Genomic DNA, 56,257 nt, shown 5'->3' on the forward strand with positions numbered 1-56,257 from the left:
CCGCCGTAAGGGCGGAACCCATATCAGCCGTTACCTAAATAACGGATATGTACCCAGTCCCACCCATATCCCAGACATAAAAAAAGCGCCGCGTACCTCACGATACGCGGCGCCTCTTCACATCAACACTTTAGGCCTGAATCACCGGAATGTTGGCGCTAGCTGCGATCTTGCGGAACTCAGCAATCTGGTCGAAGTTCAGGTAGCGGTAAACGTCACTGGCCATGGTGTCCAGTTTCGCCGCGTAGCCCATGTACTCTTCGACGGTCGGCAGGCGACCCAGGGTAGAAGCCACTGCCGCCAGCTCGGCCGAAGCCAGGTAGACGTTAGCGCCGTCACCCAGACGGTTCGGGAAGTTACGGGTCGACGTCGACACAACGGTCGAGTTCGGCTCTACACGTGCCTGGTTACCCATGCACAGCGAGCAGCCCGGCATTTCCATGCGCGCGCCAGCCTTGCCGTAGATGCCGTAGTAGCCTTCTTCGGTCAGTTGGTGAGCGTCCATCTTGGTCGGCGGCGACAGCCACAGACGAGTTGGCAGCTGGCCCTTGACCTGCTCCAGCAGCTTACCGGCCGCGCGGAAGTGACCAATGTTGGTCATGCACGAACCGATGAACACTTCGTCGATCTTCTCGCCGGCAACGCTCGACAGCAGACGGGCATCGTCCGGGTCGTTTGGTGCGCAGAGGATCGGCTCGTTGATCTCGGCCAGGTCGATCTCGATGATTTCAGCGTATTCCGCGTCGGCATCGGCTTCCATCAGCTCTGGGTTCTTGACCCAGGCTTCCATCGCTTGAGCACGACGTTCCAGGGTGCGTGGGTCGCCGTAACCTTCACCGATCATCCAGCGCAGCAGGGTGATGTTGGAGTTCAGGTACTCGGTGATCGACTCTTTCGACAGCTTGATGGTGCAACCGGCAGCCGAACGTTCAGCCGAGGCGTCGGACAGCTCGAAAGCTTGTTCCAGCGTCAGGTCGTTCAGGCCTTCGATCTCCAGGATGCGGCCGGAGAAGGCGTTCTTCTTGCCTTTCTTCTCTACTGTCAGCAGACCCGATTGGATCGCGTAGTAAGGAATGGCATGAACCAGGTCACGCAGGGTGATGCCAGGTTTCATCTTGCCTTTGAAGCGCACCAGGATCGATTCCGGCATGTCCAGTGGCATAACGCCAGTGGCTGCGGCAAACGCGACCAGACCGGAACCGGCCGGGAACGAGATGCCCATCGGGAAGCGGGTGTGGGAGTCACCACCGGTACCGACGGTGTCCGGCAGCAGCATGCGGTTCAGCCAGCTGTGGATGATGCCGTCGCCTGGACGCAGCGATACACCGCCACGGGTCATGATGAAGTCAGGCAGGGTGTGGTGGGTGGTCACGTCGATCGGCTTTGGATAGGCCGCGGTGTGGCAGAACGACTGCATGACCAGGTCGGTGGAGAAGCCCAGGCACGCCAAGTCTTTCAGTTCATCACGGGTCATCGGACCGGTGGTGTCCTGGGAACCGACGGTGGTCATCTTCGGTTCGCAGTAGGTGCCAGGACGAACGCCTTTGCCTTCTGGCAGACCGCAAGCCTTGCCGACCATTTTCTGTGCCAGGGTGAAGCCTTTGCCGGTGTCGACAGGTGCTTCAGGCAGTTTGAACAGATCGGTAGGACCCAGGCCCAGCTCGGCGCGAGCCTTGTCGGTCAGGCCACGGCCGATGATCAGCGGGATACGGCCGCCGGCGCGGACTTCGTCCAACAGCACCGGGGTCTTCATTTCGAAGGTGGTGATGACTTCGTCGGTGCCGTGTTTGCAGACCTTGCCAGCATGTGGGTACAGGTCGATCACGTCGCCCATGTTCATGTTGGTAACGTCAAACTCGATTGGCAGTGCGCCCGCATCTTCCATGGTGTTGTAGAAGATTGGAGCGATCTTGCTGCCGAAGCAGAAACCACCGGCGCGCTTGTTCGGCACGTACGGAACGTCGTCGCCGAAGAACCACAGTACGGAGTTGGTCGCGGATTTACGCGAGGAACCGGTACCGACCACGTCACCGACGTAGGCGATCGGGAAGCCTTGGCCGCGCATTTCTTCGATCTGCTTCATCGGGCCGGTCTTGCCTTGCTCGTCCGGCACGATGCCTTCACGGGCCATTTTCAGCATGGCCAGGGCGTGCAGCGGGATGTCAGGACGGGACCAGGCATCGGGAGCAGGGGACAGGTCGTCAGTGTTGGTTTCGCCGGTGACCTTGAACACGCGCAGGCTGATCTTGTCGGCCAGGGTAGGGCGGTTGCTGAACCACTCGCCGTCGGCCCAGGACTGGATCACGGCTTTAGCGTGTTCGTTGCCGTTCTTGGCTTTTTCAGCCACGTCGTGGAACGCATCGAACATCAGCAGGGTGTGCTTGAGTTGGGCGGCGGCGACCGGTGCCAGTGTGGCGTCGTCCAGCAGCTCGACCAGGGTCACGATGTTGTAGCCGCCTTGCATGGTGCCAAGCAGTTCAACGGCGCGTTGCTTGCTGATCAGGGGGGAAGTGGCTTCGCCCTTGGCCAGGGCAGACAGGAAACCGGCCTTGACGTAGGCAGCTTCGTCAACGCCTGGTGGAATGCGGTTGGTGATCAGGTCAACGAGGAATTCTTCTTCGCCAGCCGGAGGATTTTTCAGCAGCTCGACCAGGCCTGCGGTTTGTTCGGCGTTAAGCGGCTGGGGAACAATACCCAGGGCTGCACGCTCTTCGATATGTTTGCGGTAGGCTTCAAGCACAGTTATTACCCTCATCAGTGGTCCCACGGGACGCTCATCCAGAAATGAACGGCACGCATGCGCTCGGGGGCTTTTTGGGCCGCAAAGCCAGCGCTGCCGGCATTCCTCACAGAAGCTGCTTTCAAAGTTTTACGCCTGCAGAACGGAGCTGATGAGGGTTGGCGAGGGCTCTGACCTACCGAGTCATTAACCATCGCCAACACCGTTCTGAAGGAACGACTGTGCTCGTGACGCTTTGAAAACAGCTTCCAGCGGATTATTGGCGCCTTACAAGGCCGGATGATTCTACGGCAAAAAAATTCTAAAGGTAAGTTGCCTAACCAAGTTTGCTGGGTGATCAAGCTTAGACAAAGGGCTAACATGGCGCATTGTTTCGCTGATTTGCGTGTCGCTGCCCATGTCCAACCAAACCATCAAGACCCCCTGCGTCGGCCTGTGCTCCACGGTCTACGGCGATCTCGTGTGCCGTGGCTGCAAGCGCTTCCACCATGAAGTGATCCAGTGGAACGGCTACGGCGAAGAGGAAAAACGTGCGGTCTGGCTGCGGTTGGAGCAGCTGCTGGTGCAGGTGATGGCCGGCAAACTGGAGGTTTTTGACCCCAAGACCCTGCGCGGCCAACTGGAAAAGCGCAAGATCCGCTTCGTGCCGCACCAATCCGAGTATTGTTGGGCCTACCAGTTGATCGCCCGCGGGGCTCGGGTGATCAATAACCTGGAGGCCTATGGCATGGTGCTGTTGCCCGAGTTTCGCGACTGGCCCTTGCCGGACCTGCGCGATGCCATCGATCGGGAGTTCTTTATTCTCTCCGAAGCCCACTACCAGCGCTATATCGCGCCGGGGTTTCTCAAGGATGCGTTTGGCGCCTAGCGGTCAGGCGTTGGTGGCCTGTTCCACCAGGCGATCCATCACTTCTTCAGGCTTGAGCACCAACACATCGCTTTCCAGCGTATCCAGCACGACCTCTGCGGTGTTGCCGATCAGTGCCCCGGAAATACCCGTGCGACCCACGGTGCCGATGATCGTGACCGCCGCCTGCAGTTTGTGGGCGAGATGCGGTATCAACACGTCCGCCGGTCCTTCCTCGATATGCAGGTGTTTGTCATCCACATCAAACTCCGCCTGAAACGCCCTGCATTGCTCGCGATAACGTGCCTCGATGGTCTCCCTGAGCTGAAACGTCGGGTCCGCCGCCGACAGCATCGGCGAGGGGTGGGCGCTGATTACATGCAACTGCGCCTTGGCCAGGTGGGCGATATCAAAGCCATGGTCGATGATCGAATTATGCAGTGACCGATGTTCACCATCGGTATTGCCGACATCGATCGCCGCGAGGATCACGCCGCCAGCCCACGGTGTAGCGGTCTTGACCAGCAACACCGCCGTCGGGCAATAACGCAGCAACTTCCAATCCGCAGGCGTCAGCAGTGCCTTTTTCAATGGGCTGTCCGGGAAGTGCTGTTTGATCACCAGCCCACAGCCTTCGGCCTGCTGCACGTCGATAATGGTTTCATGCAAGCTGGCATTCCACGCCTGCTCGGTGCTGACGCTGTAGCCGTCTTCCTGCAAGCCCGACTTGAGCAGGCTCAGCAGCGCCGAGTGCTCATGCTTTTTGTCGCAGACCAGCAAATGCAGGTGCGCGCCGGTGACCCCGGCAATCAGCTTGGCACGCTTGAGGGCCAGGCTTTCCGAATGCTCGGGCTCGATGACCACCAGGATGCTGCGGATGGCTTGCATGGTCGGGATCTCCATAAAAAAGGGCGGGGGCCTGGAACAACTATAGTTGCTGGCTGGCGCACGTCATGTTGATGCACATCAAGGCCGGTGGCTGGTGGTCTGCGGCGGGGTCGGTATAATCGCCGGCCTTTTGTGATCCTTTTGCCCGTGAGCCCGATGAACCTGCCCGAAATCCACGAATTCCTCGGTTGCCGCACCCCTGGCGCCTGGGTCCAGGCCGCGCTGGCCGATCAGGACACCCTGCTGATCGACCACAAGAACTGCGAATTCAAAGCCGCCAGCACTGCCCTGAGCCTTATCGCCAAGTACTACAGCCATGTGGACTTGATCAACATGATGTCGCGCCTGGCCCGCGAAGAGCTGGTGCACCACGAACAAGTCATGCGCCTGATGAAAAAGCGCAAAGTCGAGTTGCGCCAATTGAACGCCGGGCGTTACGCCTCGGGTTTGCGCAAAGTGGTGCGCACCCATGAGCCGGTCAAGCTGGTGGATACTCTGGTGGTAGGCGCGTTTATCGAAGCGCGCAGTTGCGAGCGTTTCGAAGCGCTGGTACCACATTTGGACGAAGAACTCGGCAAGTTTTACTTCGGTTTGCTGAAAAGCGAAGCGCGGCACTTCCAGGGTTACCTGAAGCTGGCCTACCAGTACGGCGACGCCAAGGACGTCGCCCAGGTGATTGAGCGGGTGAGGGCGGCCGAGCAGGAACTGATCGAGTCACCCGACATCGAGTTCCGCTTTCACAGTGGCGTGCCAGCCTGAGGCCACGGCCACGCCGATCAGCGCGGTGATTCCGGCGAGCAGCAGGATCACCGCCTGCGTGCCCAGCGGCGCCGCCAACACTGCAATCGCCAGGCCCGCCAAGGGTTGCGGCAGGTTGTTGAGCAGGGTGATCACGCCCACGGTCTTGCCGAAGTCCTGCACGGGAATCACCCGCTGACGGGTGCTGCGCAGGTAGACGTTGAACATCTTGTCGAAACCCGTGACCAGCAGGAACCCCACGGCGTAGAGCCACACGTCGGGGCTGACTGCCATGATCACCGCACCGACCGCAATCATTGAATACGACAAGCCGCCCAGCACCTTCAGCGGCAGCCCGGCCCGCGCCAAATAAAACAGAATCCCGATGGTCACCAGGGCGCCGGCTGCCTGCAGCAGGGCATAGGTGTCCTTATCCTGCGCAAATTGGCCGGTCACCATCGCCGCAGACGTGGCCAGCGTGACGCCGATGATCAGGTTGACGCCCACGGCCAGCGTGATGATCCGCTTCAGTTCCGGCAGGCTGCGGATATGCCCGAAGGCAATCTTCAGTGGCCGCAGCCAGATATCCCGGTGCTGCTCGAAGGTTTCCAGGCGTGTGGTGCTGGAGCGTTGCCACGCCCACATCGCCAGGTCAGCCAACAAGAACAGCCCGGCCACCCCGAGTACGACCCAGTGCCAGGCCCACACTTCCAGCATGAGCGCCGCTACCAATGGCCCGAGCACCAGCCCGCTCTGGTCGGCAATCTGCGAATAGGACAGTGTCTTGGCATAACTGTAGTGGGGGAAGACATGGGGCATCAGCACTTCTCGCGCCATGATGCCCTGGGTGGTCAGCACGCCGCAGAGCGCCGAGAGCAGGACGATCCAGAGGATGCCGTCTAATACCCCGTACAAAACCACGGCAGTCACGCAAGCCAGCGCCCGGTAAACCTGGCTGATATGCAGGATGCGCACCGGCGCAAACTTGTCGCACAATGCGCCACACACCGGGAACGCGAGATAACGCGGCAGCGACTCGATAAAGAACGCCAGCCCGGCCCAGGCCACGCTCTGGGTGGTCTGGAACACGATCAAGGGCACGATAAACAGCAGAATCTGGTCCGCCAGCCGCGACAAGAACAACGAAACAAAGAACGCCAGGTAATCCTTGCGCATACAACTCCCTGTGGATGGCGTTAAAGATTGCAGGTTATTTGTTAAAAACTCTTAAAAGCATGAAGCTTCGTCGGCCAATGCTGGCCAGCCGCTTTAGTTGCCCAGCTTGCCACCTATAATGCCCGCTCTTCAATCCGTGTCTGCATACTGAGAACTTATGGAAAACCTGGGGCTGGGCAAGGTCTTGCTCGTTGAGGACGACGAAAAACTGGCAGGGCTGATCGCGCACTTTCTCGCGCAGCATGGCTTTGAGGTGCGCGTGGAGCACCGGGGCGACGAGGCCCTGGCCGCGTTCCTGGAATTCAAGCCGAAGATCGTCGTACTCGACCTGATGCTGCCCGGCCAGAGCGGCCTGCATGTCTGCCGGGGGATTCGCGCGGTTTCTGACACGCCGATCGTGATCCTCACGGCCAAAGAGGACGACTTGGACCATATCCTTGGCCTGGAGTCCGGTGCCGACGACTACGTGATCAAGCCGATCAAGCCCCCGGTGCTGCTGGCGCGCCTGCGCGCCCTGCAACGACGCCAGACGCCAGAACCGACCGTGCGTGGTTCGCTGGCCTTCGGACGGCTGGCCATCGATCGCAGTTGCCGGGTGGTCAGCCTGGGCGATGACAAAATCGACCTCACCACCATGGAATTTGAGCTGCTGTGGCTGCTGGCCAGCAACTCGGGGACGATCCTGTCCCGCGATGACATCCTCAACCGCATGCGCGGTATTGCGTTCGACGGCCTTAACCGCAGTGTCGATGTGTACATCAGCAAGCTGCGCGGCAAACTCAACGACAACCCCCGCGAACCGGTGTGCATCAAGACCATCTGGGGCAAGGGCTACCTGTTCAATCCGTTCGCGTGGGAGGCTTAGATGCTGCGTTTGTTTCTACGCCTGTATGTAATCCTGGCGCTCGGGCTGGCTGGCGCGATCTGGCTCGTCAACTACACCTTCGACGAGTTGCTCCCCGAGGCCAACGAAGTCTACAACCGCGAAGCCTTGCGCGGGCCGGCTTACGGTCTGGTGGAGCAATTGCGGACATTGCAGGGGGAGGCGCGCCAGGCGCGCCTGGACGAGTTGCAGACGCACTACGGCTTGCGTCTGAGGTTGGTGCAGCGGGATGCGCTCGCCCTGGATGAGCGTGAACAGAAATTGCTGGCAAACAACCAGTTGGTGGTGCGTGGGGACTTCATGGAGTTCCTCACCGGCATCGACGGGGGCCCGCAATTGCTGGAGATAAGGCTGCCGGAAGAGCCCAAATGGTTGTACCTGTGGGCGTATGGCTTTCTGGGCGTAAGCCTGGCGATCGTGCTGTATTTCTGGGTGCGCCCGCACTGGCGCGACCTGGAGCATATCCGCCTGGCGGCCCAACGTTTCGGGGATAACGATCTCAGTTCACGCATTCTGCTGCCACGCCGTTCCACCGTGCGTTCGCTGGCCGGGCACTTCAACCAGATGGCCGAGCGTATCGAAAGCCTGATCGCCAACCAGCGCGAACTCACCAACGCCGTGTCCCATGAACTGCGTACGCCGATTGCGCGGCTGTCGTTCGAACTCGACCAGCTCAAGCAACAGGCCGATCCACGCCAGCGCGGCGAATTGATCGCGGACATGTACGCGGACCTGGGCGAGCTGGAAGAAATGGTGTCTGAGTTGCTCACTTACGCCAGCCTGGAGCGCGGTGCCACCCAAGTCACCCGGGAAAGCATCGAGGCCCACAGCTGGCTCGACAGCGTGATCGGCAGCGTGGCGCTGGAGGCTGAAGCGGCGGGTATCCAACTGTCGTTGCGCACGTGCGAGGTGGACTTTATCCAGATCGAGCCGCGCTTCATGGCGCGCGCGGTAATCAACCTGTTGCGCAACGCCATCCGTTACGCCGAACGCCGTGTGGAAGTGTCGCTGGTCAAGTTCGGCAGCGGCTACGAAGTGCGGGTGTGTGACGACGGCCCAGGGGTACCGGAGGAAGGCCGCTCGAAGATCTTCCAGCCCTTCATGCGCCTGGACGCCAGCCGCGACCGCCGCACCGGCGGCTTTGGTCTAGGCCTGGCGTTGGTGCAGCGGGTGTCGCAATGGCACGGTGGCCAGGTGCAAGTGCTGGATTCGGAATGGGGCGGCGCCTCATTCCGAATGACCTGGGCGTATGCCGAGTAAGGCCGGTTAGAAGGTGTATTCCAATACACCCATCACCGACGTCTGCAGCCGCCGCTCCACAATCGGGCTCTTGCCCGCTTCATCCGCCAGGTACTGCACATCCAGTAACGTCGAGAACTGGGTGTGCTCGCTGATCGGCAGGCTCCACACCAGGTTCATGCCATTGCTGATATTGCCCCCACTGGCCTTGTAGGCTTTGAAGCGACTGCGCGCGGCTTGGCCGGTGGTCACGCCGTACCAGGTCTGCAGGTACTCGCGGTCGCCAAAGTGGCTGCTGAGACTGGCGTCGACGGAGCCGAAACGGCCTTCATACAGGTTGGTGCCCAGGCTCAATTCCAGATGGGTGAACGCTTTGCCGCTGTCCTTGTGGTCATCTTCCTTGAGGGCATGCTCCAGCGTGGCGCCCATGATCACGCCACCCAGGTTATAGCTGGCACTCACACCCAGCTGGGGGCGTGACTTGATTTCGCCCATGCCTTTCAGGCGTTTAGAGCCCAGGTGCATGGATTCGTTTTTGTCCTTTCGTGATCCACTGGCGCCGACATACGCACTGAAGCTCAAGGCATTGCCTTCGTAGCCCCAGCCCAGACCCTTGTCGGTGTCGAGGAAAATCCCCCAGGGGCTGACGATGGCGCCGCCGAATACCGGGGCGGTCATGCGTTCGTCGCTGCCGCTGTAGCGGGGCAGGTTGGCCACGCCGGCCTTGAGGCTGTAGGTCCAGTCCTCGGCCAGTGCGCTGTTGGCGCCCGCGAGTAAACACAATGAGGTAATGGACAGGCAGAAGTTTTTGGGGCTCATCAGGGTTTTCATGTCGGTTAGAAACTCAAGGGTGGAGGGGTACGTTTGAAGGAGTAGCCCGAAGCGCTCAGGCCATTGATTTGCCGGCTGACGGTGTCACCCAGGCCATAGCCGTTACCGGCCAGTACGGCATGGGCGTTGTCCACGGGCAGCAGGATGTAGTCGGTCAGCGGTTCGTCGTGCAGTTGGCCGCGAATCACCAGGAAGCCTTCTTCGAGGCGCACGCTGATGCCGCTCAATGGCGCATCGGGTTCATGGGTGTTGAGTACTTGGTAGGTGCCGACGGTGTCGGCCCAGGCCAAGGGCAGCGGCGGCGGGTCGATGCGTTCGCCAATGGCGATGCGCTGGCCGTGGCTGCGCGCGGTGAGCATCTGCCGGCCTTGCACGGTAATGACGTCGAGTTGTACCTGGCCCAGCTCACCGAGGTCCTTGAGCCAGAATCCGAAGAGTTTCTTCTGGGCGCGCAGCCAGCCTTGATCGTCACGCAGCAGTTCGAAGTTGAAGCCAGCCAGTTCGCCACGCAGCCGATGGTCATTATCCTTGATCCGGAACACCCCCCAGGCGGTGGCATAGAACCCGGCCAGACGCTGGCGGTCGATGGCGGCCGGCACCTGGCGCAGTTTGAGTCCGTGGCGGGGTGCCTGGCAGTCTTCGCTGCAGACCTGCTCGCCGGTTTGCGCCTGAAGCATCAGGCGCAGGGTGTCGGTGGCCAGTGTGGCAACCAGGTCTTCAGCATTGCTGTCGTTGGCCATGATGATCACGGCCAATTGATGGTCCGGCAGCAGGCTCAGCTGTGCGGCGAAATCATCGCCACCGCCGCTGTGCTGGTAGGTGCGCACACCAGGGCCGACCGGCTCGTCACCGCAGGGCGCCAGAAACCACGCCAGGCCGATCTGGCAATCGAAGTCCAGGGCATTGCCAGTGTTTTGCTGGGTGAACATTTCATCGATGGAGCGGCTGGTCATTACCCGGTTGCCCTTGTAGAGGCCTTCGGCAAACAGCATCTGCACGTAATGGCTGAGGTCCCTGGGGCTGGCCCACAAACCGCCGGCAGCGATGTCACGCAGTTGCGCATCGGTGCTGGCGACGCCTTCCTGATAGCCCTGGGCGCGATAGCCGATTTGCGCAGCCGTCCCGACAAAGCTCGCGCGGTCCATCTCCAGCGGTTTGAGCAGACTGTGTTGCAACTGGGCTTCAAATTCCCTGCCGCTGCTACGCTCGATGGCCGCGCCCACCAGCGCATAACCCAGGTTGGAATAGGCCACTTGCGTACCGGGAGGTGTGCTCAACCAGACGCCGGACAGGCGCATCGGCATCTGCCCCATGGCGTAGGTGTTGCGCAGGTCACGCAGGTGCTCACTGGGCAAGCCGGACTGATGGCTGAGCAGGCGACGCAAGGTGATGTCGCGGTCGGCGGCCTGCTGGTCGGCATGGAAGCGCGAGCGCACATAGAACTCGCGCAGGGTCTGCTGGATCGGTGCGTCCAGCGCCAGTCGCTGTTGTTCAACCAGCTGCAGGGCCGCGCTGGCGGTGAGCAGCTTGGAGATCGCACCCGCCCGGAAGGCGGTGTTCGGCGTCACCGGCAGGCCCTTGGCTTTGTCGGCCATGCCGAACCCGCGGGCCCAGATCAACTCCTGGCCGTTGACCAGTGCAATCGACAGGCCCGGGATGTTGTCCTGGGCCATGTCTCGCGGGATCCGGGTTTGCAGGTAACGGATGATCGCGCTGTAGTCGCCCTTCGGAATCGGCGGCGGGGCAGGTGACTGCCCTTGGCAGCCGATACTGCCCAACAGGCAACCGAGTAATGGAAGACCGCGCAATGTGCGAAGCATGACGAGCACCCGACAGGTGGTTTGGATGCTCGAATGCTAGGGCTGCGACGCCTGAGGGTCTTTGACAGCTTTGTCGATAAACTGTCAAAGACTGTTAACGGGCCACTCCGTGGCGCTCATGCCACTGGGCGATCGACTCTTCGGGGTACTCATCGAACTGCAGGTCGCCCTTACGCAGCGTGACCTCTACCCAAGGTGCCTTGGACCCCAGCATCAAGTGCGTGTGCTCCGGTGGTACCGGCAGTGGCGTGTCGATGGCCGAGGCGAACGGATGGATCAACTCCGGCCATTCCGGGCTGAACACCCACAGCGCGCTGCCGCATTGCGAGCAGAAATGCCGCTCGGCCGTACTCGCATGGGCGCGGCTGGCGCCTTCAGGCTTGAGCTTAGCGTGGTAGATCGAAATGAGTTTTCGCCCGCGCACCTTCAGGCTGGCGGTGTCACCGGCCAGGTTGATCGCGTAACCGCCACCGCCCTGGGTCTTGCGGCAGATCGAGCAGTAGCAACGCTGGTAAGGGTAGGGGTGGGCACTGGCGAGGCTGAACGTGACGGCGCCGCAATGGCAGGATCCTTCAAGCTGCATGGGCTGACTCCTGATGAGAGTGTGTAACAACACTTTTCTAATACCTTAGCCTCAGGCAAGATCCTCCGCTTTGGTTTCAGGGAAGACGCCCATGATTGCTCAGTTGCAAAGCGCTGCCGCGCAAATCCGCCACGCCGTGCGTGCCGCCACTGAAGGGTTGGTCGGGCGTGAGCAACTGGCCGAATTGATTGTGCTGGCCGCCGTGGCCCAGGAGCACATCCTGGTGATCGGGCCGCCCGGCACCGCCAAGAGTGCGGTGGTGCGCCGCGTCGCGCAGTCTATGGGCGGGCGTTACTTCGAGTACCTGCTTGGGCGCTTCACCGAGCCGTCCGAATTGTTTGGCGCGGTCGACCTGAAAAAACTTCGCGAAGGCACGGTGGAAACCGATGTCAGCGGCATGTTGCCGGAAGCCGATATCGTGTTTCTTGACGAGGTCTTCCTGGGCTCCACTGCGATCCTCAACACGTTATTGGGTGTACTCAACGAGCGCCGTTTCCGCCGGGGTCATACCCAGGTGCAATGCCCGCTGCGCGTGTGCGTCGGGGCCGCCAACGGCCTCCCGGATGATGAAGCGCTGGCGGCCTTTGGTGACCGCTTCTTGCTGCACCTGTTTGTCGAGTCGGTGCCGGACAACCAATTGGAAGCCATGTTGGCCGGTGGCTGGCAGTCTGAGCAGCGCCCGGTGCAACAGTTGCTGGGCCTCTCGCAACTGGACACGCTTGGTCATGCGTTGAAAAACGTCGACCTGACCGCTGTGCGTCCCGCCCTGGCCCAGGCCATTCGCCGTTTGCGCGAGGCCGGTATCCAACTGTCCGACCGACGCATCGTCAAATCCCAACGCCTGATCGCCGCTGCCGCATTGCTCGGCGGTCGCCTGGAAGCCAGCGACGCCGACTTGTGGCCGTTGCTCTATGCACTGCCGACCCAGGCCACCCAGCAACAGGGGCGTGAGGTGTTGCGTGACCTGTTTTCCGCGTCCAGCAACAGCCATCTGTTCAGCGCGGTGGAAGAGGCCACGTTGCAGCCGATGTCACGTTTGCATCGCCTGCTGGAAACCGCCGAAGACTACCTCGCCCGTAGCGAGCCGCCGACCAGTACTGTGCTTGAAGGCCTGTTGCGCGAGATCGATGCCAACTTCAACAGCCAGACCATGCCCGAGCCGTTGCAGCAGGCGCGGGGGCAACTCACGCGTTTGCTGACACCCGCCGAATGAGTGCGTTGAGCCACCCTTGGCACTGGCGCTCACGCCAGGCACCCGCCGAGGCTCAAGCCGCCGTGGCCTGGGGCGATGCGGCACGCCAGATGCTTAGGCGCCTGGCGTTGCTTGAGGCTGAACACGCCACGCGTCTGCACGCCACGGCCAACGCTGAGGTGCTGGTGGTGACCGGCGCGACGCATGATTTGCCGTGGGTCGACGGCGTGGCTTACGCCGCCCCCAGCGCCAGCGCGCCACACCTCTGGTTGCCGACCAGTTGGGAGCCGGATGTGCCCCAGGACCTGCTGGGCCAGGCCTTTTCAGCACGCTTCAAGCGTTCGCCTTTGCTGGTGTGGCGTGAACCTGCGGCGGTGATCCCGCTGGACCGCTTGCTGGTCGTGTCGCCCGACCATCTGCAACGTATCGCTGATTATTGGGGAGTCACCCATGCAACTGCCTGAGGCGCTGCAACCCTGGCGGGAATGGCTGGAATGGTTTGCCCCGGAACATTTGCCAGTGTTCGCCGACCTGCTGGGCCGTCTCAACCCGCTGCTCGGTCCGCTACGTGGCCTGCACCAGGGCGGCGTGCCGGAGCCCGACGGCCTGGGCGACCTGCACCGGCGCGGCCCCTATGAGCGGTTGCTGTCCAGCGAATGGCTGCTGGCCGATGAGGTGCCGGATGAGTTCCTGCGCCGGGCAGTGGGCGGCGAGCATATGTTCCTCGCGCCGCAGTATCGCGCCCGTGAGGCGAGCCGCCTGATCGTAGTGTTGTTCGACGCCGGCCCCCTGCAACTGGGCGCCGCACGCCTGGTACACCTGGCGCTGCTGATGTTGCTGGCGCGCCGTGCGCAGGAGGCGGGGGCGCAATTGCGCTGGGGCATTCTGCAGGGCACGCCGGTGTTGCAGGAACTGGACTCGGCGGCGCAACTTACGCGCTTGCTCGAAGCCCGTACCTACGAGGTCGTCAGCGACAACCATTGGCTGGCTTGGCGTGATGCCCTGGCCGAACAGACGGTTGGAGAGTGTTGGGTGGTCGGCCAGCGCTTGCCGCCGACCGATTCCACCACTTGCACCCACCGCGTGCAGATTACGCGTAACCTGGACGGCCGCAGCCTGTCTTTCGCCTTGCAGTCGCGGCGCGTGTCGCTGCCGATGCCCGACGAGCAACAGGCGGTGCGCCTGCTCAAGGGGCAGTTCGATAATGCCGTGCATACTCCGGCGTCAAGCGCTGCCGGGCGGGTGGCGCGAGTTGCATTGACATTGCCGCCCGTCATCTCCGGCTCCGGCAACTATGTCGCCCTGCGCCTGCTCGACGAACACGGCATGGCGGTGATCAAGCTGCCCAACAAGAACCAGAAAAAAACCCTCGAAGTGCGACGTCGCCTGTGGGGCAAACACCAGCATGTGTTTGCAGCCGCCTTCAACTATCGCAGCCTTGGGGCGGTGCTCGGTGATGGCAACCTCCTGACCTTCTGGAATATCCCCGGCCTGATTTCTGCCAACAAGCCCACGCGCGAAGAGCTGCACCTGCCACCGGGCACCGCGACCTTTCTGCCCGCAGTGTGGCTGCGTGGTCAACAGTCGGAACGCCTGTATTTACTCGATACAAACGGTCAGCTCGCCCACTGGCAGCGCCCCGGTCATGAACCGAGAGCCGCGAATTTTTCGGTGACGAACAATGTCATGGGGCTGGCGCAGCTGAATGCGTTGTTGTTGGTCTACGCCCGCAGCGAGGCCGGGCAACTGGTGGCGTACCCCGCAACGGCCTCCGGCGTCCGCAGTTCCGGCTACGCAGTCGGTGCGGCTGCCGGAGTCAGCCAGATACTGTTCGCCAGTACCGCCCATTGGAAGTACGCCTTTGGCGGTTGCGCATTACTCACTCACCATGACGGTCGCCAGAGTTGGCGCCTGGTGACCCACGACAGCTTCCCCGCAAAAAGGGCGCAGATCGACTTGGCGCCTGGCTGGAGTGCTATCGGCCTGCATCACCAGGTGGCTGCGCAGGAGTGCTATTCACTGGTCCTGCTGGGCCCCAACCAGCACACCATTGGCCTGTACTCAGAAGGCCAACAACAGACACTGTTCACCACCTCGGCACCGATTGCCCGTGCGAGTTTCTGTCCCATGAGCGGGCTGGTGGCGGTGCTGACCACGGCGCGGGAGTTACTGGTGTTCAACGTCACCGAGCGCGCCATGCGCTTGCAAGTCATGTGCGACCTGAAACAAGAGCCTGCCCATGCATGAGCAAGAACCCCTGCTGATCCGCCGCCCACTGCTGACTGGGCACCAGTCCATCGACGCTGTGTGGCTGCCTGCCGAGCGCTTCACTTTGCAGGACCGGGCCCGCCTGATCCTGCAACACTGGCGCACGGGCGCCGTCGCCTACCGGTTTGCCGACGGTGATGTAGTGCAGTTCAGTACACCCGTCGCATTGGATTGCCAAACCCTTGCCGGCTGGCCGCTGATCCGCCAGGGGCGTGGGTTGTGTTCGGCACAGCTGACCGCTGAAGAGCTGCGTGCGTTACCCGCCGCCGACCTGTGGCTGGTGCGCGGCAGCCAGGTGCATGCGTTGCAGTTGCGTGACGCCGAGGTTCTCGAGCCGGGGTTGTGGCTGGAGATCAGCGCGTACACTTTGCTGGATACCTTCGACTGCCATGCGCCGATCGTGCAGGTGCTGCCCGCGCCGGACATCACCGATGTGCGTGAGATCCTCGGCGGCTTGGCGCCGGTCAGCCCCGAGCAGGAAGGCGTGATCCGCGCGTTGCTGGAGCGTCAACAGCCCGCGCCGAAAGCCGCGTCTCCCAAGGCCACTCGGCAATGGGCCAGCGAGGAGCCCGCGCAGTACCCGGCGATGAAACTGGGCGCCACCCTGGCGTTGGTGGCCGGGTTGATCTGGATGGCCACCCAAGGCCAATCCAAACCCTTGACGCCGGTTCCGGCCGCGACCACGGAAGACATCAGCGGCGTGATCCTGGGCATGTTGCTGAGCGCTATTGTGTTCACCGCCGTGTTGGTGGGCATCAACAAATTCCTGCGCCGAGGTGTACAGGCCGTCAGCGCCGTGCCTTCAGCGCCGGCTGATCCTGGCATCGCAGAACGGGCCAAACCGGCCCGGCATAAACCGTCCGCCTGGCGCCGTTGGCTGACCCGCCTGACCGAGCATTCAAAACTGTCCAGGCTGTACGGCAAACGCCAAGCCGCCTACATGCAGCGCATGCTGGAGATGTTCGAGGACGGTGATTTTGCCGAAGCCTTGCGCCATGCCATCCCTTTGGGCGGCCAGGAATCGAATGCTGAACAGAATTTCGGCACGCCGCAGCGGCGCCAGGACCTGACCCTCAGCCAGCAGAGCGGGTCCGGCCGTGCGTACCATTTCGAACAAAGCCTGACCGAGCATCTGCGCGAGGTCTATCGCCGCTCCTACGAACGCCTGGCGCGCGAGAACCGTATTGAAGAAGCGGTCTTCGTCCTCGCGGAACTGCTCAAGGAGCGCCAGGAAGCCCTCGACTACCTGGAAAAGCACGCGCGCTACCAACAGGCTGCCGACTTGGCCCTGGCCTGGGATATGCCGTCGGCGGTGATCGTGCGTCTGCTGTGCCTGGCCGAGAACTGGCAGCGTGCCTTGCTGGTGGCGCGGCGTGACGATGCATTTGCCGATGCCGTGGTGTTGCTCCAGGCCAAGCAGCCGCAAATTGCCGAGCGCTTGCGCCTGGAATGGGCTGAATCGCTGATCGCCAAAGGCCTGTGGCTGCAAGCCGTCGAGGTGGTGTGGAGCCTGCCGGATGAGCGCCCGCGCGCGGCTCAATGGCTGCTCGATGCGGAAGCGGCTGGTGGACGGTTGGCGATGGGAGCCTTGGTCAAACGCGCGATTCTGCTGCCGCAGACCCTGGAGGCTTACGGGTCCTGGATCGAACAGTTGCGCGACGATCCCGACCGTTACGCTGAGCGCGATGCCCTGGCGCAGGCGCTGCTGGCGCACAAGTCCGACGCCGCTGCACTGCGTTGGCTGGCCGGCGCGACGGTGCACGCGGTGCTCGCTGACCAGCTCAGTGGTCGCGGCGGGCTGAACTTCAATCAGCTGCAATCGCTGGTCAAGATGAGCCGCGATAAATGCTTGCAGGCGGACTTGCCTGGCCAGGCCCTCAAGCGTCCTGCCCGGCGCTCGTTGGTCCGTGTGGACGATGCGCTGGAGTGGACCGCCCCGACCCAGGGCAGCCGACCGGTCTACGACGCAGTGTCGTTGGATGACGAGCGTTATCTGGTGGCACTGGGTGAGGCCGGCGCGGTGGTGACGGATGCGAGCGGCCAGACCCTTTATCACTTCGCCGTGCCGGCCCAGCGGATTGTCCTGGCCCACAGTCGGCAGATGGCGCTGGTGCTGACCCGGCGTGACAGGGTCTGGCGCATCAGCAAGCTCGACCTGGTCAACCGTACCGCCACCGACCTGGGCGTGCAGGTGCTGGACGTGTTCGCCGAGCAGTTTGACGGCAGCACCTGGACCCTCGGCCAGGGCCGGCAACTGCGCGTGGTGGACGTGGATCACAACTTTGAAACCCTGTGGCACGTCAGCGACTTGCCGGGCACGCTGCGCGCGCTCAAAGGTGATGAGCGCAATGAGTTCCTCTGGCTCTACAACCCGCGTGATGGCGTCGAACGCTGGCACTACCGCTTGCCTGAGCGTCGGCTGGCCGGACGTGAGCCGGCGTCAACGCAGTCGGAGGAGAACCACGCGCTGTACTGTGCGCTTGATCAAACCATCGAGTACGCGATCAGGTGCCGCGATGACGAAGAGCCGACGCTGATCCTGGATGTCGCGGGCAACCGCAAGGGTTATCGCCTGCCGGGCTGTGACGAAGGCTTCTTCGACGGCGACCCGGTGCGCATCGTCCTCGACGCTGACTGGCTGGTGTTCGGCTATATCGCCGGCGAACGCGACACGCGCTGGCACTTTATCCATCGCGCCAGTGACCACCTGTGTGCGGTGCTGCATTGGCCCCGCTACGAAGTGAACATCCGTCGCAGCGGGGAGGGCTGGCTGTTATTCGATGACCAGGGGCGTTTGAGCCATATCACCGTGGACGGTGCACGTCTGCGTAACCTCAGCCTGCACTGACCGAGTCCGGCATCAACGTGGCAATCAACGCACGGATGGTGCCGGGCAACGCCTCCAGCTCCCGCACCAGGATACTGCGCTCGCGAATCGCCCAGGGCTCATCCAGCTTCACCGCGACCAATTGCATGGTGCGGCTGTGTCGCACGGCGGCCGACTCCGGAATGATGCCGATCCCCACACCGGCCTCGACCATCCGGCAGATCGCCTCGAAGCTCGACACCTGGATACGCAGTGACAAATGTTTGCCCAGCCGCTCGACGTGCTCGCGCAGGAAACTCAGCAAGGTGCTGCCTTCGTGCAGGCCGATGTGCTGGTAGGCGAGGGTCTGTTCCAGTGTGACTGAGGGTTGGTCCGCCAGTGGATGGCCGACCGGCACCATCAGCACCAACTCATCGGTGCTGAAATGCAGCACCTGTAAACCTGCCGCTTCCACGGGGCCGGCGATGATGCCCATGTCGCTGGTGCCATCCAGCACGCCGCGCACGATATCGCGGGACAGGCGTTCCTGCAGGTCAACGGTCACGCCGGGGCGCTGTGACAGAAAACCTGCCAGCACTTCGGGCAGGAATTCGGTGACGGCCGTGGTGTTGGCAAAGATGCGGATATGCCCGGCCGAATCCACGCCGTATTGGGTGAATTCGCTCTTGAGGTAATCCACCTGGCGCATGATCAGCCGCGCGTGATGCAGCAAGCGCTCACCGGCGGGAGTGATCTCCACGCCACGGCTGTCGCGGTACAGCAGGCGGGTGTCGAGCTGGCCTTCGAGGGCTTTGATCCGCGCGCTGGCGGCAGCCGGCGAGAGGAACGCACGCTTGGCGCCCTGGGTCAGGCTGGGGGATTCGGCGATATGGATAAACAGGCGCAGGTCGGCCAGATCGAAGTGCATGCAAGGCTCCCGGTACAGGATGGCGGCGTTCAGCATAACCGAACGCCGGTTTATTGAAATGCAAATTCTCAGAACGGCCACAGGCTTGCATGATCCGGGGCAGACACTCACTGCCCGAGGACCTGCACCCGATGAGCGCCACCGATTGGATCGGCCGAAGCGAAACCGCCCACGACCACCTCAGCCATAACCTGCTCAAGCGCATTGCCGCCACCTTCGGTGAAGAAGTGCCTGAGGACGGCGCGGACATCCCGCCGTTGTGGCAGTGGTGTTTCTTTCAGGACCCGCTGCCGGAAACCGCCCTGGGTAGCGACGGCCACCCGGCCCGTGGCGGTTTCCTGCCGCCGGCCGACAACCGCAATCGCATGTGGGCCGGTGGCCGAATCGAGTTTGTGCATGCGCTGCGTGCCGGCGAGGCGGCGACGCGCGTGTCGACTATCACTCAGGTCGAAGAAAAGACTGGGCGCACCGGTTCGCTGCTGTTTGTCACCGTGCGCCATGACTATTCCCAAGACGGCCGCTTGGCGATCCGCGAGGAACAGGACATCGTCTACCGCGAACCCACGCCGCCCAAATCCGGCAGTGGTGATTCGCTGGAGCAGGGCGAATGGTCTGAAGCCGTCGACCCCACGCCAACCCTGTTGTTTCGCTACAGCGCCGTGACCTTCAACGGGCATCGCATTCACTACGACTACCCCTATGTCACCGGCACCGAAGGCTATTCAGGCCTGGTGGTGCACGGGCCGCTGATCGCCACCCTGAGTCTGCGTGCGTTCTGCCGCGCCAACCCTGGCGCCACCTTGCGCCGGTTTGCCTATCGCGGCGTGCGCCCGTTGATTGCGCCGCAGCCGTTTGAAGTGGGCGGCCGCGTGACCGAAACCGGTGTGGCGCAGCTGTGGGCCGGAAACGCCCAGGGCCTGGCGCAGCAAGCCAGCGTGCATTTCGAATAATCCAAGAACAACAGGCGGAGAGCCGTTAATGAACCCGAATGACAATGAAGAACTCAATGCCATCCGCGAAGGCGTGCGCGCCTTGTGCGCTGAATTTGATGCTGCGTACTGGCGCAGGATCGACGAGGAAAAAGGCTTCCCCGAAGCCTTCGTCAAGGCGCTGACTGACGCCGGCTGGCTGTCGGCGATGATCCCCGAAGAGTACGGTGGCTCCGGCCTGGGCCTGGCGGAAGCCTCGGTGATCCTTGAAGAGGTGAACCGCTGCGGCGGCAACTCCGGCACCGTGCACGGCCAGATGTACAACATGTTCACCTTGCTGCGGCACGGCAGCGAAGCTCAGAAACGCTTCTACCTGCCCAAGCTCGCCAGCGGCGAATTGCGCCTGCAATCCATGGGCGTGACCGAGCCCACCACCGGCACCGACACCACTAAGATCAAGACCACCGCGATCAAGCGTGGCGACAAGTACGTGATCAACGGCCAGAAAGTGTGGATCTCGCGGGTCCAGCATTCCGACCTGATGATCCTGTTGGCGCGCACCACGCCATTGGCCGAGGTGAAGAAAAAATCCGAAGGCATGTCGATCTTCCTGGTCGACCTGCGCGAAGCCATCGGCAACGGCCTGACCGTGCAGCCCATCGCCAATATGGTCAACCACGAAACCAACGAGCTGTTCTTCGACAACCTGGAATTGCCGCTGGACAGCCTGATCGGTGAGGAGGGCAAGGGCTTCAAATACATCCTCGACGGCCTCAACGCCGAGCGCACGCTGATCGCCGCCGAATGCATCGGTGATGGCCGCTGGTTTATCGAAAAGGCCAGCGCCTATGCCCGTGATCGCGTGGTGTTTGGCCGGCCCATCGGGCAGAACCAGGGTGTGCAGTTCCCGATTGCCGAAGCGCATATCGAGATCGAAGCGGCGGACCTGATGCGTTGGCGCGCCTGTGAGGAATACGACAGCGGCGCCAATGCCGGGGCCAGCGCCAACATGGCCAAGTACCTGGCGGCCAAGGCGTCCTGGGAAGCGGCCAACGCCTGCCTGCAAACCCACGGTGGTTTCGGGTTTGCCTGCGAATACGACGTGGAGCGCAAATTCCGCGAGACGCGCCTGTACCAGGTGGCGCCGATCTCCACCAACCTGATCCTGTCCTACGTGGCCGAGCATTTGCTCGAACTGCCACGCAGTTTCTGAGGGCCTGACCATGAGCCATACCCAAGCCTTGTGTCGGTTCCTGGCCGAACTGGGTTACGCGCAACTGCCGGAAGACGTGCTGGCGCGCACCGAAGATTTGTACCTGGACTGGTTGGCCTCGGCGCTGGCAAGCCAGGGCGCGCACCCGATTCCGTTGTTCGAGCGTTATGCGCAGAAAATGGGCCCCAGCAGCGGCCCGGCGCAGGTGATCGTCAATGGCAGCAGTACTAGCGCGTATTTCGCCGCGCTGGTCAACGCGGCTTCATCCCATCTGGTAGAGCAGGACGACCTGCACAACAGCTCCGTCCTGCACCCGGCGACCGTGGTGTTTCCAGCCGCGCTGGCGGCCGCCCAGGACCTCGGCAAATCCGGCCGCGATTTGCTGCTGGCCTCGGTGGCCGGTTATGAAGCGGGCATCCGCATCGGCGAATTCATGGGCCGTTCCCACTACCGCATCTTCCACACCACGGCCACCGTCGGCACGTTGGCGGCGGCGGTAGCCGTAGGCAAGTTGCTGGATTTCAACGAAGAACAATTCATCAACCTGCTCGGCAGCGCGGGAACCCAGGCGGCCGGCTTGTGGGAGTTCCTGCGTGATGCCGCCGATTCCAAGCAACTGCACACGGCGAAAGCTGCAGCGGACGGTTTGCTCGCCGCTTACCTGACGGCGGACGGGCTGACCGGCGCGCGCAATATTCTGGAGGGCGATCAAGGTCTGGCGTCCGGTATGTCCCGTGATGCCGAGCCTGCCAAGTTGTCCGCCGATCTCGGCAGTCGCTGGGCGTTGCTGGAGACCTCATTCAAGTTCCACGCCTCATGCCGCCATACCCATCCGGCCGCCGATGCGCTGTTGGATTTGATGCAGCGCGAAGGCCTGCACGCCGAACAGATTGCCCACGTGGAAACCCGGGTGCACCAGGGCGCCATCGATGTACTGGGCCGCGTGAAAGTACCGAGCAGCGTGCATCAGGCCAAGTTCTCCATGGGCACCGTGCTGGGCCTGATCGCCGTGCATGGCAAGGCCGGTCTTACGGAGTTCCATGAGCTGGCGTTGACCGATCCAGCGGTCTCGGCGTTTCGCGACAAGGTCAGCATGACCCTTGACCCCGACGTCGACGGCGCTTACCCGCAGCGCTGGCTCGGTCGCGTCACCGTTACCACGCTGGATGGTCGCACGCTGCACGGCGCCATCGACGAGCCCAAGGGCGATCCGGGCAACACCCTGAGCCGTGCGGAGCTGGCGGACAAATTCCAGCGCCTCAGTCAATTCAGCAACGCCCGCACACCGGCCCAGGCCAATGCCCTGATCGACAAGGTCTGGGACCTGCGCAACGCCGCATCCATGGCCGACTGGCTTTGAGGAACTGTCATGACTAACCCAAGACCGCTGGACGGCATCACCGTTGTCAGCCTGGAACACGCGATTGCCGCGCCGTTCTGCACCCGTCAACTGGCCGACCTGGGCGCCCGCGTGATCAAGGTCGAACGCCCCGGTGCCGGTGATTTTGCCCGTGGCTACGACGAGCGCGTGCGCGGCCTGGCTTCACACTTCGTGTGGACCAACCGCTCCAAGGAAAGCCTGACCCTGGACCTCAAGCAGGATGAGGCGGGGGATATTCTCGATACCTTGTTGGCTGACGCCGACGTACTGGTACAGAACCTCGCACCCGGCGCCGCCGCGCGCATGGGCCTGTCGTTCGAGGCGCTGCATGAGCGCTTCCCGCGCCTGATCGTCTGCGACATTTCCGGTTACGGCGAAGGTGGACCTTATGAAAAGAAAAAGGCCTACGACCTGCTGATCCAGAGCGAAGGTGGCTTTCTGTCGGTGACCGGTGGCCCCGGTGAAGACCAGATGGCCAAGGCCGGTTGCTCCATCGCCGATATCTCGGCGGGCATGTACGCCTACAGCGGCATCCTCTCGGCGCTGCTGCTGCGCGGCAAGACGGGAAAGGGCAGTCGCATCGACGTGAGCATGCTGGAAAGCCTGGTGGAATGGATGGGCTACCCGATGTACTACGCGTTCGACGGCGCACCGCAGCCGCCGCGTGCTGGGGCCGCGCATTCGACGATCTATCCCTATGGGCCGTTTCCCACCGGCGACGGCGGCACGGTGATGCTCGGCCTGCAGAACGAACGCGAATGGGCGGCGTTCTGCGACAAGGTACTGCTCACCCCGGCATTGGCGGCGGACGAGCGTTTCTCCGCGAACTTCAAGCGCTCGGCCAACCGCGACGTGCTGCGCCAGATCATCGTCGACAGCTTCGCGCAGTTGGATGCCGAGGCGGTGATCCAGCGCCTGGAAGACGCGCAGATCGCCAGCGCCCGGGTCAACGACATGCAAGGCGTGTGGGACCACCCGCAGCTCAAGGCGCGGGACAGTTGGCGTGAAGTCGACAGCCCGGCGGGTCCGTTGCCGTCGTTGCTTCCACCGGCGCGCAATGCCGCATTCACCCCGCGCATGGACGCTGTTCCAGGCTTGGGGCAGCACAGCCAGGGCATTCTCGAAGGGCTCGGTTACGCCGCAGACGCCATCGACGGCCTGCGCACGCGCGGTGTTATCTAACCATAAGGAATTCAACAGATGCCCAAGCCATTGGTACGTTCGGCGTTGTTTGTACCCGGTAGCCGACCGGAGCGATTTTCAAAAGCCTTGGCCAGCGGTGCCGACGCGGTGATTGTGGATTTCGAGGATGCGGTGGAAGAGCCGCTCAAGCGCCAGGCGCGGGAAAACCTTGGCGCGTTTTTGACCGCCAACCCCGCCGCCCAGGTGTGGGTGCGGATCAACGCGCCGGAACATGCCGAGCATTTTGAGGATGTGGCGTTCTGCAAGGCTCACTCCAATGTGGCGGGCGTGCTGTTGCCGAAGGTCGAAAGCGCAGCCCAGGTCGCCGTGGTGGCGGCCGCCGGCAAAGTCATCTGGCCGATCATCGAGAGCGCGCGGGGCTTGCTGGCGGTGGCCGAGATCGCCCATGCAACGCAGGTAGAACGCCTGTCGTTCGGCGGGTTGGACCTGGCGCTGGACTTGAACCTGAGCAGCCATTCCCCGGCCGCCCAGTTCGCCCTGGACCAAGCGCGCCTGGCGTTGATCGTGCATTCCCGCGCAGCTGGCCTGGTTGCACCGCTGGATGGCGTGCACCCGGCCATCGATGACCCTGAAGGCCTGCGTCGCTCGATCCGGCATGCCTATGAGATGGGCTTTGCCGGGGCGTTGTGTATCCACCCCAAGCAGGTGGCCGTGATTCACCAGGCCCTGGCGCCAAGCGCCGAAGACCTGGCCTGGGCCCAGCGAGTAGTGGAGGCCGGCGCCCATGGGGCAGGGGCGTATCAGATCGATGGGCAGATGGTGGATGCACCGGTGTTGCTGCGCGCGCAACGGCTGTTGGCGGCTCAGGTCTAGCGTTCGTCCAGGCCGAACGCAGGTATCAAAAAATCGAAATTCACTACACGCGTGACATCAGGCACCTTGCCCTACAACACAACAATAAGAAGGTGATTTCCCATGCTCAAGCTTTCCCGGGCGCTGCTGTGCGCCGCCACCTTGTTTGCCGCGGGCCTGGCCCAGGCGGCAGACCCGATTGTCATCAAGTTCGCCCACGTGGTCGCCGAAAACACCCCCAAGGGCCAAGGCGCGCTGCTGTTCAAGAAACTCGCCGAAGAACGCCTGCCCGGTAAGGTCAAGGTCGAGGTGTACCCGAACTCGTCGCTGTTCGGCGACGGCAAGGAAATGGAAGCGCTGCTGCTGGGCGACGTGCAGATGCTCGCGCCGTCCCTGGCCAAGTTCGAGCAGTACACCAAGCAAGTGCAGATCTACGACCTGCCGTTCCTGTTCAACGACCTGGCCGCTGTCGACCGTTTCCAGGCCGCCCAGGGCAAGGAACTGCTGACGTCCATGCAGGACAAGAACATCCTCGGCTTGGCCTATTGGCACAACGGCCTCAAGCAACTCTCGTCGAACAAGGCGCTGCATGAGCCCAAGGACGCTCGTGGCCTGAAATTCCGTGTGCAGGCGTCAAGCGTGCTGGAAGAGCAGTTCAAGGCGATCCGCGCCAACCCGCGCAAGATGAGTTTTGCCGAGGTGTATCAAGGCCTGCAGACCGGCACCGTGAATGGCACCGAGAACACCTGGTCGAACTATGAAAGCCAGAAGGTCAACGAGGTGCAGAAATACTTCACCGAGTCCAACCATGGCCTGATCGACTACATGGTGATCACCAACGCCAAGTTCTGGAACGGCCTGCCACCGGATGTCCGCAGCACGCTGGAGCAGATCATGGTCGAGGTCACCGTCGAGGTGAACAAGCAGGCCGAAGCGCTGAACCAGTCAGCCAAGCAGAAGATCGTCGATTCCAAGACCAGCGAAATCATCGAACTGACTCCGGAGCAACGCCAGCTGTGGCGCGAAGCCATGCGCCCGGTGTGGCAGAAGTTCGAGGGTGAGATCGGGGCTGACCTGATCAAGGCGGCGGACGCGTCCAACCAGTAAGCGCGGGTGGTACCGAGCGCCAATGTGGGAGCGGACTTGCTCGCGAAAGCGGTGGGTCAGTCACCAGGGTTATCAACTGACAGACTGCATTCGCGAGCAAGTCCGCTCCCACATTTCGAGCCGGTTCCATCCTGAGCCTTGCATAACCCATCTCATTTTCGCGAGGTTTTGCCATGCAAACGCTAAGGCGCGTCTGGGAGCACCTGGAGGAAGGTTTTATCGCCTTCCTGCTGGCCGCCATGACCCTGGTGACATTCGTCTACGTCATGCTCAACAACATCTACACGCTGTTCTTTGCCCTGGCTGACAAGTGGGCGTTGAGCAGCAACTTCTTCAATGCCCTGGGCGATCACACCATGACCTGGGCCCAGGACATGACCTGGAGCGTGGCGCTGACCAAGGCCATGTTCGGCTGGCTGATCTTCTTCGGTATTTCCTACGGCGTGCGCACTGCCGGCCACCTTGGCGTGGACGCACTGGTGAAGTTGACCAGGCGCCCGGTGCAACGCGTGCTCGGCATGCTCGCCTGCCTGTGCTGCCTGGCCTACGCCGGGCTGTTCATGGTCGCCAGCTACAAGTGGGTGAGCGCCGTGATGGGCGCGCATATCGGCGCCGAAGACCTCGATCAATACGGCATCGATGTGGGCGATATCGTGATCATCGTGCCTATCGGGTTTGCCATGGTGTTCATCCGCTACCTGGAAATTTTCTACCGCATCTTTACCCACCGTCAGGTCGGGTTGGGGCTGGCCGACGAGGCTGGTGAGGCCAGCAAGTTGGCCGGCAGCCATGAGGAGCGTCACTGATGGCCGTGCTCTGTCTATTCCTGTTGTTGTTCGTGTTCATGTTCCTCGGCGTGCCGATTGCGATTTCCCTGGGACTGTCCGGCGCGGTGTCGATCCTGATGTTCAGCCAGGACTCGGTGAGCTCCCTGGCGATCAAGCTGTTCGAGACCTCCGACGCCTATACCTTCCTGGCGATTCCGTTCTTCCTGCTCTCCGGTGCGTTCATGACCACCGGCGGCGTGGCGCAACGCCTGATCGACTTTGCCAACGCCTGTGTCGGCCACATCCGTGGCGGCCTGGCGATTGCGGCGGTGCTGGCGTGCATGCTGTTTGCGGCGCTGTCGGGATCGTCCCCGGCAACGGTGGCGGCGGTGGGCTCGATTGCCGTGGCGGGCATGGTGCGTTCCGGTTATCCGAAGGAGTTCGGCGCCGGGATCATCTGTAACGCGGGCACCTTGGGCATCCTGATTCCGCCGTCGATCGTGATGGTGGTGTACTCGGCGGCCACCGAAACCTCGGTCGGCAAGCTGTTCATGGCCGGCGTGATTCCAGGGTTGCTGCTGGGCCTGATGCTGATGATCGCGATCTACATCGTCGCACGCATCAAGAAGCTACCGGCCCAGCCGCGAGCGACCTTTCGCGAATGGTTGACCTGTGCACGCCGCGCCTTCTGGGGGCTGTTGCTGCTGGTGATCATCCTCGGCGGCATCTACAGCGGTATGTTCACCCCGACCGAAGCGGCGGCGGTGGCGGCGGTGTACTCGGCGTTTGTCGCACTGTTCATCTACAAGGACATGAAGCTGCGCGACTGCCCCAAGGTGCTGCTGGAGTCCGGGCGCCTGGCGATCATGCTGATGTTCATCATCGCCAACGCCATGCTGTTTGCCCATGTGCTCACCACCGAACAGATTCCCCAGGAAATCACCGCGTGGGTGATCTCCGAAGGGCTGACGCCGATTGGTTTCCTGATCATGGTCAACGTCGTGCTGCTGGTGGCGGGCAGCTTCATGGAACCATCGGCCATCGTGCTGATCCTGGCGCCGATCTTCTTCCCGATTGCCATGAAGCTGGGCATTGACCCGATTCACCTGGGTATCGTGATGGTGGTGAACATGGAGATCGGCCTGGTGCATCCGCCGGTGGGGTTGAACCTGTTCGTGACCTCGGCGGTGACCGGGTTGAGCCTGGGGCAGACCATTCGTGCGGCGTTGCCGTGGCTGATGATCTTGTTGGTGTTCCTGGTCATGGTCACGTACATGCCGTTTATCTCCCTTGCTCTGCCGCACTGGCTTGGTATGTAGATCCCAATCACCCTGCAATACCTGTGGGAGCCGGGCTCGCCCGCGATAGCGGTGTGTCAGTTGCCAAATTCATCGGCTGACACTCCCTCATCGCGGGCAAGCCCGGCTCCCACATTTGATCCGCGCCTGTGCTTAGTGGTCCAGCGCACTCAAGATCGCATGGGCCACTTTCACCCGTTCCCCGTTCGGGTAGTTTTTGTTGGCCAGGATCACTACCCCCATTTCCTTGCTCGGCACATACGCCACGTACGCACCGAATCCATTGGTCGAGCCGGTTTTGTTCACCAGTGTGTTGGCGTGCGGCGCCTGCGCTGGGGTCAGCCAGTTGACCGGATGCGGCTCCATCGCCATTTTTGTCGAGTTGCCCTCCACCAGAGCGTCCAGCTTGATCGGATAAGGGTACATCTCCCAGCCCAGCCCCTGGGTCATGGCCTCGACAGTGTAGTAGCCGGTGTGTGTGGTGGTGATGGCTTGTTGCAGCACTGGGTCCAGTGTTGCCGGACGCATATTGACCTCTACGTAATGCAACAGGTCCGAAGCGCTGGTCTTGATGCCATAGGCCTCGCTGTCCATCGCGCCGGGACCGACTCGCACGGGTTTTCCGTCCTTGCCATAGCCCTGGGCGTACAGATTCATCTGGCTCTTGGGAACAGTGACGAAGGTGTGCTTGAGCCCCAGTTTCGGCAGCAGGGTTTTCTCCATCAGTTGACCAAACGGCTGCTTCAGGCTCTGCGCCGCCAGGTAGCCGAACAGGCCCAGGCTCGGGTTGGAATACAGGCGCTGGGTGCCGGGGGCGAAGTCGGGTTTCCACTGCTGGAAGTAGCTGATCATGTGCTGGGTGTTGTCCGCCTCGCGGGGGAATTGCAGCGGCAGGCCACCGGCGGTGTAGGTACCCAGGTTGAGTAGGCTGATGTGGTCGAACTTGCCGCCGCGCAACGCAGGCAGGTACTGGCTGGCCGGGTCGGTGAGGGTCAGTTTGCCGCTCGCCACGGCATAGCCGGCGAGGGTGGCGGTGAAGGTCTTGCTGACCGAGCCAATTTCAAACAGCGTGTTTTCACTGACGGGCTGTTTAGCGTCTTTACTGGCAACGCCGTAGTTAAAGTATTGCGCCTTGCCGTCCTTGATGACACCGACAACCAGACCTGGAATAGACTGTTGCTGCATCAGTGGCTTGACGCTGGCGTCCACCACGGCGCGTAGATCGTCGGCGGCGAGGCAGTGGCCGGTGGCGAGAAATAACGCCAGGGCGCCCACGTTACGCACTCTGGATAGGGAGAATTGAGGCATGATATCGCTTCCATGAGAGTGATCGATTGAATGAAGAGCCTGCGCGGGCGTGGCCAATGTAGGCAGTTCGCGGGCGTCGGGCAAACGATGATATCTCGCACCTGCCATTAGATTAATTGGGGTCAAGCATGCTGCGCTCCCATCTTCCCCTCAATGCCCTGCGTGCCTTTGAAGCCTCGGCCCGGCATTTGAGTTTTACCCGCGCCGCCATCGAGTTATGCGTGACCCAGGCGGCGGTCAGCCATCAAGTTAAAGGCCTGGAAACGCAGTTGAACGTGACCTTGTTCAAGCGCCTGCCCCGTGGCCTGATGCTCACCAGCGAAGGCGAAACCCTGTTGCCGGTGGTGCGCGACTCGTTTGACCGCATTGCCCAGACCTTGAGCCAATTCGAAGGCGGGCATTACCGCGAAGTGCTCACAGTGGGCGCGGTCGGCACCTTTGCCGTGGGCTGGTTGCTGCCACGGCTGCCCGAGTTCCAGGCGCGTTACCCGTTTATCGACCTGCGCCTGTCCACCCACAACAACCGCGTCGACGTGGCGGCTGAAGGCCTGGATTACGCGATCCGCTTCGGCGCGGGTGCCTGGCACGGTACCGACGCTTGTGAGCTACTGGCAGCGCCTCTCACCGTACTCTGCGTGCCGCCATTGGCCGAGCAACTGCACGCACCGCAAGACTTGCTCAAACACACCTTGCTGCGCTCCTATCGCACCGATGAATGGAACCTGTGGTTCCAGGCCGCCGGTTTGCCCGCCGATACCCTGGTACCGCGCAGCATCGTGTTCGATTCTTCGTTGGCGATGATGGAAGCCGCCTTGCAAGGCATCGGCGTGGCACTGGCGCCGGCAATGATGTTTTCGCGGCAACTGGAGAGCGACGTGATCCGCCAGCCGTTCGACGTCGGTATCAGCACTGGCAGCTATTGGTTGACGCGTTTGCAGTCGCGGGCTGAAACGCCAGCGATGCTGGCGTTTAAACGGTGGATGTGTGAAAGCGTAAACGCCTAAACCAGATACTTGTTGAACCAACCGAGCGTTCTTTCCCACGCCAGGTTCGCTGCCGCCTCGTCATAGCGTGGCGTCGAGTCATTATGGAAGCCGTGGTTGGCGCCCTTGTAGATATACGCCTCATAGGTAGTGCCGGCTGCCTTCAGCGCCTGCTCATACGCCGGCCAACCCTCGTTGATCCGCGTATCCAGCTCACCGAAATGCAGCATGATCGGCGCCTTGATCCGTGGCACGTCCTTGGCTTCCGGCTGGCGCCCATAAAACGACACCGCCGCTCCCAGTTCCGGGTAGGCCACCGCTGCCGCGTTGGTCACGCCGCCGCCATAACAGAAGCCGGTAATCCCGACCTTGCCGGTGGTGCTGTCGTGGTGCATCAGCCATTCGATGGCGGCGAAGAAGTCGTTCATCAGCTTGGTCGGGTCGACGGTCTGTTGTAGGGCCACGCCTTTTTCATCGTTGCCGGGGTAACCGCCCACCGAGGTCAGGCCATCCGGGGCCAGGGCGATGAAGCCGGCCTTGGCCAGGCGCCGGGCGACGTCTTCGATGTAGGGGTTGAGGCCGCGGTTTTCGTGGACCACCACCACCGCTGGCAGCTTGCCCGTGGCTTTGGCTGGGCGCACCAGATAGCCGCGCACCGTGCCGTTGCCTTTGGGCGAAGGGTAGGTGATGTAGTCGGCGACGATGTCCGGGTCGGTGAATTTCACTTGTTCGGCCAGCGCGTAGTTGGGGCTCAGCGCAGCCAGCAGGGCCGACGCGGTGAGGCCGCCAAAGGTGAACAGCGCAGCGCGGTCGAGAAATTCGCGGCGGTTGATCTTGCCGTGGGCATAGCCGTCGTAGAGTTCCAGCAGTTCGGGGGCAAAGTCTTTCGCGGTCAGACGAGTCATCGGTGCATCCTCGATTAGCGGTGGCGGTCAATGTAGCCCAGGATCAGCCCTCGCGACCATGGGCGGCGGCGGCCAATTGGCCGGTGTCGACACGCACGAAGATCGAATCGCCGATGGCGGTCAGTACGTCACCGGCGTACACCTCGCAGATCACGCGGGTCTTGCGTCCCACGTCACCGTCGACCCGTGCGCGCAGGGTGAGGGTGATGCCCATGGGCGTCGGCTTGATGAATTTGATGCCCAGGTTGCCGGTGACACAGTCGATGCGCGGCGGGCTGCCGGGTTCGCGGGCTTCGGCGCGGTAGTGGTAGGCCATGGCGGTCCAGTTGGAGTGACAGTCCACCAGCATGGCGATCAGGCCGCCGTAGACCAGGTCGGGCCAGCCGCTGTAATGGGCCTCGGGCAGGTGTTCGGCGACCAGGTGGATACCGTCCGCGTCCCAGCGGCTCTTGATGTGCAGGCCGTGGGGGTTGCTGCCGCCGCAGCCGTAGCAGATGCCTTCCGGCGCGGTGAGGTCCTGGAGTGAGGGGGCGTGCATGCAGCGTCCTTATTATGGAGGGGCGACTACTCTGTTTAGCAGGACAAACGCCGGAATGGAATAAATCCCTGGTATGGCGTGTTAGCTGAGTACCTTGTGTCCTTTCCTTTGCGGAGCGTTGCATGAAACGTCTTATGTCCCCGGTCGCTGTACTGGCCTTGATCCTTGCTTATGGTTCCAGCGCCCAGGCGGTGGAGTACAAGGACGTCAACCGCACCGCCAGCCAGATCAGCTTCACCTACAAGCAATTGGGGCAGCGGGTGTACGGTACGTTCAGCGAGTTTGAAGGCACCTTGACCTTCGACACGCAAAAGCCGGAGACCGGGCATGCCTTGCTCAAGATCCAGCTGGCCAGTATCGACGCCGGTAGCCCGGACGCCAACGACGAGCTGCAACGCGCGTCCTGGTTTGATACCGCGACGTTTCCGGTGGGTGTGTACGAGTCCACCGGCGTCAAAGCCTTGGGCGACAATCGCTACACGATCAGCGGCAACCTGACCATCAAGGGCACCACGCGCCCGGTGGACGTGGACGTGGTGCTCAAGGAGCAGAGCGGCATTGGTGTGTTCGACGGTGAGTTCGTCCTCAAGCGTGGCGACTTCAAGATCGGCGAGGGTGAGTGGGCCGGCAACAGCGTGGTGTCCAACGACATCAACATCAAGTTCAAGATGGTCGCGCCGCAGCGTTAACGGGCGAACTTCTTTGCGCCCGCCACGCAGCCGATCACCGCGACCGTCACCAGCACCATGCCCAGACTGACCTGCTCATGCAGCAGGCCCGCCGCCAGTGCCAGTCCAAAGAACGGTTGCAGCAACTGCAACTGGCCGACGGCGGCAATGCCACCCTGGGCCAGGCCGCGATACCAGAACACAAAGCCGATCAGCATGCTGAACAGTGACACATAACCCAGGCTCAACCAGGCGGGCAGGCTGATGCCGCTGAAGCTCGACGGCGCGAGCATCAGGCTCAGCGGCGCCACCACCGGTATCGACACCACCAGCGCCCAGCAGATCACCTGCCAACCGCCCAGGCTGCGCGACAGCTTGGCGCCTTCGGCATAACCCAGGCCGCACACCAGCACTGCCAGCAGCATCAGCAGATCGCCGGCGGGTGCGGCGCTCAAGCCTTGGGCGACGGCATAACCCATCACCAACACACTGCCCAGGATCGAGAACAGCCAGAACACCGGACGCGGACGCTCGCCGCCGCGCAACACGCCAAAGATGGCGGTGGCGAGGGGCAGTAGGCCAATGAATACGATGGAGTGAGCGGAGGTCACGTATTGCAACGCCAGAGCGGTGAGCAAGGGAAAGCCGATCACCACGCCGAGGGCGACGATTGCCAGCGGCCCGCACTGATTGCGCGCGGGGCGTTTTTCCTTGAACAGCCACAGCAGCATTACTCCGAGAAAGGCGGCGATCGCGGCACGGACCATGGTGAGAAACACGGGGTCGAATTCCATCACCGCCAATCGTGTGGCGGGCAATGAGCCGCTGAAAATCACCACGCCGATAAAACCGTTGATCCAGCCCTGGGTGCTGGTGTCCAGGGTGTTGAGGGGGGATGTACGTTCCATGAGGGAGTGCCCGAAGCAGGAGGGGTTGCGTTCTGGCCATCCTAGGGGCGAGCATTAGGACAATCAAAAAATTGTCATGGATACATCCCAATGCCGCGCGCCCGCTACAAGTCCCTGGTCGATACCTTTGCCGCAGCCATCCGCAGTGGGGATATGCCGCCTGGCACACGGCTACCGACGCACCGGCAACTGGCCGCCGACCACGGCTTGGCACTGGTCACTGCCAGCCGCGTATACACCGAGCTTGAAGCGATGGGCCTGGTCAGTGGCGAAACCGGGCGTGGCACCTTCGTGCGCGAGATCGCGTTGCCGCCAGGGCAGGGCAGTGGGCAGATGACGGTGACGGCGGGCATGCTCGACCTCAATTTCAACTACCCCTCGTTGCCGGGCCAGGCAGACCTGTTGCGCACGGCGTTGCGTCAATTGGCGCTGTCCGGCGACCTTGAAGCGCTGCTGCGTTACCAGCCCCATGCCGGGCGGCTGCATGAGCGCGCGGCGTTTGCGCGGCATTTGCTCAGTCGCGGGCTCAGCGTGGACGCCGAGCAGGTGCTGCTGGTCAGCGGCGCCCAGCATGGCCTGGCGGTGACGATGATGGCGTTGCTCAAACCCGGCGATGTGATTGCGGTGGATGCGTTGACCTATTCGGGGTTCAAGGTGCTGGCCGAGACCCTGCACCTGGAAATTGTCGCGATCCCGGTGACGCCGACCGGCCCGGACCTGGAGGCCTTGCAAAACCTGTGTCGCAAACGCCCGGTGCGCGCCGTATACAGCATGCCGACCTTGCACAATCCCCTCGGTTGGGTAATGGATCTGGCCCAGCGCGAGCAGTTGGTCGCTATCGCCCGTCAGCACAATCTGATGATCATTGAAGACGCGGCCTACGCGTTTCTGGCTGAAGACGCACCGCCACCTGTGGCGACGCTGGCGCCAGAACGCACGGTGTATGTGGGTGGGCTGTCGAAAAGTGTCGCGACCGGCCTGCGCGTGGGGTTTATCGCGGCGCCGATGGAGTGGGTGAAGACGCTGGAGCGCACCATCATGGCCACCACCTGGAATGTACCCGGCGTGATGAGCGCCATGGCGGCGGCATGGCTGGAGGATGGCACCGTGGCGCAGCTTGAGGCGCAAAAGCGCGAGGATGCCCAGGCTCGCCAGGCTTTGGCCGCTCAGGTATTCAAAGGGCTGACCACCATCAGCCATCCCTCGTCGTATTTTCTATGGCTGCCGTTGGCAGAAGACTCCCGGGCCGATCAGGTCGCCATGACCTTGCAGTGCGACAATATTTCCGTGTCCACCGCCGAGCCGTTCGCCGTCTCAGCGCATGTCCCACATGCGTTGCGGTTGGCCTTGGGGTCGGTGCCGATCTCGGCACTGCGCGAAGCGTTGCTCAAGGTACGCAAAGTGGTGGCGTGGTGAGCCGGTTTCAGCGGCTCACCGCTGGGCATCAGTACTTGTAGGCCTGACGCCCGATCAGCAGCCATTTGCCTTTTTGCTTCTGCCAGACCTGAAAGTTGTCGATGTCGGTAGGCACTTCAACACCACTGTTCACCGCCAGGGCATGGAAGTGGTTGCGCACCAGCGCAGTGTCACCTTGCAGGGTGATGGTCTGGTTCTGCATTTCCAGGGTCTTGAAGGCACTGGTATGGGTTTCCAGGTCAGCGATGAATTGGTCTTTGTTCTGCACCTTGCCGCTGGAGTGACCGTAGGTGAGCTTGTCGGCCGTCAACGCGTGAAGTTGCTTGAGGTCCAGGTGCAGCATGGCTTGGGTCAGTTGGTCGACCGCTTGGGCCACGTCCTTTTCGGCAGGGGCAGGCGCGGCTGCGACGTAACCGGTGAACAGGCACAGAAAACCGATCAGCACTTTGACGTTTTGCATGGGTGTTTCCTTATTGTTGTTGGGGGCTGGCACGACAGCTTAAGTCGTCGTACAACCATGCAATATTTCGGGTGAGGAAGGAAAGTGAAATTTCGAAATATCTTGAAAAGATTAGACTTGATGGCGTTATAAATCACCGGTCGACTTATACGATGTCTCAACACGCTGGTCGAATCATGCCTCGCTTCCTGTGCCAGTAGCACATCGCTATGCTACTGCCGAAACCTGACACTGCCCGAGAGACAAAATGGATTTTGACTGGCACAGCGACACCCTCACCCGCGCAACTCCGGTAACCCTGCACTACAAAAACACTCAAAACGTACGCCGCTTCATGCGTGAACACTGCGGCCCAGGGTTCAAATTCGACAGGCCGTTCATGGCCTGGATCCGCAACGATGTGCCCAAGACCCTGGGCGATGTGGTGCAAGAGTGGCAACGCCGAAACGATGCCGTTGGCAAAGTCGACGGCGGCGCAGATCGGTGATTACCCAAGGCATGGCGGTACTGATCAACTACAGCACTTACCTGGCACCGGGCCTGGCCTTGTTTGGCCTGTGGTTCGCACTCACGCCGCGGTCGCTGACGGCGCTGCGTATCCTGATTCTGCTGGCGGCGTTCGTGTTGATGCGCGATGTGATGACGCCCTTGGGCCTGTGGTCGCTGGGCAGCGAGGTGCAGCTAGGCTTCACGGCGAATACCTTTGTACTGGCAGTGTTGGGCGGTTTGTCGGTGCTGTTGGTTACGGCGCTTGTGCGGACGGCGCCTGACTTGGCGTCGCTGATCGTCTGGTCAAAGGGGCCGCGCGCTGCCGGCCTGATGATCGGGCTCGCGGTCGGCTGCTTGATCGGTGTGTCGCTGCGGTTGTACCAGGGGATCGAAGCGTCAGCGCTCCCTGGTTATTGGGTATGGCTGCCGGGCATGGTGGTGTTGGCTTATGGCGCCAATGCGTTGGAAGAGGTGCTGTTTCGCGGGTGCTTGCAGGGCTATCTGGAGCAGCATGTCACGCCGTTGCGCGCGGCACTGGGCAGTGGCGTAGCCTTCGCGGCCTGCCATGGGTTCCTGGCCTTGAGCGTGACTCAGTTGGGCTGGCCAGTATTGCTGTTCACCTTGATCGAAGGGTTGGCGTGCGCGCTGGTGCGCATGCGCTATGGCGTATTGGCGGCGACATTGACCCATGGCACGGCAATCCTGTTGATTGCCGTGCCCATGCACTGAGTTAAAGCGCCGGCGTGCGTGGCGGAACCAGGCGCTTGCTGCCGGTGGCCTCGTACGCCGACGCAAACCGCAGCAACGCCGAATCGTCATACGCCCGCCCGGCAAAGGTCAGGCCCACCGGCATGCCGATATCGGCCATCACGCCCATTGGCACGGTGACGGTCGGCACGCCCAGATGACGGATGGCGAGGTTGCCGTTGGCGACCCACACGCCGTTGCTCCAGGCGATATCGGCAGAGGCTTCGTTTACATCGGCATCCGCCGGGCCTACGTCAGCCACGGTCGGGAACAACACCGCGTCGAGTCCGAGCGTGTCCATCCAGTCTTCCAGGTCGATACGGCGGGTCTGTTCCAGACCGCGCAGGCCGTCGGGGACCGTGCTGATCTCGTTCCACGGCGTGATGCCGCGTTCGGCCATGCGCACGTATTCGTCCATGCCGGCGGCCAAATCGTCCTCACGGTTGGGCAGGGTGCCGGGGTCGTGGGGGAAAATCTTCGGCCCGTCCACATCCGCCAGGCGGTTGAGGGCAGGGTCGTTGTTGGCACGCAGGAAATCATCGAAGGCCCAGGCCGACAGTTCCCACAGTTCATCGTGGAGGAACGCCTTGGAGACCAATCCACGGGTGAACACGGTGGGGGCGCCAGGGCGGTCGCCTTCGCAGTTGGACACTAGCGGGAAGTCCACATCGATCACTTCGGCACCGGCCGCAACCAGCGCCTGGCGTGCATCGTTCCACAGGTCGATCACGCTGGCGCGGGTGTTGATCTTCTGCCCGGTGGGGCCGCCGATGCCAGGTTTCTCGCTGGTGCCGGCGTCGGGGTCGGCGTTGATGTACATGCGTGGCACGCCAAAGCGTTTGCCGACGAGGGATTCGGAACTCACGGCCAGTTCAGCGTAGGACGCCGGGCGCACCGAGGCGACGCTCGGGATCGGCACCCACGGCTGCAAACGCCACAGATCGCCACGGGTGTCCGGGTCTTCGGCCACCACCACATCGAGCACTTCCAGCAGGTCGGCCATGGTGCGGGCATAAGGCACCACCACGTCCATGGTCGGTGTGAGCGGCCAGTTGCCGCGCACCGAAATCACGCCACGGGACGGGGTGTAGGCGCACAAGCCATTGTTGGACGCAGGGCCGCGTCCGCTGGACCAGGTTTCTTCGGCCACGCCAAACGCGGCAAAACTGGCGGCCGTCGCGGTGCCGGCGCCGTTGGACGAACCGGAGGCAAACGGCGCGGTCAGGTAGTCGGCGTTATACGGGCTTTCCGCCCGGCCATACACACCACGCTGCATGCCGCCATTGGCCATCGGCGGCATGTTGGTCTTGCCCAGGCAGATGGCACCGCCGCCGCGCAGGCGCTCGATGGTGAACGCGTCACGCTGGGCGACCAAGTGGGCAAACGCCGGGCTGCCGGAGGCGGCGGTCAGGCCCTTGACCAAATAGCTGTCTTTGGCAGTGTAAGGAATGCCATCCAATGGCCCCAGGGTTTCGCCTTTGGCCCGGCGCGCATCGGACGCCTCGGCTTCTTTCAGGGCGTCGGGGTTGCGCACCACCACGGCGTTCAAGGCGGTGGCGGTCTGCGGGCCGTCGTAGGCGTCGATCCGCGCCAGGTAGGCGTTGACCAGTTCAACGGCCGTGGTCTGGCCGGATTCAAGCGCAGCGCGCAATTGGGCAATGGAGACTTCGGTAACTTGCATCACGTTTTTTTCGCCGCCTTCAAGTGGGGGTATGGCGGCAGTCTACGGACAGATATTTCACAAAACCAGCGCGGCATACTCCGCATAGGCGCCGCGCATCACCTGCCAGGTGGCCTCGTCCGCAGGAATCAGATGTTCGATCCGCAGGGAGGTGAGGGTGATGTCCTGGGGCATGCCAAACGTGGTGAAGGTGGACAAAAAGCTCAGTTCACCCTGGCGTGAGCGCACGCGGGTCAACACCAGCGGTGGCATGTGCGCAGGCAGTTCGGTGTTGGCGGGAGTTGGCAGGGTTGCCAGCAGCGCGGCCAGTTCGGGATTGCCCAGCGCTTCACGGGTAGCGCGCTGCCAGGCCTGGGTGCGGATCTCCTCGGCATTGATCAGGTGATCGCCCAGGCCGCCCGGCTTCAGCAGCGTCGTCAGTAAGTTCACGCCCTCAGCGGCATCCGCGCGGATGCCCACTAATTCAAACAACACGCCGGTACTGGCATTCGCCGCGAGCACTTCCCACTGGCTGCCCAACAGGATGGCAGGGGCCGGATTGTTGGCGTGCAGCACATGGCTGACGGCTTCGCGGATTGCCGCCATGGCGGGCGAGGCGAGCGGGGTGGCGGCGTAACGCGGCGCATAGCCGGCGGCGAGGAAAACGCGGTTGCACTGCTCCAGCGGTGCCTCCAGTGCCGTCAACAGACTATGCAATGTGGCGGTGCCTGGCTTGGCCCGCCCGGTCTCGATGCAACTGAGGTGGCGCTGGGAAATGCCGGTGATCAGGGCCAGGTCGAGCTGGCTCAGCTTGGCCTGACGGCGCAATTGGCGCAGTTGTTCGCCGGCGGTAGCAGGGTTGTCCATGGCGGAATCATGACCTCCGAGGTCATTGCGAGGGGCCGAACCTTATCACTAACGTGGGCTTCCATCACTCAAGGAAGAGACCATGAACAGTCGCTTTATCGCCCTGGCCGGTTTGCTGGGATTCTCGCTCTACACCCTGGCGACGATGCTGACAGCCGAGCAGTCGCTGTTGGCCTTTGGCCGCGAATTGATGTCGCGGCCGGACACCGCGCAGGTGGTGATCGACCTGTATCTGATGGCGTTGCTGGCGTGTGTATGGATGTACCGGGATGCGCGGCGACGCGGGCGCTCGGTGGTTTCGCTGCTGCCGTATTTTGTGCTGACGGCGGTGTTTGTGTCGGTGGGGCCGTTGCTCTATCTGGTGGTAAATGGGGGGCGCGATGAGTGATCTTTTGCAGGTTTACGCGCTGTGTGTGCTGGTGCTGTGCCTGAAGATGTTTGCAATTTCCGCTTATCAGGGCTTTTTTCGCCTGAGGCTCAAGGCCTTTACCAACCCCGAGGATGCACGATTCTTCGACCGCGCCACCCATGTCGAGGAACTGCCTCAGGTCACGAGAGCGGCCAAGGCGTGGACGAATGACCTGGAAAACATCCCGCTGTTTTTCGTGTTGGGTGGGTTGTGTGTGGCGTTGGAGACTTCCCTGGTTACCACCCCCTGGCTGTTCGGCAGCTTCACCGTGGCGCGGGTGGTGCATACGGTAGCGTATTTGATGGGATGGCAACCCTGGCGCACGCTCGCTTATGGGGTGGGTGTGGTCTGCCTATTTGGTATGGGCACTGTAGGAGCGAGCTTGCTCGCGAAAAACGTCAACGATAACGCGGGTTGCCTGAATGCACGCGTTGATCTTGCGTTCTTCGCGAGCAAGCTCGCTCCTACAGGGAGGTGTGTTGAGGTTCAAGGATTGAGGAAGGCCTGGTAGTTCTCCTTGGTGATCTGCTGATAAGGAATTGTCAGTTCAGCCGTGTACGGTTCCTTCTTTACCATCTTCACCGCCAGGTCAATCGAACCCACCGCCTGGCCTTTATTGTCCTGGTACACCGTCACCAGCAACTGGCCTTTCTTGACCGCGTCCAACCCCGCTGGGCCGCCATCGCTGCCGGCCACCAGGATGTCCTTGCCCGGCTGCATCCCTGCCTGGCTGATCGCCATGGCTGCGCCGATTGCCATTTCATCGGCATTCGCCGCCACCGCGTCGATTTTGCGCCCGGACACGATCCAGTTGTTCATCAAGTCGATTGCCTTGTTGCGTTGCCACTCGGCAGTCTGCTCCTCGACGATCTTGATGTCGGGATACTCCTTGAGCAACGTCTTCACCCCCAGCGTGCGGTTGTGCGTGGCGTTGTTGGACAGCAGCCCGAGCATGATCGCCAGGTTGCCCTTGCCGCCCATTTTCTCGGCCAGGTAGCGCATCTGGATTTCACCGGCCTTGACCTCATCCGAGCCCACGTAGCCCACGCCCGCTGGCAACTGCTGGGCATCCGGACGGCGGTTGACGTAGACCAGCGGGGTCTTGGCCTGCTGGGCATTGGCGGTCATTTTTTGCGTGGCCGCCGTGTCCACCGGGTTGACGATAATCGCGTCCATGCCCTGGGCCGTGAAGTTCTGCACCTGGTTGAGCTGGCGCACCACATCGCCCTGGGCGTCTTCAAATTGCAGGGTCACGCCGGGCAGTGCCTTGGCGTGGGCGGCCATGTAGTCACGCATTTGCGCGAGGAAGACATCGTCGACCTGGGCGATGCTCACGCCGATACGGATATCGGCCAGCGCCCAGGGGCTGATTGCCAGGGTAAAGAGTGCCGCAAGGAGTTGCTTCTTCATGGGGGTGCTCCGTTCTTCTTGTTGTTGTTAAAACAGAGGGTTCACGCTTGGCGCTTGGCTCGCATCTGCGCGACGGCAGCGGCAAAGTCCGAGAGCGGCCAGCGTTCGTCGAGGGCTTGCTGCATCAGCTGCTGCCCGGTTTGCGGGGCCAGGCCCTTTAAAGGTGGGTCGGTGTCCAGGTTAGTGGGGAAGGAATAGCCGTCGGCGGTGCAGGCAATCACGGCGTGCACGGCCTGGGCATCCAACGCGGTGTTATCGAGCAGGGCCGGGTACACCGCAAGCATCATGCGATCGCGATCGAGGGCTTCCATGGGCTTGCCGAATGCCGAGGAGATTTGCAGCAGGTTGGCCATGCGCTGGCGGTCCGGCGTGCGGTTCGTGCCAGCGGCATGGAACAGCGCCGGGTTGAAGAACAACAGGTCGCCCTTGTTCAGCGGCAGTTGCACGGCGTGCTGCTGGAAGTAGTCGATGAACTCTGGGCGCCGCCATGCCAGATAACCCAGGGTGTATTGCTGGGAAAACGGCAGCAACTGCGTCGGGCCGGTTTCCAGCGGCATGTCCGAGTGCGCTACCGCGCCCTGTAGTGTCAGGTATTGGGACAGCAGGTGAAGGGGCAGGGGGAAGCGCTCCACCACGTCATTGGTCTGGAACCCTAAGTGGTAATCACGGTGCGGCTGCTGCGCCTGGCCGCCGGGGTGCACCACGTTGACCTGGGCGGTCACCTGATAGCTCGGGCCCAGCCACGCCTCGGCGATCAACCCCAGCAGCGGGTTGGCGTAGTACTCGACAAAGGAGGCGGGCGACTGCAGCGCGGCTTTCTGCAACGAATTCCAGATGCGCCCATTGCTGCCAGCCTTGGCGAAGTGATCGGCGGCCACCCCTTGCGCGGCCTCGTTGGCGAAAATCGCTTCGAACACCTGGCTGTGACGGTCCACCACCTCCAGGTCTTCATAAGCGCTGCGCACCACCATCACCCCAGGCCCCTCACGGAACAGGCGGTGCAGTTCGTTCATCGCCGTCAAACGGTCAGTGTTGCGCAGGGTGCGGGCCTGATAGATCGGCACATTGTTCAGCACTTCAGAGCACAGCGGGTAATCCCCGATATCGACCTGTTGCGCGCAAAGCTCGCTGAAATCCGCCAGGCGCACGGCCTGTTCAGTCACGAACGCCGACATCACACACCTCCCAGCGCCTGGTTGGGTTGCGGGCTGCCGCCGTCGGTGCAACCGACCACGCCTTGTTCCAGATCGATCACTGAGCCGGTCATCATCCCCGACTCGCTGGACAGCAGGAACGCCACGCTGCGCGCCACCTCTTCAGGCTTGAGCAGGCGCCCAAACGGTTGCGCGCGTTCGGCCTTCTCCAGCCAGCCATCCTGGGCGCCGTGGTACTGGCGCTGGATGTCATCCTCATGGGGCGTGTCCATCCAGCCGATATTCAGGCCATTCACGCGGATACGGTTACGTAGCGCGCTGAACGCCACGTTCTTGGTGAGGATCGCCAGCGCGCCTTTGGACGCCGCATACGCGCTGAGGAAGGATTGGCCGCCATGCCCGGTGACGCTCTGGATATTCACCACCGCGCCTTCCACACCGTTGCTGATCATCAGCTTCAGCGCTTCCTGCATCAGGAAGAACGGGGCCCGCACATTCACCGCCATCAGTCGATCAAACAGCTCCGGCGAGGTATCCAGAATGGTGCCGCGGTCCGACATCCCGGCGCAGTTCACCAGCCCATGCAAGGTGCCGAAGTGGGTGCGTGCCGCGTCGATGATCGCGCGGCAATCCTCGACGTTTTCCAGGTCGGCCTCGACAAAAAACGCCTGGCAATCCAGCTGTGCCAGCAGCCGTACCTGCTCTTCGCCTTGGGCGCGACGCCGTCCGCAGATGATCAACCCGGCGGCGCCGCGCTCGGCCAGGGTGCGTGCCACTGCGGCGCCGAGGCCCTGGGTGCTGCCGGTGACGACAAAATATTGGCCGCTGAACGATGTGGCGAGATCGGTGTTAGGCATGCAGTCCTCCAGGATTTTTTGTTGTTGTTCATCGCCTGGCTCGACGCCAGGCAAAACTGAGACTAGCATTGCGAAACCTCAGTAACGCCCAAAAAAGACCTCAAAAACACCTCAGGCGAAACCCCATGCTCGAACGCGCCAAGCACTTCTCCATCAAGCAGCTCGCCACCCAGGCCGGGGTGAGCAAAGCCACGGTCGACCGCGTGTTGCACCAGCGCGGCAGCGTGCACGCCCAGACCCGGCGGCGTATCGAGCAGGCGCTGGATGAGTTGGAATCCCAGGAGAAAAACGGCCTGGCGGTGGGGCGTACCTTTCATGTCGACGTGATCATGCACACGCCCAAGCGCTTCAGCGCAGCGGTGCAGGCGGCGATCACCGCGCAACTGGGCAGCCTGGCGCCGTTCCGGATCGCTCCGCGTTTTCACCTGTTCGAAGAGATCGAGCCCCAGGCCATGCACGACCAATTGCTGCGCTGCCTGGACACCGGCAGCCAGGGCGTGGTGCTCAAGGCAGCGGATGAGCCGGCGGTGAACCTGGCGGTCAAGCAACTGATCGCGGCGGGCATTCCGGTGGTGACACTGGTCACGGACTTGCCGCAAAGCGAGCGCATCGGCTATGTGGGCATGGACAATCGCACCGCCGGCCAGACCGCCGCCTACCTGATGTCACGCTGGCTGCCGGCGCAGCCCCAGGACGTGGCGGTGGTGATCGGCAGCGAATTGTTCCGTGGCGAGGAAGAACGCGAGATGGGCTTTCGCGCCTGGCTGCGCGGGCGTGCCGCGCACTTGCGGGTGCTGGATGTCAGCGGCGGCTACGGCGTTTACGACCGCACCTTCGAGCGGGTGACCCAGGCGCTGCTACAGCATCCCGAATTGAAGGCGGTGTACAGCGTCGGCGGCGGCAACCGCGCGATTGTCGATGCTTTTGCCGCCCAGGATCGGCCGCTGGAGGTCTTTATTGGCCACGACCTCGACGAAGAAAACCGCCAACTGCTGCGCGAAGAGAAAGTCGCGGCGATCATCGATCACAACCTGCAGATCGATGCGCGGCACCTGTTCCTGCACATCTTGCAGTACCACCGGCTATGGAAGGCCGGGCCGATTGCGCCCTCCCAGGTGCAGATCGTCACACCGTTCAACCTGCCGGATTAAGTACTCCCTCAATAACAACATCAGGAGTTCGACCATGCTGAGAATCGCCGTTCTGGGTGCCGGGCGCATCGCCAAGATCCACGCCGCCAACGTCGCCGCCCACCCCCATGCCACGCTGGTGCTGGTGGCCGACCCCTGGCGCGAAGGCGTCGATGCGCTGAGCACGCAATTGGGTTGCGAAGCCGCCTATGATTGCGCCGCCGTGCTCACCCGCAAAGACATCGACGCCGTGGTGATTGGCACGCCCACCGACACTCACATCGACCTACTCCTCGCGGCGGTGGCCGAAGGCAAGGCGGTGTTGTGTGAAAAGCCCATCGACCTGGATATCGCCAAGGCCCGTGGCGCCGCCCAAGCCGTGGAGCGCCAGGGCGGCAAGGTGATGCTCGGCTTCAACCGGCGCTTCGACCCCGACATGCTGCGCCTGCGCCAAGCCCTCGACGCCGGGCAGATCGGCGCGGTGCGCCAGGTCATCATCACCAGCCGCGACCCCGGCCTGGCGCCGCGTGACTACCTGGCCCACTCCGGCGGCATCCTGCGCGACATGACCATCCACGACTTCGACACCGCCCGCCACCTGCTCGGCGAAGAACCGGTAGACGTCAGCGCCATCGCCAGCCGCCTGGTGGACCCAAGCCTGGCCGAGATCGACGATTACGACAGCGTGATGGTGTTGCTGCGCACCGCCTCCGGCAAGCAATGCCACATCAACTGCTGCCGCCAGGCGGTGTACGGCTACGACCAACGCGTGGAGGTGTCCGGCGCCCTCGGCGTGCTGCTCACCGACAACCACCGCCCGAGCACCTTGCGCCATTGGAGCGCGGAGCACACCGAAGCGCTGGAGCCGTTGCAGCATTTTTTCCTGGAGCGCTATGCGGATGCGTATCGCAATGAGCTGACGCAGTTCATCGATGCGCTGAACAGCGGCAAGGCACTGCCCACCAGCATGCGCGATGGGCTGTATGCCTTGCATTTGGCGGACTGCGCGTTGGAGTCGGTGAAGACCGGACGCAGCGTGGCGGTCAGTTACGACCTCTAGCCGTAGGAACTGGCGCCGGTCCGGTCGACCAGGCGAATGCTGTCGCGCCCGCCACGCTTGGATTCATACAGCGTGGTATCGCCTTGCTCGATCAACGCCGTGAGGCTCGGCGGCGGCTGGTCGAACAGGTTGGCACCGATACTCAGGGTCACCGGCGCTGGCGTGGTGAAGGATTGCGAGGCCAGTTGATGAAACTGGTCGCGCAGGCTGCTGCCCAGTTCGACGATCTGTTCGGTGGACGCCGGGTTCAGCAGGATCACGAATTCATCCCCGCCCAGGCGTGCGGCCAACGCGCCTTGGGGCACCACGCTGCGAATCATCTCGCTCAAGGCGATCAGCAAACGGTCACCAGCCGTGTGGCCGTAAAGGTCGTTGACCGACTTGAAATTGTCGATGTCGATCAGCAGCAAGGCGCCGGGTTGCGCGGGTGAGACCTGGGCCAGCAGGCGCGGTGCGCGCAAGTCGAGGGCGCGGCGGTTGTACAGGGCGGTCAGCGGGTCGCGGGCGGCGAGGCGGGCGATCTGTTGTTCGCGGCGGTAGCGTTCGGAGCCGGTCATCGACAGCGCGATCAGCATGATCGCCATGGCGCCTTCCACCAGGGAAATCTGGATGATCTCGCCCTTGAACGCGGCGAGGTCGATCAAGGTGCCGGGGATCAGCACCGACAGCGCCTTGGCCACATAGAACGCGCCATGGATCAACAGCACATAACGCAACTGCACCGCGCCGATGCTCAGGGATTTGCCATGGGGCCGCAGCAAAAAGCTGGCGCGCAGGGTTGGCAACGCCACCAGCAGCGACTGCACCGCTAGCATGGCTTTGGACCAGGAAGGGTCGGCCGGCAGCATCAGCATGCCCAGCCAGACCACCAGCATCAGCAACCACAGGAGCGACAGCCGCGTTTGGGTGAACCGCGCCACACCGAGCAAAAACAGGAAGTGCGCGGTCACCAGCAAGCCGTTGGCGAACCAGATGCCGATCATCAGGTAGCCATTGAGGCGCAGCAGGGCCAGGGTGGAACCGACGGTGATGGTGGCGAAACCGGCGCTCCAGCACAGCAGCGAGGGTTCGCGCACGCTGCGCCATTCAACGGCCAGGTACAGGGCGGCAGCGGCTGCCAGGGCAACGGTGAGTGCCAGAATCGTAGGAGGGTCGAGCGTCATGTCTTGCCGGGTCTGCCTGGTGTGCGTTTAGAACCGGGATTGTAAGCGCACACGCAGGTTTTTCAGAGTATTCATCGTGATGGCATACGGCCAGGCGATGATCGGCAGGTCAGGCGCCCTTGGTCGAGGGCAGCAATATCGTCAGGATGCCCACCAATGGCAGGAACGAACACAGCTTGTAGACGTACTCGATACCGTGAGTATCCGCGAGCAAACCGAGCAACGCTGCGCCAATCCCGCTGAACCCGAACATCAGGCCGAAGAAGATCCCGGCGATCATGCCCACGTTACCCGGCACCAGTTCCTGGGCGTACACCACGATGGCCGAGAAGGCCGACGCGATGATGAACCCGATCACCACGCTCAACACTGCTGTCCAGAACAGGTCGACGTAGGGCAGGGCCAGGGTGAACGGCGCGGCACCCAGGATGGAGAACCAGATGACTTTCTTGCGCCCGATCTTGTCGCCGATCGGGCCACCCGCGAAGGTGCCGACGGCCACGGCGCCGAGGAACAGGAACAGGTACATCTGCGAGCTTGCGACCGACAGCTGGAATTTTTCGATCAGGTAGAACGTGAAGTAGCTGGTCAGGCTGGTCATGTACCAGTATTTGGAGAACACCAGCACGGCCAGTACCACCAGGGCAAAAGTCACGCGGCCTTTGGACAAACCGTGGGTGGCTTTGCCGCCTTGCTTGAGCTTGAACAGGTTGAGGTGATGGCGATACCAGCGGCTCAGACCGTAGAGCACCAGGATGGCAAACACGGCGAACAGCCCAAACCAGGCGATATGGCTTTGACCGTAAGGAATGATGATTGCGGCCGCCAGCAACGGGCCGAAAGCGCTGCCGGTGTTGCCGCCGACCTGGAAGGTCGATTGCGCCAGGCCGTAGCGACCGCCGGACGCCAGGCGCGCAACGCGGGAGGTTTCCGGGTGGAAGGTCGACGAGCCGACGCCCACCAGGCCTGCTGCGAGCAGAATCGCCGGGAATGTGCCGACAAACGCCAGCATCAGAATGCCGATCAAGGTGCAGACCATGCCCGCCGGCAACAGCCACGGCTTGGGATGACGGTCGGTGTGATAGCCGATCCACGGTTGCAGCAGGGATGCAGTCAGCTGGAACGTCAGGGTGATCAGGCCCACCTGGGTAAACGACAGGCCGTAGTTGGCCTTGAGCATCGGGTAGATCGACGGCAGCACGGCCTGGATCAGGTCATTGATCAAATGCGCCAGGGCGCAGGCGCCGAGGACGCGCATGACCAACGGGCTGGCTTGGGGTGTCGTGGTTGCAGCGGCGGGTGACGCGGTGAGGGTCGACATGCAGGCATTCCATACAAGGCAGCTAATCAGAGGCGGCAACTTCTTAAGGTCGCCATCCATTACAAAATGATTCGGCGTTCATGCTAGATTCGTCGGGAATGCCTGTCTCGCGTAATTAGGGCGACAACTATTGCAAAAAGGGCGAAATGATCAAACCACTCAACGAATTCCTCCAGGAAATCAACGAAGGTGCCTGGGCGGTCATCAGTTCCGCCACGGATTACCCGGAAAACTGGGTGATCCCCGACCACAGCCACGAAAAGCACCAACTGCTCTACGCCATCGAAGGCGTGATGGTGGTGTACTCGGCGCTCAACCAATGGACGGTGCCGCCCAATCGCGGGATCTGGATGCCTGCCGGGCAGGTGCATTCCCTGCGGTGCGTGGGTACGTTGAAGATGCGCAGCGTGTTTGTACGCCCGGATCGCTTCCCGAACATGCCGGGCGAACCGAAAACGGTGAGTATCTCGCCGCTGCTGAGCGAGCTGATCAAGGCTTCAGTCAGCCTGAAACCACCCTATGCCGAGGATTCACGGGATGCGCGGATCATGCACCTGATCCTCGACGAACTCGCCATCCTGCCGGCCTTGCCATTGTCTTTGCCCCAGCCCGCCGACCCGCGCCTACAGCGCATTTGCCTCGCGTTGCAGGAAGAACCCGGCGATGCCTCTACGGTCGCCCACTGGAGCGAGCGCTTGAATCTGGACCAGAAAACCATCCAGCGCCTGTTCCGCAAGGAAACCGGCATGACCTTCGGCCAGTGGCGCCAGCAGGCGCGGCTACTGCTGGCCTTGGAGAGGATTGCGGTGGGGGAGAAGGTGATCGATATCGCCCTGGAGCTGGGTTATGAAAGCCCGAGCGCCTTTACCAGTATGTTCAAGAAACAGTTCGGCAAGACGCCGAGCCATTTCTTCAGGTAGGGCTACTGATCCGTGGAGGTCAGGTTGGCGTAGAAAATACAGCCGATCAGCCGTGCGAACAGGCTGAGGGTTTCCGGCAGGTTCGGGTCGTCAAACAGCATGGCGCGCGAGTCCAGCGCGCACAACGCACCGTACAAACGGCCGTCGGGCAGGAAGATTGGTGCACCGGCGTAGCTTTCGATCTCGTATTGCTTGACCACCGGGCGCGTGGCAAAACGGCCGTTCTTACTGATCTCGGGGATGAACAGCGCCTGGGGATTGATGCAGAACTCGCTGCACAGCGTGGTTTCCAGGTCGAGTACATCGTGGACGTTGATGCCCATTTGCAGCGGGTCGTAGACCGAGCACACCACCCATTCCAGGTCGGTGAACTTGGCGATACCGGCGAAGCGCATCCCGGTCAGGCGCGTGATCAGGTGCAGGATGCTGGTGGTGGCTTCGATTTCGGCGATGGCGGCGCGTTCATCTGCGCTGAGTAACGAGGCTGCGGTAACGCTTGGAACCATATGTGAACACTCCTATGGCGTGGCGGCCTCGGCCGCCACGCAGGGTCAGGGCTTAGTTGATCCGGGGATGCTGCTCGACCAGGTTTTTGCGCTTGGCTTCCAGTTCGGCAATTTCGGCATCGATGTCTTCGATCTTCTGCTCGATATTGTCGTGGTGTTCCTGCAGCAATTCCTTGGCTTCTTCCATGTCCGAAGCGGCCGGCGCTGCGCCGCGCAAGGGTTTGTTGGCGGTTTCCTTCATGGTCAGGCCGGTGATCAGGCCGACCACGGCAAACACCATCAGGTAGTAGGCGGGCATGTACAGGTCGTTGGTGCTTTCCACCAGCCAGGCTACGGCGGTCGGGGTTACGCCGGCGATCAGTACCGACACGTTGAACGCACTGGCCAACGCGCTGTAGCGCAGGTGCGTCGGGAACATGGCGGGCAACGTCGACGCCATTACGCCGATGAAGAAGTTGAGGATCACGGCGAGGATCAGCAAGCCCGCGAAGATCAGGCCGATCTTGCCGCTGGTGATCAGCATGAACGCCGGGATGGACAGGAACAACAGGCCGATACTGCCAGCGATGATGAAGGGCTTGCGGCCGATCTTGTCGCTGATGAAACCAATGAACGGCTGCACGAACAGCATGCCGACCATGATCGCGATGATGATCAGCACGCCGCTGTTTTCTTTGTAGTGCAAGTTGTGGGACAGGTAGCTCGGCATGTAGGTGAGCAACATGTAGTAGGTCACGTTGGTCGCCGCCACGATGCCGATGCAGGTCAGCAGGCTGCGCCAGTGCTTGGTCGCCACTTCCTTGAACGAGACTTTGGGGCCGTGGGTCAGGCCTTCACGGTCGCCTTGTTCCATTTTGTCCATGTGCTGCTGGAAGGCTGGGGTCTCCTCCAACGCATGACGCAGGTACAGGCCGATAATGCCCAGGGGCAGGGCAAGGAAGAACGGCAGGCGCCAGCCCCATGACTCAAAGTCGGCTTCGCCCAATATGCTTGAGATCAGCACGACAACGCCCGCGCCCAGCACGAAACCGGCGATGGAGCCGAAGTCCAGCCAACTGCCGAGGAAGCCACGCTTGCGGTCCGGGGCATACTCGGCGACGAAGATCGACGCGCCGGTGTACTCACCGCCCACCGAAAAACCCTGGGCCATTTTGCACAGCAACAGCAAAATCGGCGCCCAGATGCCGATGGAGGCGTAGGAGGGGATCAGGCCGATGGCAAAGGTGCTCAGGGACATGATCACAATGGTCGCGGCGAGGACCTTTTGCCGTCCGTATTTATCGCCCAGGGCGCCGAAGAACAGACCACCCAGGGGACGGATCAGGAACGGCACCGAGAACGTACCGAGTGCAGCGATCATTTGTACGCTGGGCGAGGCGTCGGGGAAGAACACCTTGCCGAGCACATAGGCGACAAAACCGTAGACGCCAAAGTCGAACCATTCCATGGCGTTGCCCAGGGCAGCGGCGGTGATTGCCTTGCGCACCTTGGTGTCGTCGACGATGGTGATGTCTTTCAATCCGATGGGCTTGACGCTTTTCTTACGTAATTTCATGCGGGGCACTCTAAAGCAGAACAGGGGAGGTGCCATCGTTGCGATGGCACCGCTCTGTCAGTTCAGATACAAGCGGACATGAAATAATTCACCTCTATTTGCGTTTTTTTGCACATGCATTGAACTTCACAGGTTTACCCAGGAGAAAACCGCATGCCTGCCGCCGCCTCGCGCCTGACCTACCGCCGACCACAACCGAGTGACGTGCAGCGATTATTCGCGATCTACGGCGATCCGCAGACCAACCTGTTCAACCCCGCCGGCCCCATGGCCAGCCTGGAGGTTGCACAACGCCTGCTCGATCACTGGCTCGAACAATGGGCTACCCAAGGCTACGGCTGGTGGGCGATTGCACGCGTCGAAGCGCCGGATCACGTCATCGGGTTTGGTGGCATCGCGCCGATGGACTACCTGACCGATAGACGCATCAACCTGGGTTACCGGTTTGCGGTGCAAGCCTGGGGGCAGGGCTACGCCACGGAGTTGGGCCGTGATGCATTAAAGCTGGCCTTTGAAACACTCGGCTTGCCCGAAGTGTTCGGGTTGGTACGGCCGGATCACGCGGCATCCATCCGCGTGCTGGAAAAGATCGGCATGCAGCCTTTCGGTACGCTCGACGATGTGCCGGGTAAGGCACCCAGCTTGGTACTACGCGTTCGTCATCCTACAACTGCTTTTGCCTGACATTTCACATACCCGCGCAATACCTCGATAAACGGCAATCTTTCAGATTGACAGCGTTCTGGCGTCCCGATATAAAAGTGACAGTTGTACGACGACATATGACGTTACATATGTCCTACCTAACAAAAATAAAAAGTGATGCCATGAACTTGAACGAGCCCATCAACGCACACCGCGTTGGCCAAGCTGTAGGCAACTATCGCTGGACCATCTGCGCGATGCTGTTTTTCGCGACCACCGTCAACTACCTTGATCGCCAGGTGCTCAGCTTGCTGGCGCCGCAGCTGTCTACGCAATTTGGCTGGAGCAACACCGACTACGCGAACATTGCGGCGGTGTTCCAGTTTGTCTACGCGATCTCCATGCTGTTTGCCGGGCGTTTTGTCGACAAGATCGGCACCAAGACGGCGTATGTGGTGGCGATCGGTATCTGGTCCACGGGCGCCATCATGCATGCGTTCTCGGTGCCGATGGGCGAGGGCATCGCGGCCATCAGCGGGGCAATTGGCCTGGCGGTGATTCCGGTGTCGATTGCCGGTTTCATGCTGTCGCGTGCGGTATTGGCGATTGGCGAGGCGGGCAACTTCCCGATTGCGATCAAGGCCACCGCCGAATACTTCCCCAAGAAAGAGCGCTCGCTGGCCACCGGTATTTTTAATTCCGGCGCGAACGTGGGTGCGATCCTGGCGCCGATCTGCGTGCCGTTGATTGCCGGTTTGTGGGGGTGGGAAGCGGCGTTTATCGTGATTGGCGGGTTGGGTTTCGTGTGGGTAGCGGTGTGGATCGCGCTCTACAAGAAACCGGATGAGCAAAAACGCCTGTCGCCTGAAGAATTGGCGTATATCCGCAGCGACCAGACCGTGCAGCCTTTCACCCCTGCACCTGCTGGCGCCGTGGAGAAGAAAGTTTCGTGGTTCAAGCTGCTCACTTATCGCCAGACCTGGGCGTTTGCCTTCGGCAAGTTCATGACCGATGGCGTGTGGTGGTTCTTCCTGTTCTGGTTGCCCACCTACCTGTCGGCGCAGTACGGCATGAAAGGCGCCGATATCGTCATGCCGCTGGCGGTGCTGTACAGCATGACCATGGTCGGCAGTATCGGCGGCGGCTGGTTCCCCAGCTACTTCATGGCACGCGGCGATGCGCCCTACGATGGCCGCATGAAAGCCATGCTGGTGATCGCGCTGTTCCCGCTGGTGGTGTTGCTGGCGCAGCCATTGGGCTATATCAGCTTCTGGGTGCCGGTATTGCTGATTGGTGTGGGCGCCTCGGCGCACCAGGCGTGGTCATGCAACATCTTCACCACCGTGTCGGACATGTTCCCGCAGAAAACCGTGGCCTCGGTGGTCGGTATCGGCGGCATGGCCGGCGGCCTGGGTGGCGTGGTCATGACCAAGATCGGCGGTTGGGTGTTCGACTACTACAAGTCCGTCGGCGACATCCACACCGGCTACATGATCATGTTCGCCATCTGCGCACTGGCCTACCTGGTGGCCTGGAGCGTGATGAAGACGCTGGTGCCGCGTCACAAGGAAATCACTGACCTGTAAGGTCCAACGTCCCGCGCCGCAACGGCGCGGGACCGCTTTACAGCGTGAGCGCCCAGGTCTGGCTGACCAGGGATTTGCCGAAGCTGTCTATCGTTTCTTCCTCGACCAACGCGAACCCGGCCTTCTGATAGAGCTTGCGTGCATCGCCGAGGATGTCCACCGTCCACAGTTGCATGCGTTGGTAGCCGACCTGCCGGGCAAAGCGCACACACTCATCCACCAGCCGTTGGCCGATGCCCATGCCGCGCGCACTGGCGTCCACGTAGAGCATGCGTAGCTGGGCTGTGCTTTCGCCGTGGCGGATGACGAACACCGAGCCCACCACGTCGCCGTCCTTTTCCGCGATCCAGCAACGCTCGCAGGTTGGATCAAACGCCCTCAGGTACTTGGCGACCGTCTCCGCCACCAACGCTTCGAACTCCCAGTTCCAGCCATATTCACGGGCATACAACGCGGTCTGTTGTTGCACCACCACGCCCATGTCGCCTGGCTGTGGGTCGCGTAGCAGATAGCTGGGCGCCGTGCCTTGCAGCAGGGCCTGGATGCGCTTCATGGCATCGGTGAGTTGCCGCTGTTGGGGCTCCGGCAGGCTGTCGAGCAGGACGATGACTTCGCTTTGGGTCTGCTGTTCCAGGGGCGCCAGCACTGCACGGCCGTGGTCGGTGAGGTGCAGTTGCACTGCGCGGGCGTCGGTGGCGGAGCGGACTTTCTGGATCAGGCCCTTCTTTTCGAAACCACTGGTCAATCGGCTCAGGTAGCCCGCGTCGAGGCTGAGCATCTGGCACAGGTCGGCGCTGGTGAGATCACCACGGGTAGACAGTTCGTACATCACGCGGATTTCGGTGAGCGAATAGTCGCTCTGCAGCAGGTGTTCCTGCAGCACGCCGATCTGGTGGGTGTAGAAGCGATTGAAGCCGCGCACGATGCCGGCGCGTTCGACAAGCAGGGGAGTGGACATGCGGGAATGCTCGAATGGTTGCCTGAAGCAATTATATTGTTGCTTAAGGCAACCATGTCAAACATTTTGCTTAGCGGTTTCGCGTCACCCGCCAAAGGGTATTGGCCAAGTCATCGGCAATGATCAGCGCACCTTTGGGGTCCACAGTCACACCGACTGGGCGCCCACGGGTCTTGCCGTCGTCTCCGCGAAAGCCGGTGGCAAAGTCGATCGGCTCACCGGACGGCTTGCCGTTGCTGAACGGCACGAAGATCACTTTGTAGCCCACCGGGTTGTCGCGGTTCCAACTGCCGTGCTCACCGACAAACACGCCGTCAGCGAACTGCTCGCCCATTTCGGGGATGGAGAAGTCCACGCCGAGCGCTGCCACATGGGAGCCCAGGCTGTAATCCGGCTTGATCGCGGCGGCGACCTTGGCCGGGTTCTGCGGTTGGGCGCGCGGGTCGACATTCTGGCCCCAGTAGCTGTACGGCCAGCCGTAGAACGCGCCTTCACGCACCGAGGTCAGGTAGTCCGGCACCAGGTCGGGGCCCAGTTCGTCGCGTTCGTTGACCACGGTCCAGAGTTGGCCGGTGTCCGGTTGGATGGTCAGCGCCGTCGGGTTACGCAGGCCTGTGGCATACGGCTTGTGCGCGCCAGTGGCGGCGTCGATCTGCCAGACCATCGCGCGGTCGATCTCCACTTCCATGCCACGCTCGGTGACGTTGCTGTTGGAGCCGATGCCCACGTAAAGCTGGCTGCCGTCGGCACTCACCGCCAGGGATTTGGTCCAGTGGTGGTTGATCTGTGCCGGTAGGTCGGTGACCTTGGTGGGCGGGCCAGCGGCCTTGGTCTGGCCGTCGGCGTAGTCGAAGCTCACCAGCGCATCCTGGTTGGCCACGTAGAGCTTGCCGTTGGCAAACGCCAGGCCGTACGGCGCGTTGAGGTTTTCGGCGAACACCGTCTTGAGTTCATAGGTGCCGTCACCGTCGGCGTCACGCAGCAAGGTCAGGCGGTTGCCGCCCTTGACCTTGGTGTTGCCTTCAGCCTTGATCAGGCTGGCGATCACATCCTTGGGCTTGAGCTTGGCCGCGCTGCCGCCACGGCCTTCGGCGACGAGGATGTCACCGTTGGGCAGCACCAGGGTCTGACGCGGGATCGCGAGGTCAGTGGCAATCGCCGTGACGCTGTAGCCTTGCGGCACCTTGGGTTTCTGATCGCCCCAGGGCGCGGGCTCGGCAATCTTCATGCTCGGCAACAGGCTGCTTTGTTGTTCCGGCAGCTTGGGATCGGGGCCGCGGGCCTGGATCTTGTCGCCTTCACCGCCGCAGGCGGTCAGCAGCAGGGCGGCGCTCAACAGCGTCAGTGTGCTGGACGTTTTCATTTAACACCTCCCGCGCGCAGGCCGGTCCAGGTGGCCGCCAGCGTCAGCAGCAAGACAATCGCCGACAGGATCAGGCCGCCAGGCATCGACGCGTAGGCGTCTTTGGCGTGTTGGAAGGCATTGACCAGGCCGAGGATCCAGGTGGCCAACAACAGCAGCACATAACGCGTGGGTTGCCCGGCCTTGCGCTCGGCACGGAGCAGGTTGACCAGCGCAAACAAAAACGCGAAGCCGGCGAACACCAACGCGCCGGCAATCAGCCAGGCCGAGAAGTTGGCCCATTGAATCTGGTAGGTCTGGGTGTAGGCAATGTCGCTGAGCAAGGCACCGAGAAACAACGGCACGGTGCCGGCGAGCAAGGTCGCATGCAGCGGCCCGGGTGCGTATCGGTAAGCGGGGAGGGTAGTCATAGCGATGGCGGCTCCTTGTTGTACAACGCCCCTGGACGGGGCAGCGCATAAGAAGTGAACGCAGTGCGTGTGAGAAAGTTCAGCGTGAAACGTTTCGAAATAGTGGGAACCCTCTAGGGCGGCCCCGGCCTAACGCCGTATCATCTCGTCCTTTTCTCTCGTCAGGCGCCTCCATGACCCACCCTCGCATCGGCTTTGCGTGCCAGTACCAACATCCCGAGCGCCTGCTGTCCGCCAGTGCCTTGAAGTTGATTGAAGGCCCGTTCAACCCGCGCACCACCACGTTGCGCTGGATGGACAGCGTCACGCCGCAAGTGGCCCGCGACAAGCTGGTGGAAGTGGTTACGCATAACCTGGCCGCCCAGTTGCGGCTGTTGGCGTATGTGGCTGAGTTACCGTCGACCCTGCGCATGTTGCGTCTGAGCAGTGACCTGCTGCCGTTCTACAGCCATCCGAAAGTTGCTGCGGTGTATAAAGCCCCGGCCATCGAGCGCCAGTTGGTGGAAGGGTTCGCGGCCATCGGCGAGTTGGCGCGCGCGTCGGATATCCGCCTGTCCTTCCACCCCGGCCAGTACTGCGTGCTGGGTTCGGAGAACCCTGGCGTGGTGGAGAACAGCCTGGCCGAGTTCGAATATCACGCCGACATGATCCGCATGATGGGCTACGGCCGTCGCTTCCAGGACCTCAAGTGCAACGTGCACATCGCCGGTCGCCTTGGCGTGGAAGGCACCCGCGCGGTGTGGTCGCGCCTGTCGGAGGTGGCGCGCAACTGCATCACTTTCGAGAACGACGAGAAAACCTACGGCCTCGACCATTGCCTGCAAGTCGCTGACCTGGCGCCGGTGGTGTTGGATATCCACCACTGCTGGATCAACGAAAACGACTACATCGACCCCCACTCCGAACGCGTCGCCCGTGTGATTGAAAGCTGGCGCGGCGTGCGCCCGACTATGCATTACTCCCAGCCCCAGGAAGTCTTGCAGGAGCTGGGTTTCGATGCCGAACACAAGCTGGAAATGGACGCGCTGTTGCAGGTGGTGTCCAAGCGCGATCTCTACGCTCACAGTGTGCAGATGTGGAACCGCTGGACCAATGACTACGCGCTGCAGTTCCTCGATCGCTTCGACATCATGCTTGAAGCCAAAGGCAAGAACGTCGCCTCGCTGGCGTTCTACGAACACTGGAAGCGGCACAGTGCCTGAATCGCGTCAGCCTTTTCCGGACAGAGGAAT

The 56,257-nt window shown here is 62.1% G+C and carries 53 protein-coding genes and 1 pseudogene (1 of these 54 running past the window's edge); 29 read left to right on the forward strand and 25 right to left on the reverse strand.

The window, feature by feature from the left end:
* Nucleotides 1-130: 130 nt before the first annotated feature.
* Nucleotides 131-2,740 (reverse strand): bifunctional aconitate hydratase 2/2-methylisocitrate dehydratase, encoded by a 2,610-nt coding sequence (gene acnB, locus HX793_RS29445; RefSeq protein ID WP_033898481.1) that lies wholly within the window; start codon nt 2,738-2,740, stop codon nt 131-133.
* Between the two features lie 397 nt (nt 2,741-3,137).
* On the opposite strand from acnB, the gene HX793_RS29450 reads away from it, so the two are divergent.
* Nucleotides 3,138-3,608 (forward strand): DUF1289 domain-containing protein, encoded by a 471-nt coding sequence (locus HX793_RS29450; RefSeq protein ID WP_177060456.1) that lies wholly within the window; start codon nt 3,138-3,140, stop codon nt 3,606-3,608.
* 3 nt (nt 3,609-3,611) lie between these two features.
* Here the strand turns inward: HX793_RS29450 and uspL are convergent, their stop codons facing one another.
* On the reverse strand, nt 3,612-4,475 hold the full coding sequence (gene uspL, locus HX793_RS29455) for a universal stress protein UspL (protein ID WP_016979483.1): 864 nt from the start codon (nt 4,473-4,475) through the stop codon (nt 3,612-3,614).
* Nucleotides 4,476-4,631: 156 nt separating this feature from the next.
* Between uspL and HX793_RS29460 the strand changes: the two genes are divergently transcribed.
* The gene (locus HX793_RS29460; RefSeq protein WP_177050008.1) at nt 4,632-5,234 is read left to right on the forward strand and encodes a MiaE family protein; all 603 of its coding nucleotides are present in this window, start codon (nt 4,632-4,634) and stop codon (nt 5,232-5,234) included.
* Here the strand turns inward: HX793_RS29460 and HX793_RS29465 are convergent.
* Nucleotides 5,190-6,389: an MFS transporter gene (locus tag HX793_RS29465; protein ID WP_177060455.1), complete on the reverse strand. Its 1,200-nt coding sequence runs from the start codon at nt 6,387-6,389 to the stop codon at nt 5,190-5,192. The genes HX793_RS29460 and HX793_RS29465 overlap by 45 nt on opposite strands.
* Before the next feature lie 157 nt (nt 6,390-6,546).
* On the opposite strand from HX793_RS29465, the gene HX793_RS29470 reads away from it, so the two are divergent.
* Both HX793_RS29470 and HX793_RS29475 read left to right on the forward strand, forming a co-directional pair.
* The gene (locus HX793_RS29470) at nt 6,547-7,254 is read left to right on the forward strand and encodes a winged helix-turn-helix domain-containing protein (protein WP_016979480.1); all 708 of its coding nucleotides are present in this window, start codon (nt 6,547-6,549) and stop codon (nt 7,252-7,254) included.
* Nucleotides 7,255-8,532, forward strand: a complete 1,278-nt coding sequence (locus tag HX793_RS29475; RefSeq protein ID WP_177050004.1) for an ATP-binding protein — start codon at nt 7,255-7,257, stop codon at nt 8,530-8,532. It abuts the gene before it with no gap.
* A gap of 6 nt (nt 8,533-8,538) precedes the next feature.
* Here HX793_RS29475 and HX793_RS29480 read toward each other — a convergent pair whose 3' ends face one another.
* From HX793_RS29480 to HX793_RS29490, 3 genes are all read right to left on the reverse strand, one after another.
* Nucleotides 8,539-9,330: a MipA/OmpV family protein gene (locus HX793_RS29480; protein WP_177050002.1), complete on the reverse strand. Its 792-nt coding sequence runs from the start codon at nt 9,328-9,330 to the stop codon at nt 8,539-8,541.
* 17 nt (nt 9,331-9,347) lie between these two features.
* On the reverse strand, nt 9,348-11,162 hold the full coding sequence (locus HX793_RS29485) for a serine hydrolase domain-containing protein (RefSeq protein WP_177096177.1): 1,815 nt from the start codon (nt 11,160-11,162) through the stop codon (nt 9,348-9,350).
* A 94-nt stretch (nt 11,163-11,256) separates the two neighbouring features.
* Nucleotides 11,257-11,745 carry a GFA family protein gene (locus HX793_RS29490; RefSeq protein WP_016979476.1) on the reverse strand — a complete coding sequence of 163 codons (489 nt, stop codon included), beginning with the start codon at nt 11,743-11,745 and terminating at the stop codon, nt 11,257-11,259.
* 91 nt (nt 11,746-11,836) lie between these two features.
* Here HX793_RS29490 and HX793_RS29495 point away from each other — a divergent pair, with 91 nt between their 5' ends.
* The 4 genes from HX793_RS29495 to HX793_RS29510 are packed head-to-tail and all read left to right on the forward strand — an operon-like array spanning nt 11,837 to nt 18,053.
* Nucleotides 11,837-12,958 (forward strand): AAA family ATPase, encoded by a 1,122-nt coding sequence (locus tag HX793_RS29495; protein ID WP_177096175.1) that lies wholly within the window; start codon nt 11,837-11,839, stop codon nt 12,956-12,958.
* Nucleotides 12,955-13,401, forward strand: a complete 447-nt coding sequence (locus tag HX793_RS29500) for a bpX5 domain-containing protein (RefSeq protein WP_177049998.1) — start codon at nt 12,955-12,957, stop codon at nt 13,399-13,401. Before HX793_RS29495 ends, HX793_RS29500 begins: the two co-directional genes overlap by 4 nt.
* A complete protein-coding gene (locus tag HX793_RS29505) occupies nt 13,388-15,184 on the forward strand; it encodes a hypothetical protein (RefSeq protein ID WP_177060446.1) in 1,797 nt (598 codons plus the stop codon). The genes HX793_RS29500 and HX793_RS29505 overlap by 14 nt, the downstream gene beginning before the upstream one ends.
* Nucleotides 15,177-18,053 (forward strand): bpX6 domain-containing protein, encoded by a 2,877-nt coding sequence (locus tag HX793_RS29510; protein WP_177096173.1) that lies wholly within the window; start codon nt 15,177-15,179, stop codon nt 18,051-18,053. Before HX793_RS29505 ends, HX793_RS29510 begins: the two co-directional genes overlap by 8 nt.
* Here HX793_RS29510 and HX793_RS29515 read toward each other — a convergent pair.
* Entirely contained in the window at nt 18,040-18,939 is a 900-nt protein-coding gene (locus tag HX793_RS29515; protein ID WP_025999990.1) for a LysR family transcriptional regulator, read from the reverse strand. The two genes, HX793_RS29510 and HX793_RS29515, sit on opposite strands and share 14 nt — an antisense overlap.
* A 131-nt stretch (nt 18,940-19,070) precedes the next feature.
* On the opposite strand from HX793_RS29515, the gene HX793_RS29520 reads away from it, so the two are divergent.
* The 8 genes from HX793_RS29520 (at nt 19,071) to dctM (ending at nt 27,650) form a co-directional block, all read left to right on the forward strand.
* Nucleotides 19,071-19,889: an HTD2 family dehydratase gene (locus HX793_RS29520; protein ID WP_177049992.1), complete on the forward strand. Its 819-nt coding sequence runs from the start codon at nt 19,071-19,073 to the stop codon at nt 19,887-19,889.
* 28 nt (nt 19,890-19,917) lie between these two features.
* Nucleotides 19,918-21,081 (forward strand): acyl-CoA dehydrogenase family protein, encoded by a 1,164-nt coding sequence (locus HX793_RS29525; protein ID WP_177049991.1) that lies wholly within the window; start codon nt 19,918-19,920, stop codon nt 21,079-21,081.
* A 10-nt stretch (nt 21,082-21,091) separates the two neighbouring features.
* A complete protein-coding gene (locus tag HX793_RS29530; protein WP_177049988.1) occupies nt 21,092-22,441 on the forward strand; it encodes an MmgE/PrpD family protein in 1,350 nt (449 codons plus the stop codon).
* 9 nt (nt 22,442-22,450) lie between these two features.
* Nucleotides 22,451-23,644: a CaiB/BaiF CoA transferase family protein gene (locus HX793_RS29535; protein WP_177049987.1), complete on the forward strand. Its 1,194-nt coding sequence runs from the start codon at nt 22,451-22,453 to the stop codon at nt 23,642-23,644.
* 18 nt (nt 23,645-23,662) lie between these two features.
* Nucleotides 23,663-24,478 (forward strand): HpcH/HpaI aldolase/citrate lyase family protein, encoded by an 816-nt coding sequence (locus HX793_RS29540; protein WP_177096171.1) that lies wholly within the window; start codon nt 23,663-23,665, stop codon nt 24,476-24,478.
* A gap of 102 nt (nt 24,479-24,580) precedes the next feature.
* Nucleotides 24,581-25,564 carry a C4-dicarboxylate TRAP substrate-binding protein DctP gene (gene dctP, locus HX793_RS29545; protein WP_038841860.1) on the forward strand — a complete coding sequence of 328 codons (984 nt, stop codon included), beginning with the start codon at nt 24,581-24,583 and terminating at the stop codon, nt 25,562-25,564.
* A 173-nt stretch (nt 25,565-25,737) separates the two neighbouring features.
* A complete protein-coding gene (locus tag HX793_RS29550) occupies nt 25,738-26,370 on the forward strand; it encodes a TRAP transporter small permease (protein ID WP_177049982.1) in 633 nt (210 codons plus the stop codon).
* A complete protein-coding gene (gene dctM, locus HX793_RS29555) occupies nt 26,370-27,650 on the forward strand; it encodes a C4-dicarboxylate TRAP transporter large permease protein DctM (protein ID WP_177096169.1) in 1,281 nt (426 codons plus the stop codon). Before HX793_RS29550 ends, dctM begins: the two co-directional genes overlap by 1 nt.
* Before the next feature lie 132 nt (nt 27,651-27,782).
* Here dctM and ampC read toward each other — a convergent pair whose 3' ends face one another.
* Complete coding sequence (ampC, locus tag HX793_RS29560) at nt 27,783-28,937, reverse strand: class C beta-lactamase (RefSeq protein ID WP_177096167.1); 1,155 nt, start codon at nt 28,935-28,937, stop codon at nt 27,783-27,785.
* Between the two features lie 128 nt (nt 28,938-29,065).
* Here ampC and HX793_RS29565 point away from each other — a divergent pair, with 128 nt between their 5' ends.
* Nucleotides 29,066-29,941, forward strand: a complete 876-nt coding sequence (locus HX793_RS29565; protein ID WP_177049976.1) for a LysR family transcriptional regulator — start codon at nt 29,066-29,068, stop codon at nt 29,939-29,941.
* On the opposite strand, the gene yghX is transcribed toward HX793_RS29565, so the two are convergent.
* Nucleotides 29,938-30,825, reverse strand: coding sequence for a YghX family hydrolase (yghX, locus tag HX793_RS29570; RefSeq protein WP_177049974.1), 888 nt, complete (start codon nt 30,823-30,825; stop codon nt 29,938-29,940). The two genes, HX793_RS29565 and yghX, sit on opposite strands and share 4 nt — an antisense overlap.
* A gap of 43 nt (nt 30,826-30,868) precedes the next feature.
* A complete protein-coding gene (locus HX793_RS29575) occupies nt 30,869-31,363 on the reverse strand; it encodes a PaaI family thioesterase (protein ID WP_177049972.1) in 495 nt (164 codons plus the stop codon).
* Between the two features lie 134 nt (nt 31,364-31,497).
* Here HX793_RS29575 and HX793_RS29580 point away from each other — a divergent pair, with 134 nt between their 5' ends.
* A complete protein-coding gene (locus tag HX793_RS29580; RefSeq protein WP_016979459.1) occupies nt 31,498-32,052 on the forward strand; it encodes a YceI family protein in 555 nt (184 codons plus the stop codon).
* Here HX793_RS29580 and HX793_RS29585 read toward each other — a convergent pair.
* On the reverse strand, nt 32,049-32,939 hold the full coding sequence (locus HX793_RS29585) for a DMT family transporter (protein WP_177049970.1): 891 nt from the start codon (nt 32,937-32,939) through the stop codon (nt 32,049-32,051). The two genes, HX793_RS29580 and HX793_RS29585, sit on opposite strands and share 4 nt — an antisense overlap.
* 90 nt (nt 32,940-33,029) lie before the next feature.
* Here HX793_RS29585 and HX793_RS29590 point away from each other — a divergent pair, with 90 nt between their 5' ends.
* Nucleotides 33,030-34,355, forward strand: a complete 1,326-nt coding sequence (locus HX793_RS29590) for an aminotransferase-like domain-containing protein (RefSeq protein WP_016979457.1) — start codon at nt 33,030-33,032, stop codon at nt 34,353-34,355.
* 28 nt (nt 34,356-34,383) lie between these two features.
* Here HX793_RS29590 and HX793_RS29595 read toward each other — a convergent pair whose 3' ends face one another.
* A complete protein-coding gene (locus HX793_RS29595; RefSeq protein WP_016979456.1) occupies nt 34,384-34,815 on the reverse strand; it encodes a nuclear transport factor 2 family protein in 432 nt (143 codons plus the stop codon).
* A 247-nt stretch (nt 34,816-35,062) separates the two neighbouring features.
* Between HX793_RS29595 and HX793_RS29600 the strand changes: the two genes are divergently transcribed.
* Entirely contained in the window at nt 35,063-35,302 is a 240-nt protein-coding gene (locus HX793_RS29600; RefSeq protein ID WP_177049968.1) for a DUF6434 domain-containing protein, read from the forward strand.
* Between the two features lie 11 nt (nt 35,303-35,313).
* Nucleotides 35,314-36,033 carry a CPBP family intramembrane glutamic endopeptidase gene (locus HX793_RS29605; protein WP_218178721.1) on the forward strand — a complete coding sequence of 240 codons (720 nt, stop codon included), beginning with the start codon at nt 35,314-35,316 and terminating at the stop codon, nt 36,031-36,033.
* Nucleotide 36,034: 1 nt separating this feature from the next.
* Here the strand turns inward: HX793_RS29605 and HX793_RS29610 are convergent, their stop codons facing one another.
* Complete coding sequence (locus tag HX793_RS29610) at nt 36,035-37,735, reverse strand: amidase (protein ID WP_177049964.1); 1,701 nt, start codon at nt 37,733-37,735, stop codon at nt 36,035-36,037.
* Nucleotides 37,736-37,789: 54 nt separating this feature from the next.
* Complete coding sequence (locus tag HX793_RS29615; RefSeq protein WP_177060416.1) at nt 37,790-38,578, reverse strand: helix-turn-helix domain-containing protein; 789 nt, start codon at nt 38,576-38,578, stop codon at nt 37,790-37,792.
* A gap of 82 nt (nt 38,579-38,660) precedes the next feature.
* Here HX793_RS29615 and HX793_RS29620 point away from each other — a divergent pair, with 82 nt between their 5' ends.
* Nucleotides 38,661-38,966 (forward strand): DUF2834 domain-containing protein, encoded by a 306-nt coding sequence (locus HX793_RS29620; RefSeq protein ID WP_177049960.1) that lies wholly within the window; start codon nt 38,661-38,663, stop codon nt 38,964-38,966.
* A pseudogene (locus tag HX793_RS29625) lies at nt 38,959-39,348 on the forward strand (MAPEG family protein); the annotation flags it as partial. The gene HX793_RS29620 and the pseudogene HX793_RS29625, both read left to right, overlap by 8 nt.
* Before the next feature lie 125 nt (nt 39,349-39,473).
* Here the strand turns inward: HX793_RS29625 and HX793_RS29630 are convergent.
* From HX793_RS29630 to HX793_RS29640, 3 genes are read right to left on the reverse strand one after another with little or no spacing between them, the layout of a single operon-like run.
* On the reverse strand, nt 39,474-40,397 hold the full coding sequence (locus HX793_RS29630) for a sugar ABC transporter substrate-binding protein (RefSeq protein WP_177096161.1): 924 nt from the start codon (nt 40,395-40,397) through the stop codon (nt 39,474-39,476).
* A 41-nt stretch (nt 40,398-40,438) separates the two neighbouring features.
* Entirely contained in the window at nt 40,439-41,572 is a 1,134-nt protein-coding gene (locus HX793_RS29635) for a phytanoyl-CoA dioxygenase family protein (RefSeq protein ID WP_177096159.1), read from the reverse strand.
* A complete protein-coding gene (locus HX793_RS29640) occupies nt 41,572-42,408 on the reverse strand; it encodes an SDR family oxidoreductase (protein ID WP_177096156.1) in 837 nt (278 codons plus the stop codon). The genes HX793_RS29635 and HX793_RS29640 overlap by 1 nt, the downstream gene beginning before the upstream one ends.
* A gap of 125 nt (nt 42,409-42,533) precedes the next feature.
* Between HX793_RS29640 and HX793_RS29645 the strand changes: the two genes are divergently transcribed.
* Together HX793_RS29645 and iolG are read left to right on the forward strand one after the other, a co-directional pair.
* Nucleotides 42,534-43,559 (forward strand): LacI family DNA-binding transcriptional regulator, encoded by a 1,026-nt coding sequence (locus HX793_RS29645; RefSeq protein ID WP_177096155.1) that lies wholly within the window; start codon nt 42,534-42,536, stop codon nt 43,557-43,559.
* A gap of 34 nt (nt 43,560-43,593) precedes the next feature.
* The gene (iolG, locus tag HX793_RS29650; protein WP_177049945.1) at nt 43,594-44,598 is read left to right on the forward strand and encodes an inositol 2-dehydrogenase; all 1,005 of its coding nucleotides are present in this window, start codon (nt 43,594-43,596) and stop codon (nt 44,596-44,598) included.
* On the opposite strand, the gene HX793_RS29655 is transcribed toward iolG, so the two are convergent.
* Together HX793_RS29655 and HX793_RS29660 are read right to left on the reverse strand one after the other, a co-directional pair.
* Nucleotides 44,595-45,761 carry a GGDEF domain-containing protein gene (locus HX793_RS29655; RefSeq protein WP_177049943.1) on the reverse strand — a complete coding sequence of 389 codons (1,167 nt, stop codon included), beginning with the start codon at nt 45,759-45,761 and terminating at the stop codon, nt 44,595-44,597. The two genes, iolG and HX793_RS29655, sit on opposite strands and share 4 nt — an antisense overlap.
* A gap of 109 nt (nt 45,762-45,870) precedes the next feature.
* A complete protein-coding gene (locus HX793_RS29660; protein ID WP_016979981.1) occupies nt 45,871-47,082 on the reverse strand; it encodes an MFS transporter in 1,212 nt (403 codons plus the stop codon).
* 146 nt (nt 47,083-47,228) lie between these two features.
* On the opposite strand from HX793_RS29660, the gene HX793_RS29665 reads away from it, so the two are divergent.
* Complete coding sequence (locus HX793_RS29665; protein WP_177096153.1) at nt 47,229-48,002, forward strand: AraC family transcriptional regulator; 774 nt, start codon at nt 47,229-47,231, stop codon at nt 48,000-48,002.
* A 2-nt stretch (nt 48,003-48,004) separates the two neighbouring features.
* Here the strand turns inward: HX793_RS29665 and HX793_RS29670 are convergent, their stop codons facing one another.
* Together HX793_RS29670 and proP are read right to left on the reverse strand one after the other, a co-directional pair.
* Entirely contained in the window at nt 48,005-48,508 is a 504-nt protein-coding gene (locus HX793_RS29670; protein WP_177049940.1) for a GAF domain-containing protein, read from the reverse strand.
* Between the two features lie 52 nt (nt 48,509-48,560).
* Nucleotides 48,561-50,063: a glycine betaine/L-proline transporter ProP gene (gene proP, locus HX793_RS29675; protein WP_033896594.1), complete on the reverse strand. Its 1,503-nt coding sequence runs from the start codon at nt 50,061-50,063 to the stop codon at nt 48,561-48,563.
* Between the two features lie 153 nt (nt 50,064-50,216).
* Between proP and HX793_RS29680 the strand changes: the two genes are divergently transcribed.
* Entirely contained in the window at nt 50,217-50,747 is a 531-nt protein-coding gene (locus tag HX793_RS29680; protein WP_177096151.1) for a GNAT family N-acetyltransferase, read from the forward strand.
* 143 nt (nt 50,748-50,890) lie between these two features.
* The gene (locus tag HX793_RS29685; RefSeq protein ID WP_177096149.1) at nt 50,891-52,294 is read left to right on the forward strand and encodes an MFS transporter; all 1,404 of its coding nucleotides are present in this window, start codon (nt 50,891-50,893) and stop codon (nt 52,292-52,294) included.
* Nucleotides 52,295-52,331: 37 nt separating this feature from the next.
* Here HX793_RS29685 and HX793_RS29690 read toward each other — a convergent pair whose 3' ends face one another.
* The 3 genes from HX793_RS29690 to HX793_RS29700 form a co-directional block, all read right to left on the reverse strand.
* A complete protein-coding gene (locus HX793_RS29690; protein WP_177049934.1) occupies nt 52,332-53,252 on the reverse strand; it encodes a bifunctional helix-turn-helix transcriptional regulator/GNAT family N-acetyltransferase in 921 nt (306 codons plus the stop codon).
* A gap of 70 nt (nt 53,253-53,322) precedes the next feature.
* Entirely contained in the window at nt 53,323-54,615 is a 1,293-nt protein-coding gene (locus tag HX793_RS29695; protein ID WP_177049932.1) for a PQQ-dependent sugar dehydrogenase, read from the reverse strand.
* Nucleotides 54,612-55,025 carry a DUF2231 domain-containing protein gene (locus HX793_RS29700; protein ID WP_016979973.1) on the reverse strand — a complete coding sequence of 138 codons (414 nt, stop codon included), beginning with the start codon at nt 55,023-55,025 and terminating at the stop codon, nt 54,612-54,614. Before HX793_RS29700 ends, HX793_RS29695 begins: the two co-directional genes overlap by 4 nt.
* A 173-nt stretch (nt 55,026-55,198) precedes the next feature.
* Here HX793_RS29700 and HX793_RS29705 point away from each other — a divergent pair, with 173 nt between their 5' ends.
* Complete coding sequence (locus HX793_RS29705) at nt 55,199-56,227, forward strand: apurinic/apyrimidinic endonuclease family protein (protein ID WP_177096146.1); 1,029 nt, start codon at nt 55,199-55,201, stop codon at nt 56,225-56,227.
* Between the two features lie 6 nt (nt 56,228-56,233).
* Here HX793_RS29705 and HX793_RS29710 read toward each other — a convergent pair whose 3' ends face one another.
* A protein-coding gene (locus HX793_RS29710) for a SphA family protein (protein WP_016979971.1) crosses the window boundary here: on the reverse strand, nt 56,234-56,257 show its 3' portion. 927 nt of this gene lie beyond the right edge of the window; only the last 24 of its 951 coding nucleotides appear in the window; its start codon lies off the right edge, out of view; it ends in the stop codon at nt 56,234-56,236.

It is taken from the genome of Pseudomonas reactans, assembly GCF_013387025.1.
GTDB lineage: Bacteria > Pseudomonadota > Gammaproteobacteria > Pseudomonadales > Pseudomonadaceae > Aquipseudomonas > Aquipseudomonas reactans.

Coding starts and splice junctions, on each gene's coding strand:
- HX793_RS29450 (WP_177060456.1), top strand. CDS start 3,138: ATGTCCAACCAAACCATCAAGACCCCCTGCGTCGGCCTGTGCTCCACG.
- uspL (WP_016979483.1), bottom strand. CDS start 4,475: ATGCAAGCCATCCGCAGCATCCTGGTGGTCATCGAGCCCGAGCATTCG.
- HX793_RS29460 (WP_177050008.1), top strand. CDS start 4,632: ATGAACCTGCCCGAAATCCACGAATTCCTCGGTTGCCGCACCCCTGGC.
- HX793_RS29465 (WP_177060455.1), bottom strand. CDS start 6,389: ATGCGCAAGGATTACCTGGCGTTCTTTGTTTCGTTGTTCTTGTCGCGG.
- HX793_RS29470 (WP_016979480.1), top strand. CDS start 6,547: ATGGAAAACCTGGGGCTGGGCAAGGTCTTGCTCGTTGAGGACGACGAA.
- HX793_RS29475 (WP_177050004.1), top strand. CDS start 7,255: ATGCTGCGTTTGTTTCTACGCCTGTATGTAATCCTGGCGCTCGGGCTG.
- HX793_RS29480 (WP_177050002.1), bottom strand. CDS start 9,330: ATGAGCCCCAAAAACTTCTGCCTGTCCATTACCTCATTGTGTTTACTC.
- HX793_RS29485 (WP_177096177.1), bottom strand. CDS start 11,162: ATGCTTCGCACATTGCGCGGTCTTCCATTACTCGGTTGCCTGTTGGGC.
- HX793_RS29490 (WP_016979476.1), bottom strand. CDS start 11,745: ATGCAGCTTGAAGGATCCTGCCATTGCGGCGCCGTCACGTTCAGCCTC.
- HX793_RS29495 (WP_177096175.1), top strand. CDS start 11,837: ATGATTGCTCAGTTGCAAAGCGCTGCCGCGCAAATCCGCCACGCCGTG.
- HX793_RS29500 (WP_177049998.1), top strand. CDS start 12,955: ATGAGTGCGTTGAGCCACCCTTGGCACTGGCGCTCACGCCAGGCACCC.
- HX793_RS29505 (WP_177060446.1), top strand. CDS start 13,388: ATGCAACTGCCTGAGGCGCTGCAACCCTGGCGGGAATGGCTGGAATGG.
- HX793_RS29510 (WP_177096173.1), top strand. CDS start 15,177: ATGCATGAGCAAGAACCCCTGCTGATCCGCCGCCCACTGCTGACTGGG.
- HX793_RS29515 (WP_025999990.1), bottom strand. CDS start 18,939: ATGCACTTCGATCTGGCCGACCTGCGCCTGTTTATCCATATCGCCGAA.
- HX793_RS29520 (WP_177049992.1), top strand. CDS start 19,071: ATGAGCGCCACCGATTGGATCGGCCGAAGCGAAACCGCCCACGACCAC.
- HX793_RS29525 (WP_177049991.1), top strand. CDS start 19,918: ATGAACCCGAATGACAATGAAGAACTCAATGCCATCCGCGAAGGCGTG.
- HX793_RS29530 (WP_177049988.1), top strand. CDS start 21,092: ATGAGCCATACCCAAGCCTTGTGTCGGTTCCTGGCCGAACTGGGTTAC.
- HX793_RS29535 (WP_177049987.1), top strand. CDS start 22,451: ATGACTAACCCAAGACCGCTGGACGGCATCACCGTTGTCAGCCTGGAA.
- HX793_RS29540 (WP_177096171.1), top strand. CDS start 23,663: ATGCCCAAGCCATTGGTACGTTCGGCGTTGTTTGTACCCGGTAGCCGA.
- dctP (WP_038841860.1), top strand. CDS start 24,581: ATGCTCAAGCTTTCCCGGGCGCTGCTGTGCGCCGCCACCTTGTTTGCC.
- HX793_RS29550 (WP_177049982.1), top strand. CDS start 25,738: ATGCAAACGCTAAGGCGCGTCTGGGAGCACCTGGAGGAAGGTTTTATC.
- dctM (WP_177096169.1), top strand. CDS start 26,370: ATGGCCGTGCTCTGTCTATTCCTGTTGTTGTTCGTGTTCATGTTCCTC.
- ampC (WP_177096167.1), bottom strand. CDS start 28,937: ATGCCTCAATTCTCCCTATCCAGAGTGCGTAACGTGGGCGCCCTGGCG.
- HX793_RS29565 (WP_177049976.1), top strand. CDS start 29,066: ATGCTGCGCTCCCATCTTCCCCTCAATGCCCTGCGTGCCTTTGAAGCC.
- yghX (WP_177049974.1), bottom strand. CDS start 30,825: ATGACTCGTCTGACCGCGAAAGACTTTGCCCCCGAACTGCTGGAACTC.
- HX793_RS29575 (WP_177049972.1), bottom strand. CDS start 31,363: ATGCACGCCCCCTCACTCCAGGACCTCACCGCGCCGGAAGGCATCTGC.
- HX793_RS29580 (WP_016979459.1), top strand. CDS start 31,498: ATGTCCCCGGTCGCTGTACTGGCCTTGATCCTTGCTTATGGTTCCAGC.
- HX793_RS29585 (WP_177049970.1), bottom strand. CDS start 32,939: ATGGAACGTACATCCCCCCTCAACACCCTGGACACCAGCACCCAGGGC.
- HX793_RS29590 (WP_016979457.1), top strand. CDS start 33,030: ATGCCGCGCGCCCGCTACAAGTCCCTGGTCGATACCTTTGCCGCAGCC.
- HX793_RS29595 (WP_016979456.1), bottom strand. CDS start 34,815: ATGCAAAACGTCAAAGTGCTGATCGGTTTTCTGTGCCTGTTCACCGGT.
- HX793_RS29600 (WP_177049968.1), top strand. CDS start 35,063: ATGGATTTTGACTGGCACAGCGACACCCTCACCCGCGCAACTCCGGTA.
- HX793_RS29605 (WP_218178721.1), top strand. CDS start 35,314: ATGGCGGTACTGATCAACTACAGCACTTACCTGGCACCGGGCCTGGCC.
- HX793_RS29615 (WP_177060416.1), bottom strand. CDS start 38,578: ATGGACAACCCTGCTACCGCCGGCGAACAACTGCGCCAATTGCGCCGT.
- HX793_RS29620 (WP_177049960.1), top strand. CDS start 38,661: ATGAACAGTCGCTTTATCGCCCTGGCCGGTTTGCTGGGATTCTCGCTC.
- HX793_RS29630 (WP_177096161.1), bottom strand. CDS start 40,397: ATGAAGAAGCAACTCCTTGCGGCACTCTTTACCCTGGCAATCAGCCCC.
- HX793_RS29635 (WP_177096159.1), bottom strand. CDS start 41,572: ATGTCGGCGTTCGTGACTGAACAGGCCGTGCGCCTGGCGGATTTCAGC.
- HX793_RS29640 (WP_177096156.1), bottom strand. CDS start 42,408: ATGCCTAACACCGATCTCGCCACATCGTTCAGCGGCCAATATTTTGTC.
- HX793_RS29645 (WP_177096155.1), top strand. CDS start 42,534: ATGCTCGAACGCGCCAAGCACTTCTCCATCAAGCAGCTCGCCACCCAG.
- iolG (WP_177049945.1), top strand. CDS start 43,594: ATGCTGAGAATCGCCGTTCTGGGTGCCGGGCGCATCGCCAAGATCCAC.
- HX793_RS29655 (WP_177049943.1), bottom strand. CDS start 45,761: ATGACGCTCGACCCTCCTACGATTCTGGCACTCACCGTTGCCCTGGCA.
- HX793_RS29660 (WP_016979981.1), bottom strand. CDS start 47,082: ATGTCGACCCTCACCGCGTCACCCGCCGCTGCAACCACGACACCCCAA.
- HX793_RS29665 (WP_177096153.1), top strand. CDS start 47,229: ATGATCAAACCACTCAACGAATTCCTCCAGGAAATCAACGAAGGTGCC.
- HX793_RS29670 (WP_177049940.1), bottom strand. CDS start 48,508: ATGGTTCCAAGCGTTACCGCAGCCTCGTTACTCAGCGCAGATGAACGC.
- proP (WP_033896594.1), bottom strand. CDS start 50,063: ATGAAATTACGTAAGAAAAGCGTCAAGCCCATCGGATTGAAAGACATC.
- HX793_RS29680 (WP_177096151.1), top strand. CDS start 50,217: ATGCCTGCCGCCGCCTCGCGCCTGACCTACCGCCGACCACAACCGAGT.
- HX793_RS29685 (WP_177096149.1), top strand. CDS start 50,891: ATGAACTTGAACGAGCCCATCAACGCACACCGCGTTGGCCAAGCTGTA.
- HX793_RS29690 (WP_177049934.1), bottom strand. CDS start 53,252: ATGTCCACTCCCCTGCTTGTCGAACGCGCCGGCATCGTGCGCGGCTTC.
- HX793_RS29695 (WP_177049932.1), bottom strand. CDS start 54,615: ATGAAAACGTCCAGCACACTGACGCTGTTGAGCGCCGCCCTGCTGCTG.
- HX793_RS29700 (WP_016979973.1), bottom strand. CDS start 55,025: ATGACTACCCTCCCCGCTTACCGATACGCACCCGGGCCGCTGCATGCG.
- HX793_RS29705 (WP_177096146.1), top strand. CDS start 55,199: ATGACCCACCCTCGCATCGGCTTTGCGTGCCAGTACCAACATCCCGAG.